General features: G+C 62.7%; 50 protein-coding genes (1 of these 50 cut by a window edge). 22 read left to right on the top strand and 28 right to left on the bottom strand.

What is annotated here, in order from left to right; translation table 11 throughout:
• The first annotated feature begins 16 nt into the window (after positions 1-16).
• From paaG to VWZ81_RS08260, 4 genes are read left to right on the top strand one after another with little or no spacing between them, the layout of a single operon-like run.
• A complete protein-coding gene (paaG, locus tag VWZ81_RS08275) occupies positions 17-802 on the top strand; it encodes a 2-(1,2-epoxy-1,2-dihydrophenyl)acetyl-CoA isomerase PaaG (protein WP_416542932.1) in 786 nt (261 codons plus the stop codon).
• A gap of 2 nt (positions 803-804) precedes the next feature.
• Positions 805-1230, top strand: coding sequence for a hydroxyphenylacetyl-CoA thioesterase PaaI (gene paaI, locus VWZ81_RS08270; RefSeq protein WP_416542931.1), 426 nt, complete (start codon positions 805-807; stop codon positions 1228-1230).
• 33 nt (positions 1231-1263) lie between these two features.
• On the top strand, positions 1264-2574 hold the full coding sequence (paaK, locus tag VWZ81_RS08265) for a phenylacetate--CoA ligase PaaK (RefSeq protein ID WP_416542930.1): 1311 nt from the start codon (positions 1264-1266) through the stop codon (positions 2572-2574).
• A 6-nt stretch (positions 2575-2580) separates the two neighbouring features.
• Complete coding sequence (locus VWZ81_RS08260; RefSeq protein ID WP_416539965.1) at positions 2581-3177, top strand: TetR/AcrR family transcriptional regulator; 597 nt, start codon at positions 2581-2583, stop codon at positions 3175-3177.
• 181 nt (positions 3178-3358) lie between these two features.
• On the opposite strand, the gene VWZ81_RS08255 is transcribed toward VWZ81_RS08260, so the two are convergent.
• A complete protein-coding gene (locus VWZ81_RS08255) occupies positions 3359-3565 on the bottom strand; it encodes a cold-shock protein (protein WP_014875579.1) in 207 nt (68 codons plus the stop codon).
• Between the two features lie 54 nt (positions 3566-3619).
• Positions 3620-4648: a tryptophan--tRNA ligase gene (trpS, locus tag VWZ81_RS08250; protein ID WP_416536669.1), complete on the bottom strand. Its 1029-nt coding sequence runs from the start codon at positions 4646-4648 to the stop codon at positions 3620-3622.
• A gap of 128 nt (positions 4649-4776) precedes the next feature.
• Between trpS and VWZ81_RS08245 the strand changes: the two genes are divergently transcribed.
• Positions 4777-5463 (top strand): rhomboid family intramembrane serine protease, encoded by a 687-nt coding sequence (locus VWZ81_RS08245; protein WP_340547344.1) that lies wholly within the window; start codon positions 4777-4779, stop codon positions 5461-5463.
• A gap of 96 nt (positions 5464-5559) precedes the next feature.
• Here VWZ81_RS08245 and VWZ81_RS08240 read toward each other — a convergent pair whose 3' ends face one another.
• The 6 genes from VWZ81_RS08240 to bhcA form a co-directional block, all read right to left on the bottom strand.
• The gene (locus tag VWZ81_RS08240; RefSeq protein ID WP_416542929.1) at positions 5560-7626 is read right to left on the bottom strand and encodes a TRAP transporter large permease subunit; all 2067 of its coding nucleotides are present in this window, start codon (positions 7624-7626) and stop codon (positions 5560-5562) included.
• A 78-nt stretch (positions 7627-7704) separates the two neighbouring features.
• Complete coding sequence (locus VWZ81_RS08235; protein ID WP_340547342.1) at positions 7705-8751, bottom strand: TRAP transporter substrate-binding protein; 1047 nt, start codon at positions 8749-8751, stop codon at positions 7705-7707.
• 343 nt (positions 8752-9094) lie between these two features.
• On the bottom strand, positions 9095-10087 hold the full coding sequence (gene bhcD, locus VWZ81_RS08230) for an iminosuccinate reductase BhcD (protein WP_340547341.1): 993 nt from the start codon (positions 10085-10087) through the stop codon (positions 9095-9097).
• Positions 10088-10173: 86 nt separating this feature from the next.
• The gene (bhcC, locus tag VWZ81_RS08225) at positions 10174-11337 is read right to left on the bottom strand and encodes a 3-hydroxy-D-aspartate aldolase BhcC (RefSeq protein WP_416536672.1); all 1164 of its coding nucleotides are present in this window, start codon (positions 11335-11337) and stop codon (positions 10174-10176) included.
• 41 nt (positions 11338-11378) lie between these two features.
• A complete protein-coding gene (gene bhcB / locus VWZ81_RS08220) occupies positions 11379-12353 on the bottom strand; it encodes a beta-hydroxyaspartate dehydratase BhcB (protein ID WP_416539961.1) in 975 nt (324 codons plus the stop codon).
• Positions 12353-13543, bottom strand: coding sequence for an L-aspartate--glyoxylate aminotransferase BhcA (gene bhcA / locus VWZ81_RS08215; RefSeq protein WP_416542928.1), 1191 nt, complete (start codon positions 13541-13543; stop codon positions 12353-12355). Before bhcA ends, bhcB begins: the two co-directional genes overlap by 1 nt.
• A gap of 210 nt (positions 13544-13753) precedes the next feature.
• Here bhcA and bhcR point away from each other — a divergent pair, with 210 nt between their 5' ends.
• Positions 13754-14578: an HTH-type transcriptional regulator BhcR gene (gene bhcR / locus VWZ81_RS08210; protein WP_416536675.1), complete on the top strand. Its 825-nt coding sequence runs from the start codon at positions 13754-13756 to the stop codon at positions 14576-14578.
• 164 nt (positions 14579-14742) lie between these two features.
• Here the strand turns inward: bhcR and murJ are convergent, their stop codons facing one another.
• Genes murJ through VWZ81_RS08195 form a run of 3 tightly spaced genes read right to left on the bottom strand, consistent with a single transcriptional unit; the run spans position 14743 to position 20253 of the window.
• Positions 14743-16296: a murein biosynthesis integral membrane protein MurJ gene (murJ, locus tag VWZ81_RS08205; protein WP_416542927.1), complete on the bottom strand. Its 1554-nt coding sequence runs from the start codon at positions 16294-16296 to the stop codon at positions 14743-14745.
• The gene (locus VWZ81_RS08200) at positions 16293-19121 is read right to left on the bottom strand and encodes a [protein-PII] uridylyltransferase (protein WP_340547335.1); all 2829 of its coding nucleotides are present in this window, start codon (positions 19119-19121) and stop codon (positions 16293-16295) included. The genes murJ and VWZ81_RS08200 overlap by 4 nt, the downstream gene beginning before the upstream one ends.
• Positions 19081-20253 carry a penicillin-binding protein activator gene (locus VWZ81_RS08195; RefSeq protein ID WP_340547334.1) on the bottom strand — a complete coding sequence of 391 codons (1173 nt, stop codon included), beginning with the start codon at positions 20251-20253 and terminating at the stop codon, positions 19081-19083. Before VWZ81_RS08195 ends, VWZ81_RS08200 begins: the two co-directional genes overlap by 41 nt.
• 84 nt (positions 20254-20337) lie before the next feature.
• On the opposite strand from VWZ81_RS08195, the gene rsmI reads away from it, so the two are divergent.
• From rsmI to gshB, 3 genes are all read left to right on the top strand, one after another.
• Positions 20338-21198, top strand: a complete 861-nt coding sequence (rsmI, locus tag VWZ81_RS08190) for a 16S rRNA (cytidine(1402)-2'-O)-methyltransferase (protein ID WP_416542926.1) — start codon at positions 20338-20340, stop codon at positions 21196-21198.
• A gap of 50 nt (positions 21199-21248) precedes the next feature.
• Positions 21249-21605, top strand: a complete 357-nt coding sequence (locus VWZ81_RS08185; RefSeq protein ID WP_416543032.1) for a YraN family protein — start codon at positions 21249-21251, stop codon at positions 21603-21605.
• Positions 21606-21702: 97 nt separating this feature from the next.
• On the top strand, positions 21703-22635 hold the full coding sequence (gshB, locus tag VWZ81_RS08180) for a glutathione synthase (protein ID WP_340547332.1): 933 nt from the start codon (positions 21703-21705) through the stop codon (positions 22633-22635).
• Between the two features lie 21 nt (positions 22636-22656).
• Here the strand turns inward: gshB and VWZ81_RS08175 are convergent, their stop codons facing one another.
• The 4 genes from VWZ81_RS08175 to cobU form a co-directional block, all read right to left on the bottom strand.
• The gene (locus VWZ81_RS08175) at positions 22657-24159 is read right to left on the bottom strand and encodes a YifB family Mg chelatase-like AAA ATPase (RefSeq protein WP_416539958.1); all 1503 of its coding nucleotides are present in this window, start codon (positions 24157-24159) and stop codon (positions 22657-22659) included.
• Positions 24160-24303: 144 nt separating this feature from the next.
• A complete protein-coding gene (locus VWZ81_RS08170) occupies positions 24304-24987 on the bottom strand; it encodes a glutathione S-transferase (protein WP_416542925.1) in 684 nt (227 codons plus the stop codon).
• 58 nt (positions 24988-25045) lie between these two features.
• Entirely contained in the window at positions 25046-25651 is a 606-nt protein-coding gene (locus VWZ81_RS08165) for a histidine phosphatase family protein (RefSeq protein ID WP_416542924.1), read from the bottom strand.
• Entirely contained in the window at positions 25648-26166 is a 519-nt protein-coding gene (gene cobU, locus VWZ81_RS08160; RefSeq protein WP_416542923.1) for a bifunctional adenosylcobinamide kinase/adenosylcobinamide-phosphate guanylyltransferase, read from the bottom strand. Before cobU ends, VWZ81_RS08165 begins: the two co-directional genes overlap by 4 nt.
• Positions 26167-26458: 292 nt before the next feature.
• On the opposite strand from cobU, the gene VWZ81_RS08155 reads away from it, so the two are divergent.
• The 8 genes from VWZ81_RS08155 (at position 26459) to VWZ81_RS08120 (ending at position 35073) form a co-directional block, all read left to right on the top strand.
• Positions 26459-27337 carry an RNA polymerase factor sigma-32 gene (locus VWZ81_RS08155; protein ID WP_340547327.1) on the top strand — a complete coding sequence of 293 codons (879 nt, stop codon included), beginning with the start codon at positions 26459-26461 and terminating at the stop codon, positions 27335-27337.
• Positions 27334-28293, top strand: coding sequence for a ChaN family lipoprotein (locus VWZ81_RS08150; RefSeq protein WP_416542922.1), 960 nt, complete (start codon positions 27334-27336; stop codon positions 28291-28293). Before VWZ81_RS08155 ends, VWZ81_RS08150 begins: the two co-directional genes overlap by 4 nt.
• 100 nt (positions 28294-28393) lie before the next feature.
• Positions 28394-29596, top strand: a complete 1203-nt coding sequence (gene coaBC, locus VWZ81_RS08145) for a bifunctional phosphopantothenoylcysteine decarboxylase/phosphopantothenate--cysteine ligase CoaBC (protein WP_340547325.1) — start codon at positions 28394-28396, stop codon at positions 29594-29596.
• Positions 29597-29638: 42 nt separating this feature from the next.
• A complete protein-coding gene (gene dut / locus VWZ81_RS08140; RefSeq protein WP_340547324.1) occupies positions 29639-30094 on the top strand; it encodes a dUTP diphosphatase in 456 nt (151 codons plus the stop codon).
• The gene (locus VWZ81_RS08135; RefSeq protein ID WP_416542921.1) at positions 30094-31200 is read left to right on the top strand and encodes a HesA/MoeB/ThiF family protein; all 1107 of its coding nucleotides are present in this window, start codon (positions 30094-30096) and stop codon (positions 31198-31200) included. Before dut ends, VWZ81_RS08135 begins: the two co-directional genes overlap by 1 nt.
• Before the next feature lie 49 nt (positions 31201-31249).
• The gene (locus tag VWZ81_RS08130) at positions 31250-32062 is read left to right on the top strand and encodes a transporter substrate-binding domain-containing protein (RefSeq protein ID WP_416536684.1); all 813 of its coding nucleotides are present in this window, start codon (positions 31250-31252) and stop codon (positions 32060-32062) included.
• A 65-nt stretch (positions 32063-32127) separates the two neighbouring features.
• Positions 32128-32961 (top strand): amino acid ABC transporter permease, encoded by an 834-nt coding sequence (locus VWZ81_RS08125; protein ID WP_416539954.1) that lies wholly within the window; start codon positions 32128-32130, stop codon positions 32959-32961.
• 96 nt (positions 32962-33057) lie between these two features.
• Positions 33058-35073 carry a M3 family metallopeptidase gene (locus tag VWZ81_RS08120; protein WP_416542920.1) on the top strand — a complete coding sequence of 672 codons (2016 nt, stop codon included), beginning with the start codon at positions 33058-33060 and terminating at the stop codon, positions 35071-35073.
• Between the two features lie 108 nt (positions 35074-35181).
• On the opposite strand, the gene VWZ81_RS08115 is transcribed toward VWZ81_RS08120, so the two are convergent.
• The 3 genes from VWZ81_RS08115 to VWZ81_RS08105 all read right to left on the bottom strand — a co-directional run bounded on the left by VWZ81_RS08115 (position 35182) and on the right by VWZ81_RS08105 (position 38782).
• A complete protein-coding gene (locus VWZ81_RS08115) occupies positions 35182-36867 on the bottom strand; it encodes a tryptophan halogenase family protein (RefSeq protein ID WP_416542919.1) in 1686 nt (561 codons plus the stop codon).
• 581 nt (positions 36868-37448) lie between these two features.
• Positions 37449-38375: a 2-hydroxyacid dehydrogenase gene (locus tag VWZ81_RS08110; protein ID WP_416542918.1), complete on the bottom strand. Its 927-nt coding sequence runs from the start codon at positions 38373-38375 to the stop codon at positions 37449-37451.
• Positions 38372-38782, bottom strand: a complete 411-nt coding sequence (locus VWZ81_RS08105; RefSeq protein WP_416539951.1) for a VOC family protein — start codon at positions 38780-38782, stop codon at positions 38372-38374. The genes VWZ81_RS08110 and VWZ81_RS08105 overlap by 4 nt, the downstream gene beginning before the upstream one ends.
• 92 nt (positions 38783-38874) lie before the next feature.
• On the opposite strand from VWZ81_RS08105, the gene VWZ81_RS08100 reads away from it, so the two are divergent.
• On the top strand, positions 38875-39699 hold the full coding sequence (locus VWZ81_RS08100) for a LysR family transcriptional regulator (RefSeq protein WP_416542917.1): 825 nt from the start codon (positions 38875-38877) through the stop codon (positions 39697-39699).
• 7 nt (positions 39700-39706) lie between these two features.
• Here the strand turns inward: VWZ81_RS08100 and rodA are convergent, their stop codons facing one another.
• The 5 genes from rodA to VWZ81_RS08075 are packed head-to-tail and all read right to left on the bottom strand — an operon-like array spanning position 39707 to position 45401.
• The gene (rodA, locus tag VWZ81_RS08095; RefSeq protein WP_340547315.1) at positions 39707-40846 is read right to left on the bottom strand and encodes a rod shape-determining protein RodA; all 1140 of its coding nucleotides are present in this window, start codon (positions 40844-40846) and stop codon (positions 39707-39709) included.
• 45 nt (positions 40847-40891) lie between these two features.
• A complete protein-coding gene (gene mrdA / locus VWZ81_RS08090) occupies positions 40892-42841 on the bottom strand; it encodes a penicillin-binding protein 2 (RefSeq protein WP_416536690.1) in 1950 nt (649 codons plus the stop codon).
• On the bottom strand, positions 42841-43377 hold the full coding sequence (locus VWZ81_RS08085; protein ID WP_340547313.1) for a rod shape-determining protein MreD: 537 nt from the start codon (positions 43375-43377) through the stop codon (positions 42841-42843). Before VWZ81_RS08085 ends, mrdA begins: the two co-directional genes overlap by 1 nt.
• Positions 43367-44302 carry a rod shape-determining protein MreC gene (mreC, locus tag VWZ81_RS08080; RefSeq protein ID WP_340547312.1) on the bottom strand — a complete coding sequence of 312 codons (936 nt, stop codon included), beginning with the start codon at positions 44300-44302 and terminating at the stop codon, positions 43367-43369. Before mreC ends, VWZ81_RS08085 begins: the two co-directional genes overlap by 11 nt.
• A gap of 52 nt (positions 44303-44354) precedes the next feature.
• Positions 44355-45401 (bottom strand): rod shape-determining protein, encoded by a 1047-nt coding sequence (locus VWZ81_RS08075; RefSeq protein ID WP_061049901.1) that lies wholly within the window; start codon positions 45399-45401, stop codon positions 44355-44357.
• 336 nt (positions 45402-45737) lie between these two features.
• Here VWZ81_RS08075 and VWZ81_RS08070 point away from each other — a divergent pair, with 336 nt between their 5' ends.
• Positions 45738-46808 carry an agmatine deiminase family protein gene (locus VWZ81_RS08070; protein WP_416536691.1) on the top strand — a complete coding sequence of 357 codons (1071 nt, stop codon included), beginning with the start codon at positions 45738-45740 and terminating at the stop codon, positions 46806-46808.
• A 72-nt stretch (positions 46809-46880) separates the two neighbouring features.
• Complete coding sequence (locus tag VWZ81_RS08065; protein ID WP_416542916.1) at positions 46881-47681, top strand: 23S rRNA (adenine(2030)-N(6))-methyltransferase RlmJ; 801 nt, start codon at positions 46881-46883, stop codon at positions 47679-47681.
• Between the two features lie 88 nt (positions 47682-47769).
• On the opposite strand, the gene VWZ81_RS08060 is transcribed toward VWZ81_RS08065, so the two are convergent.
• On the bottom strand, positions 47770-49341 hold the full coding sequence (locus tag VWZ81_RS08060; protein WP_340547309.1) for a 2-isopropylmalate synthase: 1572 nt from the start codon (positions 49339-49341) through the stop codon (positions 47770-47772).
• Positions 49342-49719: 378 nt separating this feature from the next.
• The gene (locus VWZ81_RS08055) at positions 49720-51207 is read right to left on the bottom strand and encodes an MORN repeat-containing protein (protein WP_416536692.1); all 1488 of its coding nucleotides are present in this window, start codon (positions 51205-51207) and stop codon (positions 49720-49722) included.
• A 170-nt stretch (positions 51208-51377) separates the two neighbouring features.
• Between VWZ81_RS08055 and VWZ81_RS08050 the strand changes: the two genes are divergently transcribed.
• Positions 51378-53036: an NAD+ synthase gene (locus VWZ81_RS08050; protein ID WP_416536693.1), complete on the top strand. Its 1659-nt coding sequence runs from the start codon at positions 51378-51380 to the stop codon at positions 53034-53036.
• Between the two features lie 108 nt (positions 53037-53144).
• On the opposite strand, the gene VWZ81_RS08045 is transcribed toward VWZ81_RS08050, so the two are convergent.
• A complete protein-coding gene (locus tag VWZ81_RS08045) occupies positions 53145-54662 on the bottom strand; it encodes a diguanylate cyclase (protein WP_340547306.1) in 1518 nt (505 codons plus the stop codon).
• Positions 54663-54856: 194 nt separating this feature from the next.
• Between VWZ81_RS08045 and gltX the strand changes: the two genes are divergently transcribed.
• On the top strand, positions 54857-56182 hold the full coding sequence (gene gltX, locus VWZ81_RS08040) for a glutamate--tRNA ligase (protein ID WP_340547305.1): 1326 nt from the start codon (positions 54857-54859) through the stop codon (positions 56180-56182).
• Between the two features lie 254 nt (positions 56183-56436).
• Here the strand turns inward: gltX and VWZ81_RS08035 are convergent, their stop codons facing one another.
• The gene (locus VWZ81_RS08035; RefSeq protein ID WP_416542915.1) at positions 56437-57660 is read right to left on the bottom strand and encodes a DUF2254 domain-containing protein; all 1224 of its coding nucleotides are present in this window, start codon (positions 57658-57660) and stop codon (positions 56437-56439) included.
• Positions 57657-57671, bottom strand: the end of a protein-coding gene (locus VWZ81_RS08030; protein ID WP_416542914.1) for a gamma-glutamylcyclotransferase family protein. It continues 573 nt past the right edge of the window; 15 of the gene's 588 nt are visible here — the last part of the coding sequence; its start codon lies off the right edge, out of view; its stop codon occupies positions 57657-57659. Before VWZ81_RS08030 ends, VWZ81_RS08035 begins: the two co-directional genes overlap by 4 nt.

Here is a 57671-nt window from a genome sequence, read left to right as displayed (position 1 = left end):
CGAGGGAGGCGCTGTGATGTCTGAGACGCTGCTGGTGAAGGACCACGAAAACTGGGTGGAAATCACCCTGAACCGCCCGGACCGGCTGAACTCTTTCAACGAAGAGATGCACCACGCCTTGCGCGCCGCCCTTGAAGCCGCGCGTGACAGCGGCGCCCGTGCAGTGCTGCTGACCGGCGCTGGCCGTGGTTTTTGTGCAGGTCAGGATCTTGGCGATCGCGACCCGCGCAAGATGGATGGTCCCCCCGATCTCGGGCACACGGTGCGGACCTTTTACGCGCCACTTGTGAACCTCATCCGCTCGCTGGACGTCCCGGTGATCTGTGCCGTCAATGGCGTGGCGGCCGGGGCAGGGGCCAATCTGGCGCTGGCCTGCGACGTGGTGCTGGCGGCGGAAAGCGCCAAGTTCATCCAGTCGTTCTCCAAGGTTGGCCTGATCCCGGATACCGGCGGCACCTGGCATCTGCCGCGCCTGCTGGGCGAGGCCCGCGCCAAGGGGCTGGCACTGACCGCCGAACCGCTGCCCGCGAAAAAGGCCGAGGACTGGGGCCTGATCTGGAAGGCGCTGCCGGATGACGCGCTGATGGCAGAGGCCCGCGCGATGGCAGAGAAATTCGCCAATGGCCCGACACTGGGCCTGGGGCTGACCAAACAGTGCATTCAGGCCGCGGCGGTCAACACGCTGTCTGACCAGCTGGAGATCGAGGCGGACGCGATGAAGACCTGCGGCGAAAGCGCCGATTATGCGGAAGGCGTCGCCAGCTTCCTGGAAAAACGCGCACCTGTGTTCAAGGGCAAGTGACGATGACCCCGAAAGAACGTGCCGAGAAATCCGCCGCTGCCATGTGGGCGGACGACCATGCGTCCAAATGGGCGGGGATGGAGATCACCCATGTGGATGAGGGCGAGGCCACGCTGGAGCTGACCATCGGCCAGCATCACTGCAACGGCCATGGCATCTGCCACGGTGGTGTTACCTTCATGCTGGCCGACAGCGCCTTTGCCTTTGCCTGCAACAGCCGCAACCAGTCGACCGTGGCGCAGCACAATGTGATCAGCTTCACCGCGCCCGGACGGCTGGGCGACAGGCTGATTGCCATCGCCCGCGAGGTGTCCCTGACCGGGCGCAGCGGTATTTATGACGTGACAGTGACCAATCAGGACGGCCAGCAGATCGCCGAATTCCGGGGCTTTTCCCGGGCGATAAAGGGCCAGCTGTTTGATGAGTAAGCCCTATTGCAAAGACAAGCTGTGGAGAACGCCATGGAAGACCTGAGCCCGAAGAAGGCAGATCTGGACCCGATCGAGATCGCCTCGATCGACAAAATCCGCGACCTTCAGCTCACGCGGCTGAAATGGTCGCTGCGTCACGCCTATGACAACGTGCCGATGTATAAGGCGCGCTTTGACGAGGCAGGGGTGCATCCCGACGATCTACAACAGCTGTCCGATCTGTCCAAGTTCCCCTTCACCTACAAGAACGACCTGCGCGACAACTATCCGTTCGGCCTGTTTGCGGTGCCGCGCAGTGAGATCATCCGCCTGCACGCGTCCTCCGGCACCACCGGCAAGCCGACGGTGGTGGGGTACACTGCCAATGACATTTCGAACTGGGCCGATCTGGTGGCGCGGTCCTTGCGCGCCTCGGGCCTGCGCAAGGGCGACATGGTGCATAACGCCTATGGCTACGGCCTGTTCACCGGCGGCCTTGGCGCGCATTACGGGATCGAACGGCTGGGCGCCACTGTTGTTCCGATGTCGGGCGGCCAGACCGAAAAACAGGTGGGCCTGATCACCGATTTCAAACCTGACGGCATCATGGTGACGCCCTCCTATATGCTCAACATTCTGGAGCAGTTCCACAAGGTCGGCTTTGATCCGCGCGAGTGCTCGCTGAAGGTTGGCGTTTTCGGGGCCGAACCCTGGACCGACGCGATGCGCAAGGAGGTCGAGGCGGCCTTTGACATGCACGCGGTCGATATTTACGGCCTATCCGAGATCATGGGGCCGGGTGTCGCCAATGAATGCGTCGAGACCAAGGATGGCCCGGTGATCTGGGAAGACCACTTCCTGCCGGAGATCATCGACCCGAAGACCGGCGAGGTGCTGCCGGATGGCGAGATGGGCGAACTGGTGTTCACCACGCTGACCAAGGAAGGCCTGCCGATGATCCGCTACCGCACCCGCGACCTGACCCGGCTGCTGCCGGGCACCGCGCGCACGATGCGGCGCATGGAGAAGATCACCGGCCGCAGCGACGACATGATCATCCTGCGCGGTGTCAATGTGTTCCCCAGCCAGGTCGAAGAGCAGCTCTTGGCCACCGGCGGGCTGGCACCTTACTACCAGATCGAGCTGTATAAATCCGGTCGCATGGACGCGATGCGGGTCTTTGTGGAGGCCAACCCGGATGCCGCCGACGAACTCAGCAAGACCGCAGCCGCGCGGATGCTGACCAAGCGGATCAAGGATATGGTTGGCGTCTCAAGCGAGATCATTGTAGGCGAGCCGGGATCGGTGGAGCGCAGCCAGGGCAAGGCCAAGCGCGTCGTCGACAACCGCAGCAAGGAGTAACCCGGCTTGGCCCGCACCATCGCAAAAGACCACGACCACAAGCGCGCCCAGATCCTGAAATCCGCGGCGAAAGTCTTTGCCGAGGAGGGGTTCGACCGTGCGTCGATGACCCAGCTCGCGCGCGAATGCGGAATCTCCAAGGCGAATATCTACCATTACTACGACAGCAAGGATGCCGTGTTGTTCGGCCTCCTTGATACCTATCTCAGCGCGCTGCGCGACCGGGTCTGCACGGTCGATGTGACGGGCTTGTCGCCCGAGCAGCGTCTGCGGCGCATCGTGTCGGAAATCCTGCTGGCCTATCAGGGCGCCGATCATGAGCATCAGGTCCAGATCAGCGCCATGGGCGCCCTGCCAGAAGCGCAGCAGAAACTCCTGCGCGCCTACCAGCGCGAACTGGTGCAGCTGGTCAGCGATGCCCTTGCCGGGGTGGCCGCGCCAGCAATTGCCAGGGATCCGGCCAGACTGCGCGCCGTGACCATGTCCGTCTTTGGCATGTTGAACTGGTACTATATGTGGAATTCCGGCGCAGGCCCGGAGGCACGCGAGGATTACGCGCAGATGGTGGCGGATCTGACGATGAACGGCATTCGCGCGCTCTAGCAGGCGACCATCGCCGCCGCTTGTCATCCAGAGTCACGACCAGAACAGGCCCGGAACAGGCAAAAGACCCGAATACGCAAAAGGCCGCCTGAAACGGGCGGCCTTAGGTGATTCTATCCACAGGTCACTGTGGTCAGAATGTCTTTAGATGGATGGGCGCGGAAACTCCGCGCCGCGATCCTTACAGCAGTTCCAGCGAACCTGCGGACTGCTTGCCGTCACGACCAGTTTCCAGCTCGTAGGAAACTTTTTGGTTGTCGTTCAAACCATTAAGGCCCGAGCGTTCAACCGCAGAGATGTGTACAAACACGTCCTTGCCGCCAGACTCAGGCTCGATAAAGCCGTAGCCTTTTGTTGCGTTGAACCATTTCACGGTGCCATTGGCCATCCGAATTCTCCAGTATCTATCTCCCCGCAGGGTGCGGGATCGTAAGGCCTGATATCACAGAGTAACCGGCGCGACCATGCCCACAATGTCATAAGTTTTGCGAAGAATGGGGGCTGTGATTTCTCGGGCACGCTCTGATCCCCGGGCAAGGATCTTGTCGATTTCGTCCTGATGCTGCATCAGCCGGGCCATTTCCGTGGTGATCGGCGCCATTTTCGAAACCGACAGGTCGGCCAGCATCGGCTTGAACTCGGAAAACGGCTTGCCGCCGACTTCGGCCAGCACCTGTTCCACCGACAGTTCGGCCATGGCGGCATAGATATTGACCAGATTGCGCGCCTCGGGCCGCCCCTCAAGCCCCTCAACCTCGGAGGGCAGGGCATCTGGGTCGGTCTTGGCCTTGCGGATCTTCTTGGCGATGGTGTCGGCATCATCCGTCAGATTGATGCGGCTGGCATCCGAGGGGTCGGACTTCGACATCTTTTTTGACCCGTCGCGCAGGGACATGACGCGGGTGGCCGCCCCTTCGATCACCGGCTCGGTCTCCGGGAAGAAGTTGACTCCGTAGTCGTGATTGAACTTCATCGCGATGTCGCGGGTCAGCTCCAGATGCTGCTTCTGGTCCTCGCCCACCGGCACATGGGTGGCGTGATAGACCAGAATGTCCGCCGCCATCAGCGCCGGATAGGCAAAGAGCCCTAGCGAGGCGTTCTGCGCATTTTTGCCGGCCTTGTCCTTCCACTGGGTCATCCGCTGCATCCAGCCCATGCGGGCGACGCAGTTGAAGATCCAGGCCAGCTGCGCATGTTCAGGCACCTGGCTCTGGTTGATCAGGATCGACTGCTCGGGGTCCAGACCCGCAGCAATGAAGCCCGCGCAAAGCTCACGCGTGGATTTCTTCAGATCCGCCGGATCCTGCCAGACGGTGATCGCGTGCAGATCCACCATGCAGTAGATGCTCTCCACGTCCTTGGCCTGCCAGTCCACGAACCGCTTCAGCGCGCCAAGATAGTTGCCAAGGTGCAGATTGCCCGATGGCTGGATGCCGGAAAACACGCGGGGCGTGAATGTGGTCTCGGTCATCAAGAAACTCCCGTCTGGAATTAGGATCCTCGCTGGCTTAACCATGGCGGCAACCCTCGTCAACCGCGCGCGGATCAACCGGGCGGCCGGGCAGAACAGCAGAGCAGGCAAGCAGGAGCAAGAACACGATGGAATATCAAAAAGAGCCGTCGCCGGTGAACCCGCTGCCGCCCGTGGTGGTGGCGCTGGTGCTGATCCTCTTTGCCATCGAGGCCGGATTTTCCCTCGGCGCGCGCGGCATCATCGGCGGCCCCGAGGCGATTGGCTGGCGGCTACAGGCGATCCAGACCTATTCGTTCTCGTCCGACATCTTCTGGTGGATGTGGGAGACCGGGCAATGGCCGGTGGAGCATCTGATCCGCTTTGTCTCCTATCCCTTTGTGCATGTGGCCTTTACCCAGACGCTGTTTGTCTGCGTTTTCGTGCTCGCCATGGGCAAGATGGTGGGCGAGATCTTTGGCGATCTGGCCATGGTTCTGGTGTTTCTGATATCCGGCATTGGCGGCGCCTTTGGCTATGCGCTGCTCACTCAATCGCCGGTGCCGCTGATCGGTGGCTTTCCCGCCGTCTACGGGCTGATCGGAGCCTTTACCTATATCCTGTGGCGGCAATTGTCGCTTGTCGGCGCCCAGCAAAGCCGCGCCTTCACGCTGATTGCCTTTCTGATGGGGATCCAGCTGCTGTTTGGCCTGCTGTTTGGCGGCACGCTTGACTGGGTCGCCGATCTCTGCGGCTTTGCCACCGGCTTTGGTCTCTCCTTCTTCCTCGCCCCCGGTGGCTGGGCCCGTATCCGCAACCGCATCCGCCGGGAGTAAGGGGGCGAAGGCCGCAGGATCGGACAGGGCGTTCTCAGTTCGATACTGGCAGCGGAACGGGCTGGCGGCGCCACTCTGGACGCCACCAGCCTGGCCTCAATAGGCCACCGATGGCAGCCAGGTCGCGATCGACGGGAACCAGATCACCAGGGCGAGTCCGGTCAATTGCAGCAGGATGAAGGGAACGACGCCCTTGTAGATATCCGTCAGCGTGACCTCGGGCGGGCAGACGCCTTTCAGGTAGAACAGCGAAAACCCCACCGGCGGTGTCAGGAAGCTCGTTTGCAGCGTTACAGCGACGAGGATCACGAACCAGACAAGCTCCGGGTTATCCAGCCCATAGCCAGGTACAGACAAACTCATTGCTGCAATGATCGGAGCGACAAGCGGCAGGATGATGAGCGTGATCTCGATCCAGTCCAACACAAAACCAAGCAGAAATACGATGAACAGAATGAACAGGATCGTGCCCATTTCTCCCAGGCCCATGCCTTCGATGGTGTGGGTGATCAGCTCATCGCCGCCCAATTCGCGCAGAACAAAGGCAAAGCAGGTGGCACCAAGGAAGATCGCAAAGATATAGGCCGTTGTCTTGAACGTGTTCCGTGTCACTTCGACCAGTTTCGCGATTGTCAGCTTGCGATAGCCTATTGCCAGCAGCGTGGCCCCGGCGGCGCCAACACCTGACGCTTCCGTCGGTGTCGCCAGACCGGCAAAGATCGACCCCAACACGGCAAAGATCAGCGCCACGGGCGGCAGAACCGCCTTGAACACATCCCAGATCGCCGCCCAGTCCACCTTCTTGGCACCCTCAGGCAGTGGCGCCACATCAGCGCGCAGGGTTGAAATCACCACGATGTAAAGGATGTAAAGGCCCCCGATGATCAGGCCGGGAAACAGCGCCGCCATAAACAGATCACCCACCGACAGCGCCATCTGGTCGGCCATGATGACCAGCATGATCGACGGCGGGATCAGAATGCCAAGCGTGCCGGACGAGGCAATCACGCCTGCCGCCAGTGTCTTGGAATATTTCTGTTCCATCATCGCGGGCATCGACAAAAGACCCAACAGCACGACGGACGCCCCGACGATACCGGTCGAGGCGGCCAAGATGATCCCGATCGCGGTCACGGTGATGGCCAGGCCCCCACGCATGGTGCCGAACAATCTCTGCATCGAGGTCATCAGCCGCTGTGCCACGCCGCTTTCGTCCAGCATCAGCCCCATGAAGATAAACATGGGAAGGGCAACAAGAACGGCGTTGGACATCGTCGCGTAAACACGGTTCACAACCGCGCCAAGTGTCAGGTAATCGAGCCCCGTAAACGTGGCCTCCATGCCCGTCCAGAGCAGCATGTCATTGTCGCCGAGGTAAGCAATACCGCAATACAGAACGCCGATGCCCGACAGGACCCAGGCGACCGGAATGCCGGTGAACAGGACGCCGACGAAGGACATGAACATTGCGATTACGAGCTTTTCCTCAGGCGCCTCCACCAGCCGCATCAGGGTGAACGTCACGATGGCGAAGCCAACCATCATCCACATGAGGGGTTTCAGACCAGCGCGATCCGACGATGGATCGGCGCGGGTCACCAGCATGTAGAGGTCATGAATCAAGCGTGCGACAGCAGCCATGGCAATCAGAACAAAGCTGGCCGGGATAACAGCCTTCAGCAGCCAGCGCGCCGGTAGGCCGGTGGGGCTGTCGGAGCGTTCGTTGACCCGGTAACTGTCCTGAAAATAATCGAGACCCTGATCAATCATCAGGTAGCAGAACGGCAAGATCAGAACCACGATCCCGACAATTTCGATCACCCGCCGGGCGCGGAAGGAAAAGCCGGCACGCAAAACGTCGACGCGGACATGTGCGTCGGTGCTTAGCGCATAGGACACGCCGACCATGGTTGTCAGCGCATAGAGATGCCACTGCAATTCATCCAGCTTTGGAAAATTCAGATCCAGCGTATAGCGCATCCCAACCTGCACTATGATAGCAAGGATCAGGAGCACATTTGCCCACATAACGACGTGTCCGACGCCCTTGACCAGCCGGTCCAGCGTGGCCGCGAATTTCGGGTCTTTCCGGTCGTCGTTTTCGATTTCTTCCCAAAGCGGGTCATAGTGGGCGTCTTGGTGATCGTGAGATGTCGATGTCATTTCTTTTCCTCCCCTGAACCGGGCCTCCCCCGATCAGATCAAAAACCCGGACCGCAAAGCCGGTCCGGGTTAGATGTGTTACTGGCGTGGCAGGAATGCGTGGGCTTTCCACAGGGCGTAGCCTTCGCTGAACTCATTCAGGTCGGCGTATACCTTTGCAAAGAACTCATCGTTTGCGGCTTCTTCCTCGGCCACCTCGGTCCAGGTCGCGCGGAAGACGTCCAGCATCTCGGGTGTCCAGTCGACAATGGTCACGCCGTTTTCATCGACGTTCTTCTGCATCGCTGCAAACTGGATCGCCTCACCTTCGGCAAAGCTCTCGGTCATCTGCGCCCGGCAGGTCAGCTCAATCTGGGCCTGCAAGGTCGGGTTCAGCTCGTTCCATTCATCCTTGTTGATGATCAGTTCAAAGATGGTGGCCTGCTGATGCCAGCCGGGGAAGTAATTGTACTTCGCCAGTTTGTGGAAACCGAGACGCTGGTCGATGGCGGGCATCGAGAACTCGGTGGCGTCGATTGCCCCTTTCTCCAGGGCCGGGAAGATCTCACCGCCGGGCAGTAGGGATGTGGCAACGCCCAGTTTCTGCATGACTTTGCCGCCCAGACCGAAGAAGCGCATCTTCAGGCCGTTCAGCTGTTCAACCGATGTGATTTCTTCAGCGAACCACCCCGAGGTTTCCGGTGCAATAATGGTGCAGGGAAGAACTTTGACGTTGAAACCGGCCTGATCGTACATCTCCTGATACAGATCCATGCCATTGCCGTAGTAGAGCCAGGCCATGTATTCGCCTGCTTCGGGGCCGAATGGGACAGCCGAGAACAACGGCGCTGCCGGAATCTTGCCGGCCCAGTAGCCAGCGGTGGCAAAGCCCGAGTTGATCTTGCCGGATGACACCGCATCAAGAATCTCAAACGCCGGAACCAGCTTGCCGGGCTCGTAGACCTTCATCTTGATGGCCCCACCTGAGATGGCCGCAAGATCCTCCGACACGCGAACGATCGGTGTGCCAAGCCCAGGCAGTTCAGTTGAAAAGGCGACCGGCGTTTTCAGCAGAATTTTGTCTGAGGCAAAGGCCGGTGCCGCGGCCAGAGCCGCTGCGGCGAGAGCTGTTGCTACTTTCTTCATGTCGTTTTCCTCCTTGATGACATGTGTCCGGATCTTTTTGCAGACCCGGTTGGGTAAGCCGGGGATCACGTCCCGGCCATGTGCGCCTCGCAAGGCATCTTGAAACCTGTCGAGATTGGGCGCGCACCCGACCGGGTGCGCGTGGTTTTGCGGGTGCTTCCAAAGGGAACACTCTGGTCAGGGACAGCAGCCAACGGCGATCAAACATATTTTGACCCGCATCTGACTTTCCCGGATCCTGCGGTCTGCCGGCCCCGACATCCCCGGCGATTTCGACGGCGTGGTCCGGTTGGGCCGCACCCTCCGCGTCCGAGCCTCCGATCTCTTCACCGGAGGGCCGCTTTTACAAAGCGACGCGTGTCGCCAGATTTCTTTCATCAGCGATCCGCGCCGCGACCGAGGCGACGGCCAGATCCTGAAGGCCCACACCGGTGCCATCAAACACAGTGATTTCACTGTCACTGCTGCGGCCCGGATGGTCGCCGTTGATCACGGCACCGATGGGTGTGATGTCAGCTTCGTCGATCAGCCCGGATGCGATTGCATGTTGCGCCTCGCCAATGGTGATCGACTGGGCGATCTCATCCGCAAAGACGGTGGCCTTGCCAAAGAGCGCCGCGTCCACTTCCATCTTGCCCTTGGTGTCTGTGCCCATGCAGGCAATATGCGTGCCTGGCTTGATCCAGTCCGCCATCAACAGCGGTTCAAACGCTGATGTAATGGTGATGATCACATCCGCCTGCGCGCCCAGCTCTTCTTGCGTTACGGCTTCGAACTCCAGACCCAGCTCTTCAGCCACGGCGCCCAGACGCGGCAGCATGTCGGGATGCGGGTTCCAGGCGACGACCTTCTCGAAATCGCGCTGTTCGGCAGCGGCCCGAAGCTGAAAGGTGGATTGATGACCTGCGCCCACCATGCCAAGGACTCTGGCGTCCTGTCGCGCCAGATGAGCAATTGAGACGGATGACGAGGCCGCGGTACGGACTGCTGTCAGGTAGTTGCCACCGACCAGCGCCTGAAGACGACCGGTATCTGGATCAAACAGAAAGATGGTGGACTGGTGGTTGGTCAGCCCCTTGTCCATGTTGCCGGGCCAGAAGCCACCGGATTTCACACCCAGAGATTTCCCCGCCCGGTCAAAACCCGATTTGAACCCATAGAGCGCATCGGCGTATCCGATCGCCTCGCGGATCACCGGGAAATTGTAAGCGTCTCCGCGCGCCATGGCGCCAAAAACAGCCTCTACCGCGTCAAAAGCATCAGCACGGCTGACGGTTTTTGCGCAGATCTCCTCGCTGACAATCAGCAATCCATCGGTGTCAGTCGGGTTGGTCATCGTCTTGTTCCTTTGTGAGTTCATTTTGCGGGGGCGGCGTCTAGCACCACGCCGCACCCCGCGCGCCAGTGGGAGGAGGGCTGGCGTTAATAGGCTTTGCCGCGGGCTGAGACGGGCCAGAGGGTTTCGACCTTGCCGCCCCGCACGCCGACATACCAATCATGGACGTTGCAGGTCGGGTCACAATGACCTGGCACGAGCCGGAGCTTGTCGTTGACCTTCAGGGCTCCACCGGGATCTGCGACAACGCCATGCTCATCCGAACATTTGAGATATTCGACATCGTCGCGGCCGTAGATAAAGGGCAACCCACTGTCCACGGACTGGGTCTTAAGGCCTGCATCCACGATGGCCTTGTCGGCCTTGGAGTGGCTCATGACCGTGGTCAGGATGAACAAGGCGTTCTCCCATTCCCCAGCGTCGATGCGCTTGCCGTCCTTGTCGAGGATGCGGCCATAGTCGGCATCCATGAAGGCGTAGGAGCCACATTGCAATTCGTTGTAAACACCCGAGTTCGACTCGAAGTAATAAGATCCGGTGCCGCCGCCACCGACGATGTCACACTCCAGGCCTTCGGTTTTCAGCGTGTCGACCGCATCCCTGACCATGGCCACCGCAACGTCGATCTTCGCCTTGCGCTCGTTATAGTCGTCAAGATGCTGCATCGCGCCCTGATAGGCCTGGATGCCGGCAAATTTCAGACCTTCTGCGGCGTCGATGGCCTTGGCGATTTCCACGACATCGCGCGTGCTCGACACGCCACAGCGTCCTGCGCCACAGTCAATTTCGACGAGGCATTCGATCTGGGTGCCATGCGTCCTGGCCGCAGCCGAAAGGTCAGCCACATTGTCGATATCATCGACACAACAGATCGCGCGGGCGCCCAGCTTCGGCAGACGCGCAAGACGGTCGATCTTGGCGGCGTCGCGCACCTGGTTCGATACCAGAATATCCTTGATACCACCCCGGGCGAAGACCTCAGCTTCAGAGACCTTCTGACAGCAGACACCGCAGGCGCCGCCGAGCTCTTCCTGAAGCTTCTGCACGTCGACCGACTTGTGCATCTTGCCGTGGGTGCGGTGACGCATACCGTGATCCTTGGCATAGTCGCCCATCTTCTTGATGTTGCGCTCCAGCGCGTCCAGATCCAGCACAAGGCATGGGGTCTGTATGTCAGCCTCATCCATGCCCGGTTTGGCCGGGATGTCGTAGCCCACTTCGAATGCGTCGAGATTGGTCATGTCCTTCATGTCCGTGCTCCTCTGTCGGGATTTCAGTAAGATGATTGAGATCAGGCGGCGGTCAGCCAGGGCAGCTTGTCGAGGTCGACATTGCCACCGGTTATGATCAGGCCGACGCGCTTGCCCCTGAAGGCCTCCGGGTTCTTGAGAACCGTTGCGAGCGAAACCGCCGATGATGGCTCCATGACCACCCGCAGGTGCTTCCAGGCCAGCTTCATCGCATCAATGATGTCGTGCTCGGAGGCTGTGTAAATCTCGGACACATGGGTCGAAACGAAGTGCCAGGTCAGGTCCTTGAGCGGCACCAGCAGCCCGTCCGCAATGGTCTTGGGTGCGTCATCGGCAATGATATATCCGGCCTTGAAGCTGCGAAACGCATCGTCGGCCTGTTCGGGTTCGGCCGCGATCACCTTGGTTTCCGGCGCAAGTGTCGACAGGGTCAGGCAGGTTCCCGAAATCATGCCGCCGCCACCGATCGGGGCCACAACCATATCGAGGCCACCGGTCTGTTCCATGAATTCTTTCGAGCAGGTCCCCTGGCCAGCGATGACGCGCGGGTCGTTATAGGGATGCACGAAGTCACCGCCGGTTTCGCTTTGCACTTTGGCAAAGGTCTCCTCGCGCGAGGTGGTAGAGGGCTCACATTCGGTGATCTTGCCGCCGTAGCGGCGCACCGTGTCTTTCTTGGCCTGTGGCGCGGTGTGCGGCATGACCACATTGCACGGGATGCCCCGCAACATCGCCGCATAGCTCAGGCAGGAAGCATGGTTGCCCGAGGAATGCGTCGCAACACCCTTTGCCGCCTGGTCATCATCAAGGCCGAATACGGCGTTCGAGGCACCGCGCACTTTGAAAGCACCCGGCTCCTGAAAGTTCTCGCACTTGAAAAACAGGTCGCACCCGGCGATCTCGTTCAGGTAATCCGACGTCCGAACCGGTGTACGGCGGATATGTGGCTTGATCCGCTCATGCGCGGCCAGCATGTCCTCGTAGGTGGGGATATACATGGGTTGGATATCCTTCATCACGCGGCCGCTTTGGCTGCGGTTGCATGGGTGCTGCGGAAATACTCCTGTGCGGCAGTCACCCCGCTGCCGAGTTGGACCGGATAATCGAGATCGGCCATCGCCATCTCTATGGTGGCAAGACCGGACAGAACCATGACGTCGGTCAGGCTGCCCAGATGGCCGATGCGAAAGGCCTTGCCGTTCATCTCGCCGAGCCCAATCCCGAAGGACACGCCGTAGGCGTCAAAGGCGTGCTCGGTCAGCGCATTGCTGTCGAACCCCTCTGGCACATAGATCGCGCTCACCGTGTCCGAGTAGAGCTCGGGCGATTGGGCGACCAGCTTCAGCCCCCATGCCTGAACCGCGCGGCGCACGCCTTCCGCCAGCCGGAAGTGGCGGGCGTAAACATTCTCCAGCCCTTCTTCAAAAAGCATCTTCAGGCTTTCGCCCATGCCGTAAATCAGCTGCAACGGCGGCGTATAGGGAAATCCGCCTGAGGCGTTGGCCGCCATCATGTCGCGGAAATCAAAGAAGGTACGGGGCAATGTGGCGGTTGCCATTGCGTCCAGCGCTTTGGGGCTGACACATAGGATGGCCATGCCGGTGGCCAGCATGAAGCCCTTCTGCGACCCGGATACCGCGATATCCACGCCCCAATCGTCAAAGCGGAACTCCATAGACGCCAGCGAGCTGACGCAATCCACAAACAGCATCGCCGGGTGGCTGGCGGCGTCCATCGCCTTGCGAACGCCCGCGATGTCCGACCGCACGCCGGTCGCTGTCTCGTTGTGGGTGACCAGAACGGCCTTGATCTTATTGTCCTTGTCTGCGCTCAGCACGGCTTCGAATTTCTCGGCGGGCGCACCGCTACCCCAGGCGCATTCGATGATCTGAACATCCAGACCATGACGCTGGCACAGGTCGATCCAGCGGTGGCTGAACATGCCGTAGCGCGCCACGAGAACCGTATCGCCGGGGCTGAGGGTATTTGTGACAGAGGCCTCCCAGCCACCGGTCCCGCTTGCGGGAAAGGTGATGATCTTGCCATTGGTCGAACCAAACACTTTCTTTGTGCCCTCCAGAACCGGTGCAAACGTGCTGACAAAATCCGGAGCGCGGTGGTCCCGCGTCTGAACATGCATCGCCGACAAGAGCCTCTCGGGAATGTTGGTGGGGCCTGGAATAAAGACTGGATTTTGATCTGACATCACTCGATTCTCCGCTTTGGTAAGTTAATATTACCAGTTCGAAGACGTGCTGCAATTTTCTTGAAAAAGATTTTCAGTATTGAAGAATATTCACTTAGTCACTGATATTGATGAATTTTACATTTTTCATATCCCTACCTCTGTTCGTCTTGAAAATATTTTTCACTTCAATACCTTTGAAGCATCGCGAGGTATGAGCTAGGAATGACGATGCAAAAACAGAAACGGTCCCGTGGCAGACCGAAGTCACAATTCACCGAAAGCAGTGCAGGCACGCTTCAGTCTTTGGATCGTGCCCTTGGTGTGCTGACAGCCATTGCACGCGCGGATCGTCTGACGCTGACGGATTTGTCGTTGACCGTCGGTGTTCCCACAGCCACGACCCATCGCATTCTGATGACCCTGCAAAAGCACAACTTCGTCACCTTCGATGAAGACCGCCAGGACTGGCTCATAGGGATCGAGGCCTTTCGCACCGGCTCGTCCTTTCTGAAACGCAGAAACCTTGCCGAGATCGGGCGCCCCGTCATGCAGCTGCTTATGGAGCAGACCGGCGAGACTGCGAATCTGGCGGTGCCCGCCGCCGCGGAGGTTGTCTTTATCGGGCAGGTCGAAACACATAATCCGATCCGCGCGTTCTTCCCGCCGAGCACGCGCACGGCCATGCATGCCTCCGGCACCGGTAAGGCCATTCTGTCACAGCTGTCAGAAGAGAAAGTCACCCAGTTGCTGACAAAAGCGGGCCTGCAGCAATTCACGGCCAATACCCATACCAGCCCGAAATCCCTGTTCGAGGATCTTGCGCAGATCCGCGCGCGTGGCTGGTCCTTTGACAGCGAAGAGCGCTACGAAGGCATGTCGTGCATCGGCAGCGCGATCTTTGATGAATTCGGCAAACCCTGTGCCGGTGTGTCAATTTCAGGCCCAAGCATCAGGTTTGATGACGCGCATGTTGCACAGTTCGGCGCAGCGGTGTCCAAGGCCGCCGCCGAAATTACCCTCAGGAGCGGCGGCGTTATCCCGGAGCAGATCTGATCTGGATGAGTGCAGCGCCGGTTGCGATGGCCCCTCTGCCCAGCTCTCTTGCCGCGCATCTCACCAATCAGCGCGATGCGCAGCAACACGAACCTCTGCCAGAACCCAACTTGGCGGGGGCTACAGACGCACCGGCCGCACCCCCGTCTCCCCCGTCTCCCCCGTCACCCCGTGTCGCCGCCCCGGCGGACGGAGCGTTTCAGGTCGCCGAGGCGCACCGCCCCGATGATCTGGCCGACGCCGAAATAGACCACCGCGCCCAGCACGATCAGACCCAGCAGTGCGAGGTAGCGCCAGCTGGGCAGGTAGAACAGCCAGCCAAAGCTCTGTACCACGCCGAATAGCGCCAGCCCCATGATGGCGGAGGCCGCCAGGATGCGCAGGCTCCGGTCATAGAAGCGCTGATCGAAGCGCGCGACCTCTCCCATACGGCGGGCCCCCAGCCACAGGCAGGCGACCATCGCCCAGCCCGCCACCGTCGCCGCGATGGCGGGGGCGATCCAGCCCAGATAGGGTTTCAGACCAAAGGCAAGAGCGGCATTGATGACCATCGCCACCAGCGCATAGCGAAATGGCGAACGGGTGTCCTCGCGGGCAAAGAACAGCGGTTGCAGCACCTTTTGCAGCACAAATGCCGGCAGGCCCGCGCCATAGATCGCCACCGCCAGCGCAATGGCGGCCACATCCTCGGCCCCGGTGGCGCCACGCTCATAAAGGACCGACACCAGCACAACAGGCACCGCCAGAAACGCCGCAGTCGAGGGCAGGGTCAGCAATAGCGAAAATTCCCCGGCACGGGAAAACGCATCGCGCCCGCCCGCATCGTCCCCCGCCCGCAGACGGCGCGACAGATCCGGCAGCAGCACGATGCCAATCGCAATCCCCACCACCCCCAGCGGCAGCTGATAGAGGCGATCGGCGACAAACAGCCAGCTCACCGCGTTTTCAATGTCAGAGGCCACCTGCTGGCCGACCACCAGATTGATCTGCGTGACCCCCATCGCCAGTGCTGCCGGCAGCGCCACACGGACGAGCTTCTTCATGCGCGGGGTCCAGCGCGGCAGGCCGGGGCGCAGGCGGATACCGGTCCGGCTGGCGGCGATCCACACCAGCGCCAGCTGTGCAACCCCTGCAACCGGAATGGTCCAGACCAGCCAGGTGATCACCTCGCCCCCCAGCACCGCGCCCGCCACCATGGCCGCGCAGGCAAAGATATTGAGCAAGACAGGCGCCGCCGCCGCCGCCGCAAACCGACCGGTGGCATTCAGTACGCCGGAAAACAGCGCCGCCAGCGACATGAACAGAATATAGGGAAAGACGATCTGCCCGTAGCCCACCGCCAGATCAAACCGCGCATCGCCAACAAAACCGCCCGCCGTGGCCCAGACCAGGGCCGGCATGAACACCATGCCAATCCCCACCAGCAGCAGCACGGTCACCGCCAGCAGGTTAAACGCCTCCTGCGCAAACCCCTGCGGATCCTCGCCGCTCTCCAGTCGCTTGGCAAACATCGGCACAAAAGCCGCGTTGAACGCGCCCTCGGCAAAGAAGCGGCGGAACATGTTCGGCAGCCGGAAAGCGGCCACAAAGGCATCCATCAACGGACCCGGCCCGATATAGGCGGTGATCAGGATTTCACGCAGAAACCCCAGGATGCGGCTTGCCAGCGTCCAGAATCCGACGGTGAGAAAGCCCGACAGCAGTTTGATCGGCTTCATGATCCGGCCCGCTTTGCCCCTTCGGCGATGGCGTTGCGCAGCTTGGCCTCCAGCGATTTCTGTTTGGATTCGGAGTAGTATTTCAACCCGAACATATCCTTCACATAAAACGCATCGACCACCTGCTCGCCATAGGTCGCGATGATCGCATTGGCGATATAGATATTGGCCCCCGCCAGTGTGCGCGCCAGATCATAGAGCAGACCGGGGCGGTCGCGGGTGTCGACCTCGATGATCGTGTAGATCTCCGAGCCATCATTATCAAAGGTGATATGCGTCGGCACGTTAAACGCCCGCTCGCGCTTCTTGATCTTGTCGCGCGATTTCAGCGCCTCGCCGGTGATCACCTCGCCCTTCAGGGTCTTGTGGATCATCTCGCGCAGACGCGGCAGCCGGGCGGCCTCATAGGGGTGACCTTCGGAATCCTGGATCCAGAAGGCATCCGTCACATAGCCGTCCTTGGTGGTATAGGACCGCGCATCCACCACATTCGCGCCCACCAGTGCCAGCGCGCCGGCAATCCGGGCAAAGATGCCGGGGTGATCGGCCATCGAGAAACAGGCGCGGGTGGCGTCGCGATCCTCATCGGGGTGCAGGCGGATGATCACCCCTCCCGGGTCGTCCAGATCGGTCAGTTCGCGCAGCATCTCGGCAAAATCAATATGGGCCGTCACATGCAGCCCCTGCCAATAGGGGTCATAGTGGCGGGCGGTCTCGATCTTCAGATCGGCCTTGGGCCAGTCGGGCAGGGCGGCGCGCAGGGCCTTCTTGGCCTCGGTGCCGCGATGGGCGCGGTTCAGCGCCTCCACGCCATTCTCCAGCGCCTCGCGGGTCTGGTTATAAAGCGCCCGCAGCAGCGCGGCCTTCCAGTTGTTCCAGGTATCCGGCCCGACGCCGCGAATGTCGCAGACCGTCAGCAGCAGCAGCAGGTCCAGCCGCTTGATCGTCTTTACCGCCTTGGCAAAGCCGCGCACCGTGCGCGGATCGGCAATATCGCGTTTCTGCGCCATATCCGACATCAGCAGGTGATAGCGCACCAGCCATTCAACGGTTTCGCTTTCGCTTTTGTTGAGACCAAGCCGGGGCGCCACACGCCGGGCAATCTGCGCCCCCAGGATCGAATGATCCTGCTCGCGCCCCTTGCCGATATCATGCAGCAGCATGGCGACCATCAGCACCTTGCGATTGACCCCCTTGCGGATCACGGTGGAGGACAGCGGCAGCTCGTCCTCCAGCTCGCCCCGCTCGATGGCGGCAAAGTTGGAGATCACCTGAATGGTGTGCTCATCCACCGTGTAGGAGTGATACATATTGAACTGCATCATCGCCACGATCGGCTCGAATTCGGGCACAAAGGCGCTGAGCACCCCCAGTTCGTTCATCCGCCGCAGCGCGCGTTCCGGGTTGCCGTGTTTCAGCAGCAGATCCAGAAAAATCCGCCGCGCTTCCTTGTCGTTGCGCATCTCGTCGTCGACCAGATGCAGGCTGGCAGTGACCAGCCGCATGGCATCCGGGTGGATCAGCATCCCCGTCCGCAGCGCCTCCTCAAAGATCCGCAACAGGTTCAGCTTATCCGCGCAGAAGGCTTCGGGATCAGAGACATCCAACCGGTTGTGCACCACCACATAGCCGGGTTTGACCCTCGGGCGACGGCGGAAAATCCGCTCCAGCAGCGGCTCGCTCTTCTGATGGGTGGCTTCCAGTTTGGTGAGAAAGATCCGGGTCACGTCACCCACCTTGGTGGCGTGGCGGAAATACTCCTGCATGAAGACCTCGACGGCGCGGCGACCAGCCCGATCCTCATAGCCCATACGGGCGGCGACCTCGACCTGTAGGTCGAAACTCAGCTGCTCGGTGGCGCGTTTGGTCAGCAGATGCAGATGCGCCCGCACTGCCCAAAGGAAATTCTCCGCCTTGGCAAAGGAATCCAGCTCTTCCGGGCTGAACAGCCCCATCGGCACCAGTTCGGCGACATCCTGCACCTGGTACAGGTATTTGGCGATCCAATAGAGCGATTGCAGGTCGCGCAGCCCGCCTTTGCCTTCCTTGACGTTGGGTTCCACCACATAGCGTTCGCCCTGTTTCAGGTGGCGCGCATCGCGCTCGGCCAGCTTGGCCTCGACGAAATCGCGGGCGTCCTTGGAAAACAGCTCCGCATTGAGCCGCCGATCCAGATCAGCCGCCAGCCCGGCATCGCCATCCAGAAACCGCTGTTCCAGCATGGCGGTGCGAATGGTGAAATCCTCGCCCCCCAGACGGATGCAGTCACGGATGGTGCGGCTCGAATGGCCCACCTTCAGGCGCAGATCCCACAGGATATAGAGCATCGACTCAATCGCGCTCTCGGCCCAGGCGGTGATCTTGTACGGGGTGAGGAACAGCAGATCCACATCGGACTGCGGTGCCATTTCACCACGGCCATAGCCGCCAACGGCAATCACCGCGATCCGCTCGCCCTGGGTCGGGTTGGCCAGCGGATGCAGCAGGCTGGTGGCTGTGAAATAGGCGGCAGTAACCAGCCCATCGGTCAGATAGACATAAGACCGGGTCAGCGCCCGCGCCGCAAAGGGCTCCTCGGCAAAGGCCTCGGCGATGGCGGCGCGCCCGGCCAGATTGGCCTCGCGCAGGATTTTCACAACGCCAGCGCGCAGCTCCGCCGCCGAGCAATCCCGCGACAGGGCGGTGATGGCGGCGCGCACGGCAACGGCGTCAAAAATTTTGCCGGGGTCGCAGATCAGCGGCCCCAGCAAGGGTGGCAGATGGACGGTGTCCGGCAGCGCTGGATCAGAATCCGGCACCGGCGAAGCTGCTGGGAGCTGGGTCAATAACCACAACCTTCTGTTCTTGGATTGTCGCAACCGCAAGGCCGCGTTCATTGGTGCCATCGGGGCGCAGGCGGAAGATGCCGCCGGTGCCCTGGAACCCATTGCCACGGGTCAGTGCCGCGCCGGTCAGCGCGTCGGATTTGCCGGCACTCACCAGCGCACCGATTGCGGCAATCCCATCATAGGCCAGACCACCGATCGGATGCGGCGCGGCGCCATAGCTGGCCTGATAGCGGCTGCGGAACTGCTGCGACCGGTTGGTGTCGGGCATTGCGAACCAGCCACCCTGCACACCCGGCAGGGCCAGCGTCTGTGCCGGGATATCCCAGCGGGTGAGGCCGATATACTGCGTTACCGCAGGATCGACACCGGCTTCGGGCATCAGCTGCGTCAGCAGGGGCAGGGCGCCTGCGGTATTTGCCGTCAGGAACACCGACTGCGCGCCGCTGCTGGCGACGGTTGACCGGATCGTCGGGATCGCGTTGATCACGCCCTGCTGCGACAGTTCATAGCTGACGGAGCCGTTGATATTTGCCCCGGTCCCGGCGGCGGCACGTTCGATGGCCACGCGGCCGGCCTGACCTGCGGGGTCACTGCCGCTGACGATCACCATATTGCCCTTGCCCTGACGGCTGGCATAGCTGGTCAGGCGTCGCGCGGTATTGTCAAAGGTCGGCCCGAGGATGAAGACATTGCCGCCGGCAATGGCGGTGTTGTTGGAAAACGCCAGCACATTGACGTTGCGCTGTGCGGCGACCAGACCTGCGGCATTTGCGGCCTCGGCATAGACCGGCCCCAGGATGATCCGCGCGCCATCGTTGATCGCGGTGGTTGCTGCGGTTGCGGCCTGCTGCGGCACGCCGGCGGTGTCATAGATCCGCAGGTCGATCTGCGCCCCGTTGAGATCGGCAATCGCCATGCGGGCAGCGTTTTCAAGGCTCTTGGCCAGCAGCGCGTCACCGGGCTGCGCCGAGCCACGCGGAACCAACAGGGCGACCGGAACGGGTTTGGTCGTGTTGATCGACGGCCCGCTGCCAGTCGGCAAGGTGTCACAGGCGGCCAGTGCCAGCGTCGAAACAACGGTTGCAGCGGCCAGTGCCGCCTTGCGGGCGTGTTGAAAAACAGCAAACATAATGGACTTGAAACTCCCTTGTCCGGCGGCGTACGCCGTGTTGGTACCTGAGGGATCATAAACGACCAACAAGGCGGGTCCAGCGTGAATCACAAGATCGTCCATTTGCCATGCGGGCTCTACTTCGTCGCGACGCCCATCGGCACCGCGCGCGACATCACTTTGCGGGCGCTTGACGTGCTGGCCTCCGCCGACATGATCGCCGCCGAGGACACCCGTTCTCTGCGTAAGCTGATGGAAATCCACGGTGTTCCGCTCAATGGGCGGCAGATCGTGGCCTATCACGATCACAGCGGCGCTGGCGCGCGCGGACGGCTTCTGGCGGCGCTGGAGGTGGGGCAGTCCGTGGCCTATGCCTCCGAGGCGGGTATGCCGCTTATTGCCGATCCGGGCTATGATCTCAGCCGCGCCGCCGCCGAGGCCGGGCATCTGGTCACTGTTGCGCCCGGCGCCTCTGCGGCGCTGGCGGCGCTGACATTGGCCGGACTGCCAACGGATGCGTTTTTCTTTGCAGGCTTTCTGCCCAACGCCAGTGGCGCAAGATGCAAACGGCTGGAGGAGCTGGCCGCCGTCCCCGGCACGCTGGTGTTTTACGAATCGCCCAAGCGGATTGCCGCCTCGCTGCGCGACATGGCGGGCGTATTGGGCGACCGGCCGGCGGCGCTCTGCCGTGAAATCACCAAGAAATTCGAGGAGGTGCGCCGCGATACCCTGCTGACCCTCGCCGAAGGGCTGGAACAATCCCCGGTGAAAGGCGAAATTGTGGTTCTGGTGGACCGTGCGCGCGGCGCCAGTGTCAGCGATGGCGATCTCGACAGCGATCTGCGCGCCGCCCTAAAGGACAACTCCGTGAAAGACGCCGCCTCCATCGTTGCCGAAATGCACAATCTGCCGCGCCGCAAGATCTATCAACTGGCGCTCGACATGGCCAAGGACGCAGGCTGAGCATGGCCGGGCGGGCAGATACCCCGCCCGGACGGCCCTCTGCGCGCGGGCTGCGTGGATCTAGGTCCCATCACGCTGGATACGCCGCGGAAGAGCTGGTCGCCCGGTTCTATGAACGCGGGGGATACACGGTCGCGGCGCGCCGCTGGCGCGGCGGTGGTGCCGAAATCGACCTGATCCTGCGGCTTGGGGCGATGGTGGTCTTTGTCGAGGTCAAGCACAGCGTCAGCCGCGATGAGGCGATCGCCCGCATCACTAGCACCCAGATGCAGCGCATGATGACCAGCGCCGCCGGGTTTCTGGCCGGCGAACCTGCCGGGCAGCTGACCGAGTCGCGGCTGGATGTGGCGGTGGTTGATGGCACCGGCAGGGTTGAGGTGATGGAAAACGCCTATGGTCAGGGTTGAGCGTCTCTGCCATTGAACCTGTCGCCAAGCTGGGTCATGTATTCGGCGTGGGCGGTTTGCCCATGTCATTTTGCCCATGTCATGAGGGACTGACATTATGAAAATCGCCTTTCAAATGGACCCGATCACCGACGTTGATATCAATGCCGACAGCAGTTTTCGCCTAGCTGAGGAAGCGCAGGCGCGCGGGCATAGCCTGTTTTTCTATGGCCCCGACCAGCTGGCCTATCAGGAGGGCCGCATCACCGCGCGCGGCCATGATATGACCGTTCAGCGCGTGGCCGGACACCCGGCGGAGCTGGGTCCGCGCCGCGAAGTCGACCTGAGCGACTTTGACGTGGTCTGGCTGCGGCAGGATCCGCCCTTTGACATGCACTATATCACCTCGACCCATCTGTTGGACCGGCTGAAGGGTCAGACGCTGGTGGTCAATGATCCCTTCTGGGTGCGTAACTACCCGGAGAAACTGCTGGTTCTGGATTTCCCGGAGCTGACGCCGCCCACCGCCATTGCCCGCGATCTTGAGACGATCAAGGCGTTCAAGGAAAAACATGGCGATATCATTCTGAAGCCGCTCTACGGCAACGGCGGTGCCGGCGTGTTCCGGCTGGACCGCGACGACCGCAACCTGACCTCGCTGCATGAGCTGTTCACCGGCTTCAGCCGCGAGCCGCTGATCGTGCAGAAATTCCTGCCGGATGTGAGCAATGGCGACAAACGGGTGATCCTGGTCGATGGCGAAGCCGTCGGCGCAATCAACCGGGTGCCTGCGGCGGGGGAAACCCGTTCCAACATGCATGTCGGCGGCCGGCCGGAGAAAATCGGCCTGACCGACCGCGACCGCGAAATCTGCGCCGCCATCGGGCCATTGCTGCGCGAAAAAGGGCAGGTCTTTGTCGGTATCGACGTGATCGGCGACTACCTGACCGAGATCAACGTGACCTCGCCGACCGGCATTCAGGAGCTGGAACGCTTCGACGGCGTCAATATCGCCGAGAAGATCTGGCAGGCGATCGAAGCCAAGCTCTGAGCTCTCGCGTGAGAACACGCCTCAGGCGGCAATCCGAAAACTGATCGCTTCGGCGATATGGGGGCGGCGGACATCCGGCGCCCCATCCAGATCGGCGATGGTGCGGGCGATGCGCAGCACCCGGTGATAGCCACGCGCGGTCAGCCCGAACCGGTCCGCCGCCTGCAACAGCAGGGCCCGACCTTCGCTGTCGGGCGTCGCCACCTCCTCCAGCAGCTGGCCCTCGGCATCGGCATTCTGCCGCAGCTGGGGATGTTGGCGGTAGCGGCTGGCCTGGACCTCCCGCGCGATGGCAACCCGCACGGCCACCTCCGCCGAGGTCTCGCCATCACCCGGCAGGTCCAGATCGGCAAAGCCGACCGGCGGCACATCCACCCGCAGATCGAACCGGTCCATCAGCGGCCCGGAGATACGGCCGAGATAATCCGCCGAACACTGCGGCGCCCTTGCACAGGCGCGATTGGCATCGCTGAGCGCGCCACATTTGCAGGGGTTGGCCGCCGCCACCAGCATGAACCGACTCGGGTAGCTGACATGGGCATTTGCACGTGCCACATTCACATGGCCGGTTTCCAACGGCTGGCGCAGCGTCTCCAGCACTGCCCGGCTGAATTCCGGCAGCTCATCAAGAAACAGCACACCATTATGCGCCAGGCTGATCTCGCCCGGCTGCGCCCTGCGCCCGCCCCCGACAATGGCCGCCATCGAGGCGGTGTGATGCGGCTCGCGGTAGGGGCGGCTGCGCCGAATGCCGCCTTCGTCGATCAACCCGCAAAGCGACTGGATCATTGAGGTCTCCAGTGCTTCGGCCGCGCTTAGCGGCGGCAGGATCGAGGGCAGCCGTGCCGCCAGCATGGATTTCCCCGATCCCGGCGCGCCGACCATATAGAGATGATGTCGACCGGCCGCGGCAATCTCCAGCGCGCGCTTGGCCCGTTCCTGCCCCTTCACATCGCGCAGATCCTTTCCCGCAGGGGGATCAATCACCTCGCCGGGGGCGGCGGGGGGGATCACCATCTGCCCGGTGAAATGCGCCACCACATCCGCCAGACCGCCCGCCGCGATTACCGTCGCATCGCTGACCCAGGCCGCCTCCGCACCCGAGGCCTTCGGGCAGAGCAGCCGCCGTCCTTCGCTGGCGGCGGCCATGGCGGCAGGCAGGGCACCCACCACCGGCACCAGATTGCCATCCAGCGACAGCTCGCCCAGGGCAATGGTCTCAGAGGCCGCCTCGGGCGGGATGATCCCAATCGCCGCCAGCAGCGCCAGCGCGATCGGCAGATCAAAATGGCTGCCCTCCTTGGGCAGATCGGCAGGCGATAGGTTTACGGTGATCCGGCGCGAGGGCAGGGCAATCGACATCGTCGCCAGCGCCGATCGGACCCGCTCGCGGGCCTCGCTGACTGCCTTATCCGGCAGACCGACGATGGAGAAGGCAGGCAAGCCGGGTGCGACCGCACATTGCACCTCGACCGGGCGGGCCTCGACGCCTTGAAACGCAACGGTATAGGCGCGCGAAATCATCTCTCCCCTTTCCGCTGTGGGTAGGGAGAGATGCTTGGCCAACGTGGTTTCGGAGTCGTTAACGCACCGGCGATGCCGCTGCGGTTTTACGTTTTATTCACCCTGATGCCAGGGGGCGCCGGGGCGATGCCGGGGACAGTGAGGTCAGCTCAGCTGCCAGGGTTTGCGCGGCAGATCAATCGGGTAGGGATCGGTTGCATAGCTCACCTCGTCAATGCGGTCCTGCCAGCGGCGCAGCACTGGATCGGACAGGGTGACGCGGCAATAGGCACGCATCTCGTCCGAGACAGGCAGATCAAAGCCGACGATGCGAGCCGCCACTGGCGCATAGAACGCATCCGCGATGGAATAGCTGCCAAACAGCCAGCCATCCTTGCTGCCGGACACATCGCGTGCATGGGCGAACAGTGTTTCAATCCGCTTGAGATCTGCCAGCACCGCGTCAGAGGGTTCAAACCCCTGATAGATATGTGCCAATTGCATCGTGCAGGCGCTGCGCAGCGCACCAAAGCCCGAGGCCATCTCGGCCACCAGCCAGCGTGCCGTTGCCCGCTGGCGCGGATCCTGCGGCCACATGCCAGCCTCCGGGTGCCGTTCCGCAAGCGTTTCGGCGATGGCGACGGTTTCACCAATCACCGTGCCATCCGGCAATTGCAGCGTCGGCAGCAGCCGTGCCGGGGCCAGTGCCGCCATCTTCTCCGCCATGGTGCCCGAGAACATCTCGACCAGCGAGACCTCATGAGGCAGGTTGAATTTTTCCAGCATCAGCCAGCCGCGCAACGACCAGCTGGAATACTTGCGATCACCGATATAGAGTTGATATGTCATGTCGCGAGGTTAGCGCGCCTCAAGTCATTCTCAAACGGAATATTTGTGCGCTAACCCATCACGGAATGTGATTTATTCTACCACGCCCCCAGCCGCGATCCCGGCTGCTGCCCTGATGGGTGATCTCGGTGACCGACAGGTTGTCGATCCGATGCGAAAAGGCCTCCTCGGCGGTCAGCTGCTCGGCGCGCTGGATCTGCGTCAGGATCTGGCCGAAATGGCCAACCACCACCAGATCCCGGCCGCGATGCGCCTCGATCAGACCATCGATGGCTGCGTTTACCCGCGCGCAGACCTGATTCCAGCTCTCGCCGCCGGGCGGGGTCACATCGCCGGGGGTTTCCCAATAGGCGCGGATACGCTCGGGGTCTTCGGCGTCAATCTCGCGCCAGCTGCGCAGCTCCCAGGCGCCGAAATGGATTTCGCGCAGCGCCGACTGGTCCGCCAGCCGCTGCCGGTCGCGCCCGATGGCCGTCGCCGTATCGCGCGCCCGGCTGAGGTCGGAGGACACCACCAGCGCCTCGGGGGGCAGATACCCGTGAAGCCGGTCCAGCGCGGCGGTATCGGACAGATCGGCGGGCAGATCGGACCAGCCAACCATGGATTTGGCATGGGTCGGGCCGTGACGGACCAGAAACAGTCTCGTGATCGCATCGTTGCTCATAGCGTTCCTTTCAGCACCTGCGGCAGCCCGGCGGTGACCAGCACAGCCCGGTCGGCCACCCCGGCCAATGCGATATTCAGCCGGCCCTGCGCCTCGCGGAACTGCCGGGCCAGCGCATTGTCGGGGACGATGCCATGGCCCACCTCGTTTGACACCACCACCACCTCGGCGGCGCAGCGCTGCAAGGCGGCCATCAGCGCTGTCTGCTCAGCAATCAGATCCGCCTCCGCCAGCATCTGATTGCTGAGCCACATGGTGGCGCAGTCCAGCAGGCAGATCTGGTCGGCGCGCAGCGAGTCGAGCACCGGCGCGAGGTCCCGTGGCGCCTCATGGGTGGTCCAGCCGGCGCCGCGCTGATGCAGATGGCGGTCCACCTTGGCCCGCATCTCCTCGTCAAACACTTGTGAAGTGGCCAGATAAACCCTGTCTTTCCCTGAGTTTAGGCAGATTTCCTCGGCATAGGCCGATTTGCCCGATGCCGCACCGCCCAGAATGAATGTGACTTTAGTCGGCACTTTTATTACCCTGAAGCTATCGAGTGTTGCGTGACTGGGTAGCCACGGGTGCGGCGCAACACAAGATGTGTTGACCACGGGCGCGCGTCAGGCCCGCAGAGATGGCGCTGATTTCAGAGGTTGACTGCACCCGGACCGGCCCGCTGTGGCGGCGTATTTCGCGCCTGCCCAACCACGCTGGGGGCCGAGACGACAGTCCCGAGCCTGATTTTCGGGAATTTACCAAGACTGAAGTGATCCAAGAGGGCGCATCGCCCGTATTCAGATCAAAATTCATCTACGGGGAAGAAAAATGGCTCTTGATACCATGATCGAAAACCCGTTGCCCAAGCGGGCAATGAAGGCGGAATTGCTGGACGCAGAGACCGAATTGCGACTGGCCTACGCCTGGCGGGATGAGCGGGACGTGCAGGCGCTGCATCGGCTGATCAATGCCTATATGCGACTGGCGATCTCTATGGCCTCCAAATTCCGCCGCTACGGCGCGCCGATGAATGATCTCATTCAGGAGGCCGGGCTGGGACTGATGAAGGCGGCCGATAAATTCGACCCTGACCGTGGGGTGCGCTTTTCGACCTATGCGGTCTGGTGGATCAAGGCGTCGATTCAGGACTATGTGATGCGCAACTGGTCGATGGTGCGGACCGGGTCGACCTCGGCGCAGAAGTCGCTGTTTTTCAATATGCGTCGGGTGCAGGCCCAGCTGGAGCGTCAGGCCCAGTCCGAGGGCACCCAGCTGGATCAGCACCAGCTGCATCAGAAGATCGCCACCGAAATCGGCGTGCCGCTGCGCGATGTGCAGATGATGGACGGGCGGCTGGCCGGGGCGGATTTCTCGCTGAATGCGGTGCAATCGGCCGAGGAAGAGGGCCGCGAATGGATCGAAGCGCTGGAGGACGACAGCGCCCAGGCCGCCGAGCTGGTCGAGGAGAGCCATGACACCAGGCAGCTCAGGATCTGGCTGGTGGAGGCGATGCAGGCGCTGAACGACCGCGAACGCTTCATCATCACCGAACGCAAGCTGCGGGACAAGCCGCGCACATTGGAGAGCCTCGGCACGGAGCTGGGCCTGTCCAAGGAGCGTGTCCGCCAGCTGGAGGCAGGCGCCTTTCAGAAGATGCGCAAATCGCTTGAAACCTGCTCACGGGAAGTTCAGAACTTCCTCCTATGACATCTCACATACCTATCATGATCAAAGGCGTGTCCAACTTCGGGCGCGCCTTTTGCATCTGCGCGGCGGCATGGCGACCGAACGCCGTCGGCGTTCTTGTCGCGGCTGCCGTCATGACCGGCACGGCCCGCGCGGACGAACACAGTGGACAGGTCCGCCCGCCTGCGGTGCTGGCCAGCTCGGTGGCGGAGGTGCTGCCGGTTCTGGCCGGGGCTGACGTGGTGTTTCTGGGCGAGATCCACGACAACCCCGCCCATCACGCGGTGCAGGCAGAGATCATCACCGCGCTCCAGCCCGCCGCTGTGGTTTGGGAGATGATCACGGCGACGCAGGCGGCAGCGCTGACACCGGATCTGTTGCAGGATGGTCAGGCACTGGCAGAGACGCTCGACTGGGCGCAGTCCGGCTGGCCTGAGTTCGCGCTTTATCAACCGGTCTTTGCCGCCAGTCACGGGGCGGCGCAGTTCGGCGCGCTGGTGCCGCGAACGGAAACCCGCCGCGCGATGGAACAGGGCGTGGCGGGGGTCTTTGGTCCTGATGCGGCGGCCTATGGGCTCACCAACCCGCTGGATGAGGCAGAGCAGGCGGCGCGTGAAGCCGATCAGCTGGCCAGCCATTGCAATGCGATGCCGGACGAGATGCTGCCGGTTCTGGTTGAGCTTCAGCGGCTGCGCGATGCGGTGCTGGCCCGCGCTGTTGTTGCGGCGCTGGATCACGCCGCCGCAGACCCGGTCAGGCAATCTGGCGGCCAGAAACCGGGGCCGGTCGTGGTGGTGACCGGCAATGGCCATGCCCGGCTGGATCGTGGCGCGCCGCTGGCCTTGCGGCAGGCGCGACCGGCGCTGAAGATCACCGCTCTGGGCCAGTCCGAGGGCGGGCAGATCGAGGGAACGTTTGATGTGGTGATGGAGGCAGATCCAGTCCCGCGCGCCGATCCCTGTCTGGCGTTCCAGTGAGGGGCACGCGCGCGCTGCGGCAGACGCCCTGCGGAAAACCGTTTCACACTGGCGACAGGGCGCAGTAGAGTTTGCCGGGATCTGCGGCAAGGATAGGCAAATGCTGGCGAACAAACGTATTCTCCTGATCATCGGTGGCGGGATTGCCGCCTATAAATCGCTGGAGCTGATCCGCCGCCTGCAGGATCAGGGTGCCGAGGTGGTGCCGGTCCTGACCAAGGCGGGCGAGGAATTTGTAACTCCGCTGTCCGTTTCGGCGCTGGCCGGGCAGGCGGTGCACCGCGATCTCTTTGACCTCACCGCCGAGGCGGAGATGGGCCATATCCAGCTGTCGCGCAGTGCGGATCTACTGGTGGTGGCCCCGGCCACGGCGGATCTGATGGCGAAGATGGCCCATGGTCACGCCAATGACCTGGCCTCGACCCTGCTGCTGGCCACAGATACTCCGGTGCTGCTGGCTCCTGCGATGAATGTGCGCATGTGGCAGCACCCCGCGACTCAGCGCAATCTGGCAAGCCTGATGGCGGATGGTGTGTCCTGCGTCGGCCCGGATGAGGGCGGCATGGCCTGCGGCGAATTTGGTCCCGGCCGTCTGGCGGAACCGGACGCCATTGTTGCCGCCATTGCCGCGAAACTATCCGATGGACCGCTCAAGGGGCGGCGCATCGTCGTGACCTCCGGCCCGACGCATGAGCCGATCGACCCGGTGCGCTACATCGCCAACCGATCGTCGGGCGCGCAGGGGACAGCGCTGGCCCGTGCTCTGCGCGATCTGGGTGCTGAAGTGGTCTTCATCACGGGCCCGGCCAGCGTTGCGCCGCCCGATGGCGTCGAAGTGGTGGCCGTTGAGACCGCGCGGGAGATGGCCGAGGCGGTGTCAGCGGCGCTGCCCGCAGATGCCGGTGTCTTTGCCGCGGCGGTTGCCGACTGGCGTGTGACCAGCGCATCGGATCGCAAGCTGAAGAAATCCAAGGATGGGCTGCCGGTGATGGAATTTGCCGAGAACCCCGACATTCTCAAGACCGTGTCGCGGCTGGAGCAGGGGCGACCGGGACTTGTCGTCGGCTTTGCGGCGGAGACCAATGATGTGGTTGACAATGCCACCGCCAAACGCCTGCGCAAGGGCTGCGACTGGATTGTCGCCAATGACGTCTCCCCGGCAACCGGTATCATGGGCGGCCGTGAGAACGCGGTGATCCTGATCTCCGATGCAGGCGCCGAAAGCTGGCCGCGCATGGACAAGGACGCGGTTGCCCGCAAGCTGGCCGACCGCATTGCACAGGCGCTGGCGGAGACGGGCTGAACAGAGCCGCACAGGACGAAACCAAGAGGGATCAGGCAGAGAATGGTCGATATCCGTATCACATATGACGAAGGCGCAGACCGGGAGGTGCCGCTGCCCGCCTATCAGACCAGCGGCGCGGCAGGCGCCGATCTGCGCGCCAATCTGCCGGATCGCGCCAGCCTGACGCTTGCCCCCGGTGCCCGCGCGCTGGTGCCCACGGGCCTGCGGCTGGCGATCCCCGAGGGCTATGAGGTGCAGATCCGCCCGCGCTCGGGTCTGGCGCTGAAACATGGCATCACCCTGCCCAATACCCCCGGAACCATCGACAGCGACTATCGTGGTCCGCTTGGGGTGATTGTGATGAATGCCGGCGAGGCCGCGTTTGACATCGCCCATGGGGACCGCATTGCGCAGATGGTGGTGGCACCGGTGCTGCGGGCGGAGTTCCAGCTGGTCGAAACGCTGGATGAGACGCCGCGCGGGTCTGGCGGTTTCGGCTCGACGGGGCAGGGCTGATGCTGTCGATCCTTGTCCTTGCAGCATTGATCTGGTGGGGCGGCCAATTCCTGGGGCTGGGACGCCGTTTGCGGTTCAGCCTGCTGGCATTGCTCTATGGTGCGATCCTGACGCTGCATCTGACCCTGCCTGCGACCGCGCCGCTGCGGCTGGCCACCGGGGAAACCGCCGCCCCCTGGCTGATGCTGGCGGGGGCCGTGGCGCTGGTGCTGGGCTACCGTCAGGGGCTGCGTGTCCTGCGCAATCGGGCGCAGCCGGAGGCGGCCGACAGTGAGGCGACCCCACCCCGGTCGCAGAAATTCTCCGGGACAGAGCTGGAGCGCTACGCCCGCCATATTGTCCTGCGCGAGCTGGGTGGCCCCGGGCAGAAAAAACTGCGCAACGCCCGCGTGCTGGTGATCGGAGCCGGTGGTCTGGGCGCGCCTGCGCTGCAATATCTGGCCGCCGCTGGCGTCGGCACAATCGGCGTTATCGACGATGATCTGGTGGAGAACGCCAATCTGCAACGGCAGGTCATTCACCGCGATGATGATATCGGCCGGCCCAAGGTGTTTTCGGCGCAGGCCGCGATGGTGGCGCAGAACCCCTATGTGGAGGTGCGCCCCTATCATCGCCGCCTGGATGCCGAGATCGCGGCGGATCTTTTTGCCGATTACGATCTGATTCTCGACGGCACCGACAACTTCGAAACCCGCTATCTGGCCAATCGCACGGCGGTGGCGCTGGGCAAGCCGTTGATTTCAGGCGCGCTGTCGCAGTGGGAGGGGCAGATCTCGCTGTTCCAGCCCTCAGTCAGCGGCCCCTGCTATCAGTGCATCTTTCCCGAAGCACCGGCGGCCGGGCTGGCGCCTAGCTGTTCCGAGGCCGGGGTGGTCGGGCCGCTGCCCGGTGTCATCGGCGCGATGATGGCGCTGGAGGCGGTGAAGGCGCTGACCGGTGCCGGTGCGGTGCTGCGTGGTGAGATGCTGATCTATGACGGCCTTTATGCCGAAAGCCGCAAGATCACCCTGCGCGGCCAGCCCGATTGCCCGATCTGTGCCGGTGGCGCCGATGCCGGCGTGGAGCCTGACGCGGCGCTCATCAGCAGGCGCGCGGAGGGGGTCTGACGGAACCAGACGCAGCGATTGATCAATCAAAACCAAAGGGGAGGACAAAATGACATTCAACATGACCCAAGGCGCGGTGAAAACCATCGCCGCTGCCGCAGGCCTGGCCCTGCTGTCTACCGCTGCCACGGCGGCGGATCTGCCGGACCTTGAGGGGCGCGAAGTGGTGGTCTCGGTGGAGAACGCCTATCCGCCGCTGCAATTTGTCGACCCTGCCAGCGGCACAGCCATCGGCTGGGAATATGACGCCATGGCGGAGATCGCCGAGCGGATCAACATCACAGTCGTCTATGAAACCACCAGCTGGGACGCAATGATCCCGGCGGTGAGCGATGGCCAGTATGACATGGGCATGACCGGCATCACCATCCGCGACGACCGCAAGGAAAAGGTCGATTTCTCCGACAAATACCTGACCTCGCAGATGCGCATGATCGTGGCCGGGGATGAGAGCCGCTTTGACGATGCCGCCAGTTTTGCTGCCAATGCGGATCTTCTGGCCGGGGCCCAGCCCGGCACCACGCCGTTTTATGTGACCGTCTATGATATCCTTGACGGCGATGAGGCCAACCCGCGGATCAAGCTGTTTGAAACCTTTGGCGCGGCGATTCAGGCGCTGCGGACGGGCGATGTGGATCTGGCGCTGTCGGACAGCACCGCCGCCAATGGCTATGTGCAGGCCTCGGACGGGGCGCTGAAGATCGTGGGCGAGCCGCTCGGGACCGAGGATTTCGGCTTCATCTTCCCCAAGGGCAGCGATCTGGTGGCGCCGATCAACGCCGCCATCGCCTCGATGGAGGCGGATGGCACGCTGGATGCGCTGAACACCAAGTGGTTCCTGGAGTATAAGCTGGGCGGCTGACCCGGCGGCAGACTATGACCAATCCCCGGCCCTAGCGCCGGGGATTTCCACATCATGGGGCAGAGATGAACGAGCAAGAGCCAAGACCGGGCAGGCAAAACCGTTGGGCGGACAGCAAAAAAGAAGATTTCCCATGGTGGCTGGCAGCGGTGATCCTGATCGGGGCGACGCTGATCTGGCGGGTGGTTTCGGATGATCTCTATCTCAATATCCTCAGCACCCTGATGCGCGGCGTCCAGCTGACGATCTTTGTCACGCTGGTGAGCTTTTTCCTGGCCTCTCTTCTGGGGCTTGGGCTGGCGCTGGCTGCGGGATCGCGCTGGCTGGTGATCCGGCAGGGTGCGCGGTTCTATATCGAGGTGGTGCGGGGCATCCCGATCATCGTGCTGCTGCTTTACGTCGCCTTTGTGCTGGCGCCAGCGCTGGTGGAACTCCGCAACTGGATCGGCGCGCAGATCGGGTTGGATCCGATCCGTACCCGCAATTTCCCACTGCTGTGGCGGGCCATTATCGCGCTGATGATCGCCTATTCCGCCTTTATATCAGAGGTGTTCCGCGCCGGTCTGCAATCGGTGGATGCGGGCCAGATCGAGGCGGCCAAGGCGCTGGGTCTCAGCCGCTGGCACCGCTTTCGCTTTGTCGTGTTTCCGCAGGCGATCCGCACCATCCTGCCGCCGCTTGGCAATGATTTTGTCGCCTTGGTCAAGGACAGTTCGCTGGTTTCCGTGCTCGGGGTCGCCGATGTTACCCAGCTGGGCAAGATCACGGCGGTGGGCAATTTCCGCTATTTCGAGACCTATAATGTGGTGGCGCTGATTTACCTCACGCTGACAATTGGCCTGTCGCTGCTGCTCAGGCGGTTTGAGAAACACCTGCGTCGCCGCGAGGAGCGCCGGTAGCGGGCAGGCTCCGGCGGCAATCGGTGAAATTCTCTCGACTGTGCCTCTGGACGGCGGGCAGGGGCGGGCATAGCTTCCTCACAAAGGAGATTTGCCATGACCAATCCGCTGCTGTCCAACTGGGACACGCCGTTTGAAATTGCCCCCTTCGACCAGATCAAGGACAGTGATTTTGCCCCTGCGCTGGATGAGGCGCTGGCTGCGCATAAGGCGCAGATTGACGCCATTGCCGCCTCGGATGAGGCGCCGACATTTGCCAATGTGATCGAGGCGCTGGAAACCCCCTGCCGCGAGCTGGAGCAGGTTTTGTCGGTGTTCTACAGCGTGGCTGGTGCGGACAGTAACTCCGAGCGCGAAGCGTTGCAGCGGGCGTTTTCCCCGAAGCTGGCGGCGCATTTTTCCGCCATCACCGCCAACAAGGCGCTTTATGCGCGCGTCAAATCGGTGTGGGATCAGCGCGATACGCTGGATCTGACCGAGGAACAGCAGCGCGTCCTGATGCTGACCCATCGCGGATTTGTACGCGGCGGTGCGGCGCTGGAAGGCGCGGATGACACCCGTATGCAGGAGATCAAATCCCGGCTCGCGACCCTTGGGACCGAGTTTACCCAGAACCTGCTGGCGGATGAACGCAGCTGGTATATGGAGCTCGGCGAAGAGGATCTGACCGGCCTGCCGCAATTTGTGGTCGATGCTGCCCGCGCGGCGGGCAAGGACAAGGGGCTGGAGGGGCCGGCGGTCACGCTGTCGCGCTCGCTCATCACTCCGTTTTTGCAATTCTCGCCCCGCCGCGACCTGCGCAAGACGGCGTTCGAGGCCTGGGCCGCGCGTGGTGCCAATGGCGGCGACAGCGACAACCGTAAGATTGCCGCCGAAATTCTGGCCCTGCGCGAAGAGCGGGCCAAGCTGCTTGGCTATGAGAATTTCGCGGCCTACAAGCTGGAAACCGAGATGGCCAAGACCCCGGCCGCGGTGCGCGATCTGCTGATGCAGGTCTGGGAACCGGCCAAGGCGCAGGCGGAGGCGGATGCCTGGGTGCTGACCAAGATGATGCAGGAAGACGGCATCAACGGCGAGCTGGAGCCCTGGGACTGGCGCTATTACGCGGAGAAGCGGCGCAAGGCAGAGCATGATCTGGATGAGGCGGAGCTGAAGCCATATTTCCAGCTGGACCGGATGATCGAGGCGTCGTTTGACTGCGCGACACGGCTGTTCGGGCTGGAGTTCACGCCGCTTGATGTGCCGCTCTATCACGAGGATTGCCGCGCCTGGGAGGTGACCCGCAATGGCGCGCATGTGGCCGTGTTCATTGGTGACTATTTCGCCCGCTCCTCCAAACGCTCCGGTGCGTGGTGTTCGGCAATGCGCAGCCAGGCGAATTTCCCCAAGGTGCAGACACCGGTTGTGATCAACGTCTGCAACTTTGCCAAGGGGGATCCGGCGCTTTTGTCTTATGATGATGCGCGCACGTTGTTCCACGAGTTCGGCCATGCGCTGCACCAGATGTTGTCGGATGTGAGTTACGAGAGCATCTCCGGCACCTCGGTGGCGCGCGATTTTGTCGAGCTGCCCTCGCAGCTCTATGAGCACTGGCTGGATGTGCCGGAGGTTCTGGGCAAATTCGCCACCCACGCCGAAACCGGCAAACCGATGCCGGTGGAGATGCGCGACCGGGTGCTGGCGGCCTCGACCTTTGATATGGGGTTCCAGACGGTGGAATATGTGGCCTCTGCACTGGTGGATCTGGCATTTCACGACGGGCCTGCGCCGAAGGATCCGATGGCCAGACAGGCCGAGGTTCTGGCCGAGATCGGGATGCCGTCGGCGATCATCATGCGCCACGCCACCCCGCATTTCGCCCATGTGTTCTCGGGCGACGGCTATTCCTCGGGCTATTACAGCTACATGTGGTCGGAGGTGATGGACGCCGATGCCTTTGCCGCATTTGAGGAGGCGGGCGGTGCTTTTGACCCCGAACGCGCCAAGGCGCTGGAGGCGCATATCCTGTCGACCGGCGGCTCGCGCGATCCGGCGGAGCTGTACACGGCGTTCCGGGGCCGACTGCCCGGTGTGGATGCGTTGCTGAAGGGGCGGGGGCTGGCGGCAAAATAATCCGCACAATGGTTTTGTCTGTAATGTGAGAGGGCAGGCGCGATGCGTCTGCCCTCTCTCGTTTGTGGTTGTGCCCCCGCGATCTGCGGTGAGGGGGCGCAGGCCTGCCTAGAACAGTTGCAGGTCTTTCTGACCGCTCTCAATCTCGCTGAAGCTCGGCATGTTTTGGATCGCCCAGGGCACCGGGGCGGCGCCAGGCATCGGCACTGTCGGTTTCATCGCCGCCGCCATGCCAAAGCTTGGCTGGTCCAGTTCGCCGCGGATGTCGCGCAGCAGGGTTTTGTGATCCGGCATCGACTTCAGGATGTGCGCCAGATCCACCTTCGCGCCCTTCCACCACTGGAACCATATCGGTTTCTTCAATGGGCGCAGGCGATCCCGGATGCCGGGGCCATAGCCGGTATCATAGACCTGTTTGCCCAGAAGCACGGTCTGGTAGACCCGGTAATCAAACAGGGTGGCAAATTCGATATCATGGGGCATCGGCAGGCGGTGCTGCCAGAGTTCAAGGTTCTCGGCAAGGCGATCCGGGATCTTCATCTCCGTGCGGGCGTCGATCCAGTATTGGTCATCGGTGCGGTTGCCGAGCCGGTAGTGCAGGCAGATGAATTCCAGCACCTCGTCATAAAGTTTGTCCATCTGCCGGTTGTATCGGCTGCGCAGGGAGGGGGCGATCTCGCGCGTTGGCAGATGTTCGGCAAACCAGCGCACGGCGTGGTCGATCATGTGGATCGCGGTGCTTTCCAGCGGTTCGATAAACCCGCCGGCCAGACCAATGGCCAGACAGTTCTTGACCCAGGCATTGCGCACGCGTCCGATCCGCATCGGGATCACCCGTGGCGTCGCCCCTTTGCCACTGTCCCCCAGCCATTCAAGGTATTCATCCGCCGCCTGATCATCGGTGCGATGGGCCGAGGAGAACACATAGCCGGTGCCCACACGGTTGTAGAGCGGCACGCGCCACGTCCAGCCGGCCCCAAGGGCGGTGGAGCGGGTCAGGCTTTCGATTTTTTCCGGGTCGGGATGTTCAATCTGCAAGGCCATAGCGCGGTCATTGGGCAGGTAGTCGGAATAATCCATGAACGGCTCACCCAGCGCCTGATTGATGATCAGCCCGCGGAAACCGGTGCAGTCGATGACCATTTCGATATCGTGGCGGCCGCGCTGTTCCAGCATCAGGTGGCTGACATTGCCCTGTTCATCCAGTTCGACCGATGTCACCTCGTCCTGAATATGCTCAACACCGCGTTTGGTGCAGACCCTGGTGAGCATGCCTGCAAATTTCACCGCGTCCAGATGATAGGCATAGCCGAACCGCTGTTCGAACTCCGGTTGACCCAAGGGGCGCGCACCCTTGCACAGGCGGCCCAGATCATCATGTGGCGCGATGGACTGGGTGAAATCCCGGTCGCCGTTGCCAAAGCGCAGGAAATATTCAGCGGCCTCCAGCCCCTCCAGCAGCTGACCATGGGCAAAGGGGTTCACATAGTCGATGCGATTGCCCTTCGGGTCCTTGTTCCAGTTGCAGAATTTCACACCGAGCTTGAAGGAGGCGTTGGTTTCGCGGAAGAAATTGCGTTCGGATATGCCCGCCTGACGAAGCGTCTTTGGCATCCGTGGCACCGTTGCCTCTCCGACGCCAACCGTGGCGATATTTGGGCTTTCGATCAGGCAGATCCGCGGGCAGTCCTTTGGTGCCGAGGTGCGGGAGAATTCCGTCTCCAGGATCAGCGCCGTCATCCACCCCGCCGTGCCGCCGCCGACGATGGTGATCTTCCTTAAGCGATTGTTCATCTAGTTCCGTCCCTGTTTTTATGTTTTTTGAAGAACCGTAGCGCAAGTTTCTCGCATTTGGCCAGCCATTATGGCGCTAAGCCGGTCTGGACGGGGCTGAGCGGACCCGGCGTCGCGCTGATCGTGGTTTTGCGGGGACATGGCCGGGGGCGGATTGGGGCTGCACTATTTGGAAATTTCGATGATGATCGGTGCTGTGCAAACGTGGCCCGGCATGGTGCGTCGGGGTGGCTGTTGTCCAAACACGGGTCATCACCGGCGCAACCTGTGGTCGTCCGGGGGATGCTGCCGTGCTGGTCTGCCAGTCTTGGAACTGGGGACTTGTTCTGCAACCGGGCGGTTGCGGCATAAAGTGGACGGCGCCGCCACGGGGGCGGAGAGGGGCGGGTTGATGGCCCGCGTGCTCAAATTCTCTGCACAGCCTCACACACTGAGGCCCGGTTCCTGGTCGGAGCCGGGGTGCCAGACCCGGATCCTGCAATCGCGATTGCCCGAGAGACTAGCGCAAGGGTCTGAAACGATTCTGAGCGGGGCGGGCGGCAGGTTTGCTGGATGTTAAGAACTGCCGCCCACCTGGGTGATCAATAGCCCAGATTGCGGTCCACCTGATGGCGCAAGGGCTGTCCGGCCTCGCCCAGGCGAATGTTTTCGGCAATCACCCGTGCGGCAGTGATGGCGCGGGTTTCGGCCGCGATATGGGGCGTCACGGTCACATTGGGATGGGCCCAATAGGGATGATCCAGCGGCAGCGGCTCCACCCGGAAAACATCCAGCGTGGCATGGCCGATCTGGCCACTGTCGAGCGCGGCCAGCAGGGCATCATCCTCAACGAGCGGGCCGCGTCCGGGGTTGATGATCCGTGCGCCACGGGGCAGCAGGGCGAGCGTGTCACGGTTCAGCGTATTCTCGGTGGCGGGTGTATCGGGCAGCAGCAGGATCACGATTTCGGCGGCGCTGAGCGCTGCGCGCAGCCCGGGCTCGCCGTGGCGGCAGGTGATGCCGTCGATGGATTTTTCGGATCGCGACCAGCCGGTGACCGGGAAGCCCAGCTTTGCCAGCATCTGCGCGCAGGCCTGCCCCAATGCGCCAAGGCCCAGCACGGTGACCGGCCGTTCCTCGGCCAGCGGCGGCACCACGGGGTCCCATCTGTCCTGCGTGCGGATCGTGCGGTCGATGCCGAGGTGATAGCGCAGCACATGGCCGGTGACCCATTCCACCATGCCTGCGGTCAGCCCCGGATCCACCATCCGGCAGAGCGGCATCGTCAGGGTCTGGTTGCCGACGATCTTTTCCACCCCGGCCCAGAGGCTCAGCACCGCCTTGCAGCGGGTATAGGGGGTAAAGTCCTGAAGGTCGGAATTGGGGGCATAGACCACGTAATCGACCTCTCCCGGCGCGTGATCGAGGCGCAGATCAACCTCCAGCCCGGCCTCGGCAAAGGCGGCGCGCAAAGGTGCCTGATAGCTGGCCCAGCGTTCGGGCAGGGCGGCGAACTGGACGTTGATCATGTGGCAAACACCCCGTCCATATCGGCAAATCCCTTGATTTCGATGGGGTTGCCTGCGGGATCATGAAAGAACATCGTGCTTTGCTCTCCCGGCTCGCCCGCAAACCGGGTGGTGGGGGCGATGGTGAAGTCAACACCCGCCGCCTCCAGCCGGTCAGCCAGCGCGCGCCAGTCACCCTGCGGCAGGATCACGCCGAGGTGGGGCATCGGCACCATGTGATCGCCGACCCTGCCGGTCTTGGCAGTGGCAAAAACTGGCCCGAGGTGCAGCGAAATCTGATGGCCGAAGAAGTTGAAATCGACCCAAGTCTCGGTGCTGCGCCCTTCCTGACAGCCCAGCAGATCCCCGTAAAAGCCGCGCGCCCTGTCAAGATCATCCACGTGATAGGCGAGGTGAAAAATGCTCATCTCTGTGCTCCCTTAACTCTGTGCCTAAGGGGATAGGCGGTGAGGCGTGCAAAGGGTAGCTTGTTTTTCTATGTTCAGACATAAGGATATCTATGGACACACGATTTCTCACCAGCCTGATTGCCACGATTGAAGAAGGCTCCCTTGCGGCGGCGGCGCGGCGTGAGGGGATCACCGCCTCGGCCATCTCGCAGCGGATTGCCGCATTGGAGGCTGATGTGGGCGTGGCGCTGCTGTGCCGGGCGGGCCGGGTCATGCAGCCAACGGCCGAGTGTCGTCGGCTGCTGCCACGGATGCGTGACATACTGCGGGCAGAGGCCGAGTTGCGGGGAGAGCTGCGCGGCGCCGCGCTGACCGGGCGGTTGCGGCTGGGCGCGGTATCGACGGCGATGGGAGATTACGCGGGCGCGATCCTGCGGCATCTGAGAGCCGCCGCGCCGGAGGTTGCGTTGCAGCTGGTGCCCGGCACCTCTGAGGGGCTTTATGCGGCGATGGAACAGGGGCAGGTCGATGCAGCCCTGTTGATCGAACCGCCCTTTCTGCTGCCAAAATCCTATGTGTTCACCGAGATCGCCCGGCAACCCATCGGGCTGTTGCAGGCTGAGAAGGCCGCTGAAGAGCCGCTGCCCTATCTGATCTACAGCCGGGACGCCTGGGGTGGCGCGCGCTGCTGGCAGGCGCTGACGCAGAGGGTCGAGGCGCCGGAGATCCTGGCGGAACTGGATGCGCTGGAACTGATTGCCCAGATGGTGGCAGAGGGCACCGCGCAGGCGGTTGTGCCGCTTTGGGAAGGGGTGGGACGATATGGCGGGCTGCGGTTCACGCCCTTTGATGACGCGGAACGGCGGCTGGGCGTGCTTCTCCATCAGCGCGATGCGGACAGCGCGCTGACGCGGGTCTTGCTGGCAGCGCTCTAGCCGACGGCTATCGCGGGCGGTGGATATTGGCGCTTTGCACCAGACCAAAGGCGGCCAGCAGCACCAGCATCGCCGACCCCCCGTAGGAGACCATCGGCAGCGGCACGCCGACCACGGGTGCCAGCCCCATCACCATCGACATATTCACCGCAAAGAACAGGAAAAATGTGATGGCGACGCCCAGCGTGACCAAAGAGGAAAACCGGTCCCTGGTGGCAAGCGCCGTGGCAATGCAGAACAGGATCACCAGCATGTAGATGAACAGCAGGGTGAACCCGCCGATAAACCCGAATTCTTCGGCCAGGGTGGTGAAGATGAAATCGGTGTGTTTCTCGGGCAGAAAGTTCAGCCGTGACTGGGTACCCTGCATGAAACCGCGGCCGGACCAGCCGCCGGACCCCAGCGCAATCTTCGACTGGGTGATGTGGTAGCCGGCGCCGAGCGGATCCTGCGAGGGATCGAGAAAGGTGTCGATGCGGCGGAACTGATAGTCTTTCAGCAGCTGCCAGTCGGTGCCCCGGCTTTTGAACACGGCCGCAACAAGACCCACTGCGGCGCCGATGACGGCGGCAAAATAGGCCCAGTGCACACCGGCAAGGAACATCACGCCCCCTCCGGCGGCCATCAGCAGGATGGAGGTGCCAAGATCGGGCTGGCGCAGCACCAGAAAGGTGGGCAGCAGGATCAGGATCACCGGCAGGATCACCCATTGGGGCCGTGAACAGCGCTCCGGCGGCAGCCAGTCGTAATAGGCGGCCAGCAGCATCACCAGCGTGATCTTCATCAGCTCCGATGGCTGTAGCCGCATAAAGCCAATGTCGATCCAGCGCTGCGCCCCCATGCCAACGGTGCCGAAGAATTCCACCGCCACCAGCAAGAGCACCGAGACCAGATAGGCCAGTACCGAGATATTGCGCCAGAACCAGATCGGGATCATGGCCACCACCAGCATCACCGAAAGCCCAAGCAGGAAGCGTTTGACCTGCGGTTCCACCCAGGGGGAGAAACTGCCGCCCGCCACCGAATAGAGCATCAGAAAACCGACGCTGGCGACGCTGGCCAGAAGCAGGGTCAAGGGCCAGTTGAGATAGAGGATCTTGCGCAGGCCGGTCGGCACCGATTGCGCGTTATTGGCAAGATAGCTCATGGCTGTCCTCTTGTCGCTGTCTGCCCCTGTTCACGCAGGCCCATCTCAGGCCTGACCACTGTCGCTGTTGCGGCTGGTGCGCTGGATGCGTTCACGTTCCAGACGGTCCTGCTGGGCTTCGATACGGCTGCGGTCCTTCTTGGGGTAGGCCTCAAGCGGTGGCGTGCCATTGTAGAGCGCCTGTAGCAGCACGTCGCGGGCGATCGGCGCCGCCGCCTTGGAGCCGCCACCGCCATGTTCCACCACCACCGCGACCGCGAATTTCGGGTTGTCATGGGGGGCGTAGCTGACAAACAGAGCATGGTCGCGCCGTTCCCAGGGCAGGTCCTCGTTGCGGATCACCCCGGCGGCGCGCTCTGCGGCGGTGATATTGCGGACCTGACTGGTGCCACTCTTGCCCGCCATGCGCATGCCCTCGGCGATGATCCGGGAGCCGTAGCCGGTGCCTCGCCGTTCGTTGCTGACCGAATACATGCCCCGGCGGATCGTGCGCAGATTGTTCTCGTTGACGCCAATCGGCTCCCCGGCACCGCTGGGCTGTTCCACCCCGTCGATGGATTTCAGCAGGCGCGGCGTCACCGAGCGCCCGGTGGCCAGACGTGCGGTCATCACCGCCAGCTGCATGGGCGAGGCCAGAAGATAGCCCTGCCCGATAGAGGAGTTCACGGTGTCACCAACCAGCCAGTCCTGACCGTAGGTCTTTGATTTCCATTCCTTGTTGGGGGCGATCCCCTTGGCCACGGCGGACATTGGCAGATCATGGCGCACGCCAAGGCCAAAGCGTTTTGCCATGGCGGAAATCTTGTCGATGCCGACCTTGATGGCGAGATCGTAGTAATAGACGTCACAGGAGCTTTTGAGCGATGTATTGAGATCGACATGGCCATGGCCTGCGCGTTTCCAGCAGTGGAAGCGGCGGCCCGAGACCTCCAGATGGCCGGGGCACCAGACGGTATCTTCGGTGCCGATCAGGCCTTCTTCCAGCGCGGCAAGGGCGGTGATCATCTTGAAGGTCGATCCGGGCGGATAGGTGCCCTGAACGGATTTATTGGCCAGCGGGCGATAGGGGTCTTCGGTCAGCATCCGGTAGTCGGCTACCGAGATACCCCGCACAAAGAGGTTGGGATCAAAGCTGGGCGAAGAGGCAATGGCGCGCACATCACCGTTTTCGCAGTCGATGACCACGGCGCTGGCGCTCTCGAGGCCAAGCCGCGCCTGGGTGTAGTTTTGCAGATCGGCATCGACGGTCAGCTGCATGTCGGCGCCGGCCTCGCCTTCGCGGCGATCCAGCTCGCGCATGACACGACCGGTGGCGTTGACCTCGACACGTTTGGCGCCGGCCTTGCCGCGCAGCACATCCTCGCGCTTGGCCTCGAACCCGACCTTGCCGATCTGAAAGCGCGGGATCATCAGCACCGGTTCTGGGTCTTCCATCTTGCTGAGGTCATAATCCGAGACCGGCCCGACGTAGCCGATCACATGGGCAAAATCCTCATGCTGCGGATAGACCCGCGTGAGGCCGACCTCGGGTGTGATGCCGGGCAGGGCGGGGGCGTTGACCGCAACCTTGGAGATGTCGTCCCAGCTGATCTGATCGGCCAGGGTGATTGGCAGGAACGGTGGCGAGCGGCGCATTTCAGCCATGGCGCGTTCGATGTCTTCGGGGTCCAGCGTCAGCAGTCGCGACAGTTTGTCGATGACGTCGCCCACATCGCCGGCATCCTCGGGCACCACGGTGATCCGGTAGGACTGCGCGTTCTGCGCCAGAATTGTGCCGTTGCGGTCGTAGATCTGCCCCCGTGCCGGGGGGATCAGGCGCAGGTTTATGCGGTTTTCCTCGGCCAAGAGGCGGAACTGGTCAGCCTGATCGACCTGAAGGTGACGCATCCGCATCGCCAGACCCCCGGCAAAGGCCAGCTGCAACCCGCCCAAGAGCAGGGCGCGACGGCTGAGTTTGCGATGTGAGGCCTCGACATCCTTGACGTTGCGTTTCATCAGCGGCTTCCCAGGGCTTCTGCCTCGGCGGGGGAGAGTTTGCGCACCCCCAGCAGGCTTTGGCTGGCCAGCGCGACCAGCGGATAGATCAGCAATGTTGCCACCATCTGGATCAGAATCAACCCCAGCGACGGCTGCACCACCCCCAGAATCGCCAGGATCAGCCGGTTGAGCAGGGTCACGGCGGTGACGGTCACCGCCACCGTGAACCATTCGCCGAGAAAGGCGGTTTCACGGTGCGGCTGAACCTGTGATTTCAGAAAGCTGGAGGCCAGAACCACCAATAGCGCCATCAGCCCCGGTGGCCGCTGGAACAGCAGATCGGCCAGCAGGAAGGTGAGGGCAATCAGCAGCGTCGGCACATAGTCGGGACGCCGGAGCGACCAGGCCAGGACCAGCGCCAGCATCAGATCCGGCGGCGCCCAGCGAGAGGGCAGCGTATCCAGCGGCAGCAGGTGAAAGAACATGATCACGAGGGCCAGCGCCGGAAAGGCCGCGCGCATGAGCCAGATCCGCGCCGGGGCGTTATTGGCCATCTCCGGCCTCCGCCGCCGCCCCATCGCCCAGCCCCTCGGGCCGGGGTTGCGGAATATTGATGCCCGGTGCCGGAACCACCAGCCCGCCGGGATCCTTGATCACCTCAGATCCGTGATGGCGCAGCACCCGCAGGAATTCCAGCCGCTCGTAATCGGCCGAAAGGCGCACCCGCAGGCGGCCAAAACGGTCCTGCGTGACCTGCCCGATCAGCAGACCTGCCGGGAACACCTTGCCATCGCCCGAGGTGACCACCCGGTCGCCGGGGCGGACCAGATCGGGGTTTTCGAGAAAGTCGATCACCGGCGCCGGGCTGTTGTCGCCAGCCACCAGCGTGCTTTGCCCGGAGGGCTGGATCAGCGCGGGGACGGAGCTGGCAGCATCGGTGAGGAGGATCACCCGCGCGGTATCCTGCCCGGTGCCGGAGATCCGCCCGACAAGGCCGATGCCATCCATCGCTGCCCAGCCGTCGCGCACCCCGTCACGCGCGCCGACGTTCAGGATCACCGACTGGCGAAAGGGCGAGCCGCTGTCGGCCATGACCACACCGGTGACAAAGGTCAGGCGGGGGTCGAGCCGCACATTGTTGAGATCCAGCAGGCGGGCGTTTTCCTGTTCCAGCTGTAGCGCCGCCTCTTTCCAGGCGCTCATCTGGCGCAATTCGCTGCGCAGTTCGCGGTTCTGTTCGGCAAGCCGCTGATAGCTCTGAAAATCGCGCAGCAGGTTGATGGCGCCCTCAACCGGGACCATGGCCCAGTCCATGCTGGGAACAACGGCATCGACGATTTGGGCGCGAAACCGTTCGACCCTTGGGCTGTCGATCCGCCAGATCAGGAAAATCGCCAGCAGGCACAGGCAGATAACCCCGGTCAGCAGGCGGCGCAGCGGGGCGGTATAGTCATCACGCTGGGACCGGTCTTTGGCCAAGGTATTCCTTCCCGGCGCCGGGCGTCGGCCATCCTAGCGATGGCCGGACCGCTCAGCTGTCGTAATCAATGGCATGTGCCAGCTGTTTTTCGTATTCCAGCGCCTTGCCGGTGCCAAGCGCCACGCAGTTCAGGCTTTCATCGGCGATGGAGACCGCCAGACCGGTCTGTTCGCGCAGGGCCAGATCCAGATCGCCCAGCAGCGCGCCGCCGCCGGTCAGCATCACGCCGCGATCCACGATATCCGCCGCCAGATCCGGCGGTGTGGTTTCCAGCGCGGTCATCACCGCTTCGCAGATCTGCTGCACGGGTTCCGCCAGCGCTTCGGCGACCTGGGCCTGCGAAATCTCGATTTCCTTCGGCACGCCGTTCAGCAGGTCGCGGCCGCGGATCTGCATCGACTGGCCGCGGCCGTCGTCGGGCATCCGGGCGGTACCGATGGAGGTCTTGATGCGTTCGGCCGTGGCCTCGCCCACCAGAAGGTTCTGCTGACGGCGCAGGTAGTTGATGATCGCCTCATCCATCCGGTCGCCACCAACGCGGACCGAGCGCGCATAGACGATGTCGCCCAGCGACAGAACCGCAACCTCGGTGGTGCCGCCGCCGATGTCCACGACCATGTTGCCGGTGGGATCGGTGATCGGCATCCCGGCACCAATGGCGGCGGCGATCGGCTCGGCGATCAGCCCGGCGCGGCGGGCGCCTGCGGAGAGCACCGACTGGCGGATCGCGCGTTTTTCAACCGGGGTGGCGCCATGCGGGACGCAGACGATGATCTTGGGCTTGGAGAAGGTGGAGCGTTTGTGCACCTTGCGGATGAAATGCTTGATCATCTCTTCGGCGGTGTCAAAATCGGCAATCACCCCTTCGCGCATCGGGCGGATCGCCTCGATGGAGCCGGGGGTGCGGCCCAGCATCAGCTTGGCATCCTCGCCAACTGCGAGCACTTTTTTCACGCCGTCCTTCACATGATAGGCGACAACGGAGGGTTCCGACAGGATGACACCGCGACCCTTGACATAGACGAGCGTGTTCGCCGTGCCGAGGTCAATTGCCATATCAGACGTGAACAACCCGCCAAGACTTCCAAAGATCGACATGTATTAGGACCCTGTAAAACTGCCACCTGTCCCGCGACTCTGCTGAGCGCGGGCTTTATGTCTTATAAGCAGCGCCGGGAGGTGGCGAAAGGGCGGATTCCGATCAAAAGGCGCCTTTTCGCCGCCACTGCGGGGTGCCCCATGGGAAAGGCAGACAACCGATCCGATTGGCAGTGTGGGCAGGTGTGGCGCGGATCTGATAAGCGCGCCCCTCAAAACCGCACGCCTCCGGCAACTATCGGAGGCGGTAAAGGGCCGCGCGATGTTGCTTCTCTTGTTTGCGCAGCGTTGTTAAGCTTGATCCTTGCGGATGTTTGGTCGGCGAAGGGAACGGCGATGAAGCGGCGAAATTTCTTACTGGCTGGCGGGGCCTTCGGCATGGCAAATCTGATCACAGGACAAACCGCCGTTGCCGGGTCCGGATTTTTTGTCCCACCGGAGGAAGCGCCGCATCAGCGCACCTTCATGCAATGGCCGGTCAGCAGGAAGGTGCATCCCGATCCTGTGTTCCGCGACATGGCGCAGCAGTCGATTGCAGATATCGCCAATGCGATTGCGGCGTTTGAACCTGTCACAGTGCTCGCGGCGGCAGCGGATCACAGCGGCGCGCGCGCCAAGCTGTCTGCGGATGTTGAGCTGTGGGATATCCCGACCGAGGATCTGTGGTGCCGCGATTCAGGGCCTATCTTTGTGATCGATGGCGCAGGCGGCTTGGCGATCAGCCATATCCAGTTCAACGGCTGGGGCAAAAAGCAGGTCAACCGGCGGGACAGCCAGATCGCAGGACGGGTGGCCGAGCGTTTGGGGCTGCCGCTGTTGCCAACCGGTTTGCATGGCGAGGCAGGCGGCGTGGAGCAGGATGGGCACGGGCTGCTGATGGCACATGAGAGCAGCTGGGTGAACAAGAACCGGAACCCCGGGCTGTCACGCGATCAGATAGAACAACGGCTGCTGGAGGCTTATGGGGCGGATCGCATGATCTGGGCCGAGGGGGTCAGGGGGGAGGATATCACGGATTATCATATCGATAGCCTCGCACGTTTCACCGGGCCGGGGCGTGTTCTTATGAACCTGCCCGATACCCCTGATAGCGCCGATCCGTTCCATATGGCTGCGTTGGACACGCATGACCGGCTGGTCGGGGCGGGGCTGGAGGTTGAGGTTATCCCCGAACCTCATATCCGTCGGATCAAAAGGTTCGATTTTGTCGCCTCTTACGCCAATTATTACGTCTGCAATGGCGCGGTGGTCGCGGCGGAATTCGGGGATGGTGCAACCGATGAGATCGCGCGGAACGCGCTGGCGCGTCACTATCCGGGACGGGAAATAGTCACGCTGAACGTGGACCCGCTGGGCGAATTGGGTGGCGGCATTCACTGTGCAACGCAGCAGATGCCAGCGGTCTGAGCCATCAGATCCAACGCCCTCCGCTGCGGCAAGGGGCTTTTGTCCGGGGCGGTTTGGCGGTAGAGGGCTGGGATGCTGTCATATCAACATATCTATCACGCCGGAAATCTGGCCGATGTTCAGAAACACGCGCTGCTGGCGCGGCTGCTGGATTATCTCACGCGGAAGGACAAGCCGCTCAGCTATATCGAGACCCACGCCGGGCGCGGGCTCTATCAGCTGGATGCGGCAGAGGCGGTCAAGACCGGCGAGGCGGCGGCGGGGATCAGCCGCCTGCTGGATCAGGCCCTGCTGGCCGAGGATCACCCCCTGGCCGCTGCTATTGCCGCAACCCGCAGCGCTCATGGGGAGATGGCCTATCCGGGGTCGCCGCTGATTGCAGCGCATCTGCTGCGCGAGGCCGACAGTCTCAATTTTGCCGAGCTGCACCCGCAGGAAAACGCCGCCCTGCGGCAGGCGCTGTGGTCGCATGGGCTGGGGCGGCGGGTCCATGTGCATCAGCAGGACGGGTTTGAGCTGGCGCAGTCGCTGGCGCCGCCGACGCCGCGTCGCGGGCTGCTGCTGATTGATCCCAGCTATGAGGTAAAGCGCGACTACGCCCAGATCCCCGGCCATATCGCCAAGCTGCACCGCAAGTGGAACGTCGGCGTCATTGCGCTGTGGTATCCGATCCTGACGGACGGGGCGCATAAGCCGATGCTGAGCGCGCTGGAGGCGCAGGGGCTGGCCGGCGCATTGCGTCATGAGGTGCGGTTTCCCCCGGCGCGGGAGGGGCACCGGATGGTCGGCTCGGGCATGTTCATCGTGAATGCGCCCTATGGCACCGAGGAAGAAGCCGCGCGGCTGACCAAACTGTTCAGCCGTCTGGGCTGAGATGCGGCCAACAGAGGCGGTTGGCCCTGGGCAGAACGAAAAAGGCCACCCGTCGGGTGGCCTTTGCTGTTTCAGATCAACGCATTGATCAGGTGATGTCCTTGTAGGAAATCTCGCGGGTGTCGGCGCCTTCGCCCATTTTGCTGCGGCGGATGATCAGGCGGTTGAGGGCGCTGATATAGGCGGCGGCAGAGGCGACAACTGTGTCGGTGTTCGCGCTCTCGCCCGTGGCGATCACGCCGTCTTCTTCCAGTCGGACAGACACAGTGGCCTGCGCGTCGGTGCCTTCGGTGACTGCATGGACCTGATAGAGCTGAAGATGGGCCGAGTTCGGGTGGATCTTGCGGATCGCCTTGAAGGCGGCATCGACAGGGCCGTCGCCTTCTGCGGTCTCGGTCACATCCTTGCCGTCGACTTCCATTTCGATGGTGGCCTCGGCGGGACCGCCGGTGCCACAGACGACTTTCATCGACACCAGCTTGAGGTGGTCATCCTCATCGCCGCTGGTGCGCATCAGCGCGATGATGTCGTCGTCAAACACCTCTTTCTTGCGGTCGGCGAGTTCTTTGAACCGGACAAAGAGATCCTTCAGCTGGTTGTCGCCCACCTCAAACCCGAGCTGGCTGAGCTTGTCGCGCAGCGCCGCACGGCCGGAATGTTTGCCAAGCGGCAGCGAGGTGCCGGCAATGCCCACATCCTCGGGCCGCATGATTTCAAAGGTTTCCTTGTTCTTCAGCATACCATCCTGATGGATGCCGCTTTCATGGGCAAAGGCGTTCTTGCCGACGATGGCCTTGTTCGGCTGCACGACAAATCCCGACACGGTGGAGACCCGGCGCGAGATGTGCATGATCTTCTTGGTGTCGATGCCGGTGGTAAAGGGCATGATGTCACCGCGCACCTTGAGCGCCATCACCACCTCTTCCAGGGCGGTGTTGCCCGCGCGTTCGCCCAGACCGTTGATGGTACATTCGATCTGGCGCGCGCCTCCTGCAACGGCAGCCAGCGCGTTGGCGGTCGCCATGCCGAGGTCGTTGTGGCAATGGGTGGCAAAGATCACGTCATCTGCACCGGGCACGGTTTCGATCAGGCGCTTGATCAAATCGGCGCTCTCGACCGGGGCGGTATAGCCGACGGTATCGGGGATGTTGATGGTGGTGGCGCCCGCCTTGATGGCAATTTCGATCACCCGGCAGAGGTAATCCCATTCGGTGCGGGTGGCATCCATCGGCGACCACTGCACATTGTCCACCAGATTGCGGGCGTGGGTGACCGTCTCGTGGATCTTCTCGGCCATCTCATCCATGGTGAGGTTGGGAATGGCGCGGTGCAGCGGCGAGGTGCCGATAAAGGTGTGGATGCGCGGCTGTGCGGATTTGCGCACGGCTTCGGCGCAGCGGTCGATATCCTTGAAGTTGGCGCGCGCCAGACCACAGATCACGGCATTTTTGGAACGTTCGGCAATCTCGCTCACCGCTTTGAAGTCGCCTTCGGAGGCGATGGGGAAGCCCGCTTCGATGATATCGACGCCCATGTCGTCCAGCAGCTCGGCAATCTCGAGCTTTTCATCATGGGTCATGGTTGCGCCGGGGCTCTGCTCGCCATCGCGCAAAGTGGTGTCGAAGATCAAAACGCGATCTTTGTCAGCTGCAGTCGTCATGTCGGTATCTTTCTTGTCTGTCCTAAAATCCAATCCATGTGGCGCGCATGCCTTCCCCTCTGAGCGGGCGCGCCGGATGGCACGCTCAGAGGCGGATTAGGATCAGTAGGGCGCGCAGATCTGCACCGCGCGGGGCGGTGGCAAAGCAAGGGATATCTGCACGCATCATCATGACGCAGAGTTATACAGAGCCAAAGACGAATGGAAAGACAGAAATTGACCGGGCAGGGGCAAAGCCTGCGACTGTAACCCGTTGGCCCGGATCAGACATGCTACGCCTTATGGCCGGGCGCGCGCTGTGCGGCGGCTCCGCTACGCCTTTTGGCGCGGTGGGGCGCGCCAGCCTATCCGGTCGGCCGTGCTGCGGGTCAGCGGTAATCAGTTGCTGGCGTTTGCATCGTCGGTGGCGGTGGCCGGGTCGGCTGTTGTGGCATCATCGCTGTCCTGTGCCGCCGCACCGGTGGTTTTGAGCGCGCCGTTCTCCCAGGTGCCTTCGGCTTGCTGACCGCTGGCATAACGCATCACACCCGGTCCCTGACGTTTGGAATTGAGAAAGCTGCCCTCGTAGACATCGCCATTGGCATAGGTCGCGACGCCCTGGCCGCTGATCTTGCCTTCGGTCCAGTCGCCCTCATAGCTGAAGCCATCTGTCATCACGATCTTGCCGGTGCCGTGGCGCTGGCTGTTGGCAAAGCTGCCGGTATAAACCGAACCGTCGGGGTAGGTGACAACCGCTTCGCCATGGCGCTGCCCCTCTTTCCAGCCGCCGTCGTAGCGGTAGCCGTCAGGGTAGGTCATCACGCCCTGGCCGTGGTTCTTGGCGTTCTGGAACTCGCCTGTGTAGACCAGCCCGTTGGGATAGGTTGTGGTGCCGCTGCCCTCGATCACGCCGGCCACCCAGTCGCCTTCGTAGGTGGAGCCGTCGGGATAGGTGATCTTGCCCACGCCATCGGCGAGATCATCGCGGAACTGGCCCTCGTAGACCGAACCGTCGGGATAGGTGACGCGGCCCTTGCCCTCGATCTGACCGGCCAGCCATTCGCCGGTGTAGACATAGCCGTCGGTCTTGGTGAAGGTGCCTTCGCCGTGGCGCAGGTCATCCTCGAAATTGCCGATATAGACATCGCCATTGGCATGGATCTGCTTGCCTTCGCCCTGACGGCGGCCGGCCACCAGCGGGCCTTCGTAGATATCGCCATTGGGCTGGGTCAACACGCCGGTGCCATCCATCTGGTTTGCGGACCAATCGCCCTCGTAAACCAGACCATCGGGCATGATCAGCTTGCCTTTGCCCTCCAGCTGGCCGTCGCGGATGTCGCCCTCATAGGTGGCGCCGTCCGGGTAGGTGATCTTGCCGGTGCCTTCCTTGCGGCCATCGACCCAGTCGCCGTCATATTCATAGCCGCCGGGATTGCGCATGATGCCTTTGCCATGGTGCTTGGCATCGCGAAAGCCGCCCTCATAGCGCGCGCCATTGGCATAGACCGCAACCCCCTGGCCATTGATTACGCCGTCCGACCACTCGCCATCATAGGTGCCGCCATCGGCAAAGGTGATCTTGCCTGCGCCTTCGGGTTTGCCTTTGACGAACTCGCCCTCGTAGATGGATCCGTTGGGGAAACGCGCAACGCCACGACCGCGGACTTCGCCATCGACCCAGTCGCCGGTATATTCATAGCCGTTGGGCAGCCGGTAGGTGCCGGTGCCATGTTGCAGGCCGCCGCGAAAGGTGCCCTCATAGATGCCGCCGATTTCATCCTGCGTGGTCAGCACCTTGCCATCCTGGGCCAGGGCCGGGCGTCCGACCCCGGCAGCGCCAAGCGCCAGAGCGGAGGTCAGAAGAGCGGCGGTGGTGAAACGGGTCATGGAATATCTGCTTGCCATAAGGGGAGCCGGGGTGCGGGCCTGTTGATCGGTTTGACAGGAAACTATGCCACAGCCGCCGCCGTCGCAATGTCTTTTGCCACTGCGGTCTTTCCCTCGCAGCGTGATCTGTTTAATGGCAGAAGGCAGGATTATCGAAGGACGCAAGCAGGATGGCTGATCGTTTTCGCGTGACACTGGCCCAGTTGAACCCCACCGTCGGGGATCTGGCTGGCAATGCAGATAAGGCCCGCGAGGCCTGGGCCGCAGGCCGCGAGGCAGGTGCTGATCTGGTCGCCCTGCCAGAGATGTTCATTACCGGTTACAACACGCAGGATCTGGTGATGAAGCCGGTTTTCCACCGTGCTGCCATTGCCGAGGTTGAGCGGTTGGCCGCCGATTGTGCCGATGGTCCGGCGCTGGCGATCGGCAGCCCCTGGGTCGAGGGCGACAGGTTGTACAACGCCTATCTGATCCTGAAGGGCGGCAAGATCACCACGCAGGTGCTGAAACATCACCTGCCAAATGCCACCGTCTTTGACGAGGTGCGGATCTTTGATGCGGGCCCGCTGGGCGGTCCTTATGCGGTTGGCGATACCCGGATCGGCAGCCCGATCTGCGAGGATAGCTGGTATGAGGATGTGGCCGAAACCTTGGCCGAAACCGGCGCGGAGTTCCTGCTGATCCCCAATGGATCGCCCTATTATCGCAACAAGATGGATGTGCGGCTCAACCATATTGTGGCCCGCTCGATCGAGACCGATCTGCCGGTGATCTACCTCAATATGGTGGGCGGCCAGGATGATCAGGTTTTTGATGGTGGTTCGTTTGTGCTGAATCCGGGCGGGGCGCTGGCCTTGCAGATGCCGGTCCTGCGCGAAGATATCTGCCATCTGGATCTGGAGCGGACCGCCGAGGGCTGGCGCGCCGTGGATGGCCCCAAGGCGGTGCTGCCGGATGAGTGGGAGCAGGATTACCACGTCATGACGCTTTCGCTGCGTGATTACATGCGCAAGACCGGCTTCAAGAAGGTGCTGCTGGGGCTCTCGGGTGGCGTCGATTCCGCCATTGTCGCCACGATCGCGGTCGATGCGCTGGGGGCTGAGAATGTGCGCTGCGTGATGCTGCCGTCCGAATATACCTCGCAGGCCTCGCTTGACGATGCCGAAGCGGTGGCAAAGGCGCTGGGCGTGCGCTACGACTACGTCCCGATTGCCGAGGGGCGCGCCGCGATCACCAACACGCTGGCGCCGCTGTTTGCCGGGATGGAGGAGGGGCTGACCGAGGAGAACATCCAGTCGCGCCTGCGCGGGCTTCTCCTGATGGCGATGTCCAACAAATTTGGCGAGATGCTGCTGACCACCGGCAATAAATCCGAGGTCGCCGTGGGCTATGCCACGATCTATGGCGATATGGCGGGGGGCTACAACCCGATCAAGGATCTCTACAAGACCCGCGTGTTCGAGACCTGCCGCTGGCGCAATGCCAATCACCGCGACTGGATGATGGGGCCGGAAGGGGAGGTCATCCGCCCCTCGGTCATCGACAAGCCACCGAGCGCCGAGCTGCGCGACGATCAGAAGGACAGCGACAGCCTGCCGGATTACCCTGAACTGGACGCGCTGCTGGAGATCCTGGTGGATAGGGACGGTTCGATTGCTGATTGCGTTGCGGCCGGGTTCTCGCGGGAGACGGCAAAACGCGTGGAACACCTGATTTATATCAGCGAATACAAACGCTTTCAGTCAGCCCCCGGTGCGCGGCTCACACCGCGCGCGTTCTGGCTGGATCGTCGGTATCCGATCGTGAACCGCTGGCGCGACCCCAGTTGACCGACCAGTAAGGCGCTGGGATCCACCCGTTGGTGTCAGCGATATCGGGCTGGTCCCTGCGGCCAAAGGTGCGGCCAAGGCGGGAGCATCGCATACGTTCGGTCGAGGTCAGCTGCCGGAGAAGGGGCCGTTGGCGGGATCGGCTTCCTGGCAATCCACGACGCAGTTGCGGCCTGCATCCTTTGCCGCGTAAAGCGCGCGGTCAGCGGCGTGCATCAGATCCTGCGGCAGCAGGCCATCCTCGGGGAAGCTGGCAACGCCGATGGAGATGGTGACACGCGGCAGCGTGCCGGAGCCATAGCGCAGCGTGATTTCCTCAATCGCGACACGCAGCGCTTCGCCGACCTCCATCGTCTGTTCCTTGTCGGTATCCGGCAGGAAGACGGCAAATTCCTCGCCGCCCATCCGGCAGCAGATCTCGCCATTGCGGAACAGATCCTTCAGCGTGTCGCCAATGGCGCGCAGCACCATGTCGCCCGCATCGTGGCCATGGGTGTCGTTGAAGGTCTTGAACCGGTCCGCATCAAAGCTGAGCACTCCCAGCTGGCTGGCGCGCCGGTCGGCCAGCGCCACCGCATTGCGCAGCTCGCCGAGGAAATAGCGCCGATTGTAGACACCGGTCAGCGGATCGCGGGTGGACTGGTCGTGCAATTCGTCGCGCAGGCGGACATTGGCCACCGCCAGCGAGATATGTTCGCCGCAGCGCAGGGCAAGGCGATGCAGCGCCACCTTGCGCTTGGGGTCGGTTTCCGGTGCAAATTTCACATGCAGCAGACCGACGGTATTGCCATGGGCGACCACCGGAAAACAGACGTAATCGCCATGCTCATCGGTGGCAGGCTGCTCCTCGACATGGGCGCAGGGAAAGGCGATCTTATCCGCAGAATAGAGATACTGCCGCCCGCGCCGCAGCGCCCAGCAGGCATCGGCAAAGATGTGGTCATGGACCTCGGCCCCGCCCCAGTGGCATTTGCCATCCAGAACGTCCCGCGAGTTGGAGTAGATGTAAAGCTCGCCCTGGGATTGCGGAAACAGCTTCGCCATGAAGGCGCTGACAATGCGGAACAGCTCCTCCTGGGATTTGCAGGAATGCAGCCAGACGTCGAGCTGCGACAGCAGCTTGGCCTCTTCGCGCCAGGACTGTTCCGCCGCAAGCGTCTTCAGCGCGGTCAGCTCCGCCTCCTCGGCGGCCTGGCGCGCCAATGTCAGGTCCCGCGCACTGCGCTCGATCTGGGTCACATCGGTGTAGCAGGAGACAAAGCCGCCGGTGGACAGCCTGCGGGTGTCGATCTGAAGGCGCCGTCCCGACGGCATCCTGCGGGTTGCCGAAAACCGCTCCTTGTCAGAGCTGAAATCCTGTTCGGCCTGTCTGGCGCTGTCTTCGGTCACATGGCCCAGCCTGACGGCGGTGGCAAAAAACGCCTCGCGCGAATAGCCCGGAAAGATGTCGCCATTCTGCAGCTCCAGCAGGGTAAGCAGCCGTTCGTTGAAGACCTGGCAATGCCCGTCCTCGGTCCAGACCATCACGCCCTGATCCAGCTTGTTCAACACATCCATGAGCCGCGCATGGGAGGGTTCAGGCAAACTCTCCGCCTGCAACATGTCGCTCGGGATCACTTTGTTCACGGGAGACCCCATTCTTCGTACCAATAATCGTCAGTGCTGCGACAGGCTGACACAGGAAGTCTGAACGAAATCTAAGCCGCCCCCTGAAAAACGCGGACAGTTTGAGACGACTTGGGATCAACCGTTGGCGACTGCGCCGCAACTGGACAAAACGTCGCCTATGTGACATGGGGCAGGGCAACAGGAGACTTGTGATGACAACCACCCGATTTGCCCCGTCGCCGACCGGCTATATCCACGTTGGCAATCTGCGCACCGCGCTGATGAACTATCTGATCGCCCGCAAGGCCGGCGGCAGCTTCATCCTGCGCATCGACGACACCGACCCGGAGCGGTCGAAAGAAGAATATGTCGATGCCATCAAGCAGGATCTGGAATGGCTGGGCCTGACCTGGGACCGTGTCGAACGCCAGTCCGAACGTCTTGACCGCTATGTCGCCGCGGCCGACAAGCTGCGCGAGATCGGCCGGTTCTACGAGGCGTTTGAAACGCCGGTTGAACTGGACCTGAAGCGCAAGAAGCAGCTGAACATGGGCAAGCCGCCGGTCTATGATCGCGCTGCGCTGAACCTGTCGGAGGACGACAAGGCCAAGCTGCGCGCCGAGCGCGGCGATGGTGTCTGGCGCTTCAAGCTGGATCAGGAGCGGATCGAGTGGACCGATGGTATCCTGGGCGATATCTCCATCGATGCCGCTTCGGTCTCGGACCCGGTCTTGATCCGTGGCGACGGCCAGTTCCTCTATACGCTGGCCTCGGTAGTGGACGACACGGAAATGGGCGTGACCCATGTTGTGCGCGGCTCTGACCATGTCACTAACACCGCCACCCAGATCCAGATCATCGAGGCGCTCGGCGGCACTGTCCCCTCCTTTGCGCATCACTCGCTCTTGACCGGCCCGCAGGGTGAGGCGCTGTCCAAACGCCTCGGCACGCTGGCCCTGCGCGATCTGCGTGAAGCGGGCGTGCAGCCGATGGCGCTGCTGAGCCTGATGGCGCGCCTTGGCTCCTCCGACCCGGTTGAGCTGCGCGCGGAGCTGGCAGAGCTGATCGAGGGGTTCGACATCAACCGTTTTGGCGCTGCGCCGACCAAGTTCGATGTGCAGGATCTCTACCCGCTGACCGCCCGGTATTTGCAGTCACTGCCGCTGGAGGCCGTGCAGTCCCATGTGGACGCGCTGGGGGTTCCGGCAGAGAAACAGGCCGCATTCTGGGATATGGCCAAGGAGAACATCACCACGCTGAAGGATCTGGCGGGCTGGTGGGATCTGTGCCGCGACGGCGCCGAGCCGCTGGTGGCTGATGAGGACAAGGACTTCATCGCCGAGGCGATGGCGCTGCTGCCCGAAGGCCCCTACGACAGCGAGAGCTGGGGCACATGGACCGCTGCTGTGAAAGAGGCGACGGGCCGCAAGGGCAAGGGGCTGTTCATGCCGCTGCGCAAAGCCGTGACCGGCATGGAGCGCGGCCCCGACATGTCCGCTCTGCTGGCGCTGATGGAAACGGTCCGCGCCCGCGGCTGAGCTTTGACGACTGTCTGATGCAAACGCGGCACCATAGGGGGCCGCCTTTGTGCTGTCCGGGGTGCTCCCGCCCACATCGGTGGCATCACAGAAGCCACCTCTGCGGTTGGGCCGGGCGCCGCGCGCCCGCGCGGCGCCGCAGACCGCCTGTAGGCGGTCTGCCATGCCCAACTGCGCTCAGGGCAGGGCAGATCTGCCCTGTTGCGCGGGCGGGAGCCGCCTTGGCCGCCGCCCTTTGGGCCCGCCGTCGGGTGTCACTTCGGCTCTCCCTCCTGGTCTCCCTCTTGGTCATCTCCCTTCCGCTTGCCATCGCGCAGGTCGGCGGCGGCCTTGGCCATGGCCGGGTTGGGATGATGCGCCAGCGCCGAGAGCGCCTTGTCCATCCAGTCGATCACCGCAGGGTCGTCGCCGCCGGCGCGGGCGATAGGCGGAAAGGCGCAGGACAGCAGGTGCCGGGCCGAGACCGCAGGCATCATCACCCGGTCAAAGGACACGTCGCGCGCGTCAGGCTCGGCCTCATCCGGGGTATTCTCCCACAGCAGCCGTTCCAGCCGCCCCATGACCTCCAGCGCGGTGCCGGGATCATTGACACCGGGCGACAGGGCGCGCTGTGCGGTTTCCGCCAGCAGCGTCAGGCCAAAGGAGGGATCCTGATCGAAACTGCGCACATCACCGATTTCGATGCAGCGGCTGGCCGCCTCGCAGAGCGTCTCCTCGCCGGTCTCGGCATAGGCCACCGGCCGCCCGCGCAGCACGAATTCGCCGGGGGTGCGGTGGATGGCGATCCTGGTCTCGGCCTCTTCGGCCAGCGTCTGCAACCCTGCGACATCGACAAACCGCACAAAGCCCGAGGCCTGCGCCGGGATGGCCCGGCCCTGCTGCTGAAATCTGGTGTCATCCTCGGCGCAGGCGGCGCCCAGACAGGGCGCTTCGGCCCGCTGGCGCAGGCTGGTGCGGCTGCGCTCTTCGATCAGGCGCAGCGTGTGATCCATGCTGCCAAGTCCCGACAGATGGTCAATCCAGCGCAAAATCGCCACGACGATCAGCGCCACCACTCCGACGGTGATGGCAAAGACCACGATGGCGGCATCCTCGCTGTAGAACCCGGCGCGGAACAGGATCACCGCACTCAGGCTGAAGACAAACCCGCCGACAAAGGTGGCCAATACGCTCTGGGTGATCGTATCCTCCAGCAGCAGGCGATAGACCCGTGGCGTCGCCGTGGCGGCGGCCGTACGATAGGCCGAGACCATGACATTGAGCGAGAATGTAGTGACCGCCAGCATCCCGGAGGCAAGGATGGTCAGCACCGGCAGCGCCGCCTCGCGGCCAAAGCGTTCGCCCAGATCTTCGGGGATGAAGGGCGTGAGCCAGGGGGCGATGGCCAGCGCCAGCAGCGAACAGGCCGAGAGCAGCACAACCCGGAACCACAGTTGCCGGGTGATCCGCCGGACATAGAGCAGGGTGCGGGAAATCACTGATCTGCCCC

Origin of the sequence: Phaeobacter sp. JH20_34 (genome assembly GCF_048056095.1) — a bacterium.
GTDB classification, from domain to species: Bacteria; Pseudomonadota; Alphaproteobacteria; order Rhodobacterales; family Rhodobacteraceae; genus Phaeobacter; species Phaeobacter bryozoorum.
The sequence above is the reverse complement of the archived record's forward strand: the minus strand, read 5'-3'. Positions and strand labels throughout refer to the sequence as shown.

Excerpts from the sequence above, each read along its gene's own strand:
- paaG (WP_416542932.1), top strand. The coding sequence starts at position 17 with ATGTCTGAGACGCTGCTGGTGAAGGACCACGAAAACTGGGTGGAAATC.
- paaI (WP_416542931.1), top strand. The coding sequence starts at position 805 with ATGACCCCGAAAGAACGTGCCGAGAAATCCGCCGCTGCCATGTGGGCG.
- paaK (WP_416542930.1), top strand. The coding sequence starts at position 1,264 with ATGGAAGACCTGAGCCCGAAGAAGGCAGATCTGGACCCGATCGAGATC.
- VWZ81_RS08255 (WP_014875579.1), bottom strand. The coding sequence starts at position 3,565 with ATGGCCAATGGCACCGTGAAATGGTTCAACGCAACAAAAGGCTACGGC.
- trpS (WP_416536669.1), bottom strand. The coding sequence starts at position 4,648 with ATGACCGAGACCACATTCACGCCCCGCGTGTTTTCCGGCATCCAGCCA.
- VWZ81_RS08245 (WP_340547344.1), top strand. The coding sequence starts at position 4,777 with ATGGAATATCAAAAAGAGCCGTCGCCGGTGAACCCGCTGCCGCCCGTG.
- VWZ81_RS08240 (WP_416542929.1), bottom strand. The coding sequence starts at position 7,626 with ATGACATCGACATCTCACGATCACCAAGACGCCCACTATGACCCGCTT.
- VWZ81_RS08235 (WP_340547342.1), bottom strand. The coding sequence starts at position 8,751 with ATGAAGAAAGTAGCAACAGCTCTCGCCGCAGCGGCTCTGGCCGCGGCA.
- bhcD (WP_340547341.1), bottom strand. The coding sequence starts at position 10,087 with ATGACCAACCCGACTGACACCGATGGATTGCTGATTGTCAGCGAGGAG.
- bhcC (WP_416536672.1), bottom strand. The coding sequence starts at position 11,337 with ATGAAGGACATGACCAATCTCGACGCATTCGAAGTGGGCTACGACATC.
- bhcB (WP_416539961.1), bottom strand. The coding sequence starts at position 12,353 with ATGAAGGATATCCAACCCATGTATATCCCCACCTACGAGGACATGCTG.
- bhcA (WP_416542928.1), bottom strand. The coding sequence starts at position 13,543 with ATGTCAGATCAAAATCCAGTCTTTATTCCAGGCCCCACCAACATTCCC.
- bhcR (WP_416536675.1), top strand. The coding sequence starts at position 13,754 with ATGCAAAAACAGAAACGGTCCCGTGGCAGACCGAAGTCACAATTCACC.
- murJ (WP_416542927.1), bottom strand. The coding sequence starts at position 16,296 with ATGAAGCCGATCAAACTGCTGTCGGGCTTTCTCACCGTCGGATTCTGG.
- VWZ81_RS08195 (WP_340547334.1), bottom strand. The coding sequence starts at position 20,253 with ATGTTTGCTGTTTTTCAACACGCCCGCAAGGCGGCACTGGCCGCTGCA.
- gshB (WP_340547332.1), top strand. The coding sequence starts at position 21,703 with ATGAAAATCGCCTTTCAAATGGACCCGATCACCGACGTTGATATCAAT.
- VWZ81_RS08175 (WP_416539958.1), bottom strand. The coding sequence starts at position 24,159 with ATGATTTCGCGCGCCTATACCGTTGCGTTTCAAGGCGTCGAGGCCCGC.
- VWZ81_RS08170 (WP_416542925.1), bottom strand. The coding sequence starts at position 24,987 with ATGACATATCAACTCTATATCGGTGATCGCAAGTATTCCAGCTGGTCG.
- VWZ81_RS08165 (WP_416542924.1), bottom strand. The coding sequence starts at position 25,651 with ATGAGCAACGATGCGATCACGAGACTGTTTCTGGTCCGTCACGGCCCG.
- VWZ81_RS08155 (WP_340547327.1), top strand. The coding sequence starts at position 26,459 with ATGGCTCTTGATACCATGATCGAAAACCCGTTGCCCAAGCGGGCAATG.
- VWZ81_RS08150 (WP_416542922.1), top strand. The coding sequence starts at position 27,334 with ATGACATCTCACATACCTATCATGATCAAAGGCGTGTCCAACTTCGGG.
- coaBC (WP_340547325.1), top strand. The coding sequence starts at position 28,394 with ATGCTGGCGAACAAACGTATTCTCCTGATCATCGGTGGCGGGATTGCC.
- dut (WP_340547324.1), top strand. The coding sequence starts at position 29,639 with ATGGTCGATATCCGTATCACATATGACGAAGGCGCAGACCGGGAGGTG.
- VWZ81_RS08135 (WP_416542921.1), top strand. The coding sequence starts at position 30,094 with ATGCTGTCGATCCTTGTCCTTGCAGCATTGATCTGGTGGGGCGGCCAA.
- VWZ81_RS08130 (WP_416536684.1), top strand. The coding sequence starts at position 31,250 with ATGACATTCAACATGACCCAAGGCGCGGTGAAAACCATCGCCGCTGCC.
- VWZ81_RS08125 (WP_416539954.1), top strand. The coding sequence starts at position 32,128 with ATGAACGAGCAAGAGCCAAGACCGGGCAGGCAAAACCGTTGGGCGGAC.
- VWZ81_RS08120 (WP_416542920.1), top strand. The coding sequence starts at position 33,058 with ATGACCAATCCGCTGCTGTCCAACTGGGACACGCCGTTTGAAATTGCC.
- VWZ81_RS08115 (WP_416542919.1), bottom strand. The coding sequence starts at position 36,867 with ATGAACAATCGCTTAAGGAAGATCACCATCGTCGGCGGCGGCACGGCG.
- VWZ81_RS08110 (WP_416542918.1), bottom strand. The coding sequence starts at position 38,375 with ATGATCAACGTCCAGTTCGCCGCCCTGCCCGAACGCTGGGCCAGCTAT.
- VWZ81_RS08105 (WP_416539951.1), bottom strand. The coding sequence starts at position 38,782 with ATGAGCATTTTTCACCTCGCCTATCACGTGGATGATCTTGACAGGGCG.
- VWZ81_RS08100 (WP_416542917.1), top strand. The coding sequence starts at position 38,875 with ATGGACACACGATTTCTCACCAGCCTGATTGCCACGATTGAAGAAGGC.
- rodA (WP_340547315.1), bottom strand. The coding sequence starts at position 40,846 with ATGAGCTATCTTGCCAATAACGCGCAATCGGTGCCGACCGGCCTGCGC.
- mrdA (WP_416536690.1), bottom strand. The coding sequence starts at position 42,841 with ATGAAACGCAACGTCAAGGATGTCGAGGCCTCACATCGCAAACTCAGC.
- VWZ81_RS08085 (WP_340547313.1), bottom strand. The coding sequence starts at position 43,377 with ATGGCCAATAACGCCCCGGCGCGGATCTGGCTCATGCGCGCGGCCTTT.
- VWZ81_RS08075 (WP_061049901.1), bottom strand. The coding sequence starts at position 45,401 with ATGTCGATCTTTGGAAGTCTTGGCGGGTTGTTCACGTCTGATATGGCA.
- VWZ81_RS08070 (WP_416536691.1), top strand. The coding sequence starts at position 45,738 with ATGAAGCGGCGAAATTTCTTACTGGCTGGCGGGGCCTTCGGCATGGCA.
- VWZ81_RS08065 (WP_416542916.1), top strand. The coding sequence starts at position 46,881 with ATGCTGTCATATCAACATATCTATCACGCCGGAAATCTGGCCGATGTT.
- VWZ81_RS08060 (WP_340547309.1), bottom strand. The coding sequence starts at position 49,341 with ATGACGACTGCAGCTGACAAAGATCGCGTTTTGATCTTCGACACCACT.
- VWZ81_RS08055 (WP_416536692.1), bottom strand. The coding sequence starts at position 51,207 with ATGACCCGTTTCACCACCGCCGCTCTTCTGACCTCCGCTCTGGCGCTT.
- VWZ81_RS08050 (WP_416536693.1), top strand. The coding sequence starts at position 51,378 with ATGGCTGATCGTTTTCGCGTGACACTGGCCCAGTTGAACCCCACCGTC.
- gltX (WP_340547305.1), top strand. The coding sequence starts at position 54,857 with ATGACAACCACCCGATTTGCCCCGTCGCCGACCGGCTATATCCACGTT.